The 55,789-nt window shown below is 61.7% G+C and carries 55 protein-coding genes and 3 pseudogenes (2 of these 58 cut by a window edge); 12 read left to right on the top strand and 46 right to left on the bottom strand.

Going from position 1 to position 55,789, the window contains the following annotated elements:
- The 12 genes from E1748_RS18150 to E1748_RS18095 all read right to left on the bottom strand — a co-directional run.
- Positions 1–143 carry the beginning of a CopG family transcriptional regulator gene (locus E1748_RS18150; protein WP_133648552.1) on the bottom strand. The gene continues 322 nt to the left of window position 1, outside the view, so 143 of the gene's 465 nt are visible here — the first part of the coding sequence; its start codon is at positions 141–143; its stop codon lies off the left edge, out of view.
- Positions 140–2,143: a conjugal transfer protein TraG gene (locus E1748_RS18145; RefSeq protein ID WP_133648551.1), complete on the bottom strand. Its 2,004-nt coding sequence runs from the start codon at positions 2,141–2,143 to the stop codon at positions 140–142. The genes E1748_RS18150 and E1748_RS18145 overlap by 4 nt, the downstream gene beginning before the upstream one ends.
- Before the next feature lie 220 nt (positions 2,144–2,363).
- Positions 2,364–2,597 (bottom strand): EexN family lipoprotein, encoded by a 234-nt coding sequence (locus E1748_RS32100; RefSeq protein ID WP_420819341.1) that lies wholly within the window; start codon positions 2,595–2,597, stop codon positions 2,364–2,366.
- A gap of 8 nt (positions 2,598–2,605) precedes the next feature.
- Positions 2,606–3,550 (bottom strand): LysR family transcriptional regulator, encoded by a 945-nt coding sequence (locus E1748_RS18135; RefSeq protein WP_133648549.1) that lies wholly within the window; start codon positions 3,548–3,550, stop codon positions 2,606–2,608.
- Between the two features lie 30 nt (positions 3,551–3,580).
- The gene (locus E1748_RS18130; protein WP_133648548.1) at positions 3,581–4,903 is read right to left on the bottom strand and encodes an MFS transporter; all 1,323 of its coding nucleotides are present in this window, start codon (positions 4,901–4,903) and stop codon (positions 3,581–3,583) included.
- Between the two features lie 135 nt (positions 4,904–5,038).
- Positions 5,039–5,833 (bottom strand): alpha/beta fold hydrolase, encoded by a 795-nt coding sequence (locus E1748_RS18125; RefSeq protein ID WP_133648547.1) that lies wholly within the window; start codon positions 5,831–5,833, stop codon positions 5,039–5,041.
- Positions 5,833–6,363: a carboxymuconolactone decarboxylase family protein gene (locus E1748_RS18120; RefSeq protein ID WP_133648546.1), complete on the bottom strand. Its 531-nt coding sequence runs from the start codon at positions 6,361–6,363 to the stop codon at positions 5,833–5,835. Before E1748_RS18120 ends, E1748_RS18125 begins: the two co-directional genes overlap by 1 nt.
- Positions 6,364–6,407: 44 nt before the next feature.
- Positions 6,408–7,136: an SDR family NAD(P)-dependent oxidoreductase gene (locus tag E1748_RS18115; RefSeq protein WP_166653586.1), complete on the bottom strand. Its 729-nt coding sequence runs from the start codon at positions 7,134–7,136 to the stop codon at positions 6,408–6,410.
- Positions 7,133–7,423: a putative quinol monooxygenase gene (locus E1748_RS18110; protein WP_133648544.1), complete on the bottom strand. Its 291-nt coding sequence runs from the start codon at positions 7,421–7,423 to the stop codon at positions 7,133–7,135. Before E1748_RS18110 ends, E1748_RS18115 begins: the two co-directional genes overlap by 4 nt.
- A gap of 10 nt (positions 7,424–7,433) precedes the next feature.
- Entirely contained in the window at positions 7,434–8,189 is a 756-nt protein-coding gene (locus E1748_RS18105; RefSeq protein ID WP_133648543.1) for an SDR family NAD(P)-dependent oxidoreductase, read from the bottom strand.
- A gap of 41 nt (positions 8,190–8,230) precedes the next feature.
- On the bottom strand, positions 8,231–9,052 hold the full coding sequence (locus E1748_RS18100) for an alpha/beta fold hydrolase (RefSeq protein ID WP_133648542.1): 822 nt from the start codon (positions 9,050–9,052) through the stop codon (positions 8,231–8,233).
- Complete coding sequence (locus E1748_RS18095; protein ID WP_133648541.1) at positions 9,049–9,609, bottom strand: cupin domain-containing protein; 561 nt, start codon at positions 9,607–9,609, stop codon at positions 9,049–9,051. The genes E1748_RS18100 and E1748_RS18095 overlap by 4 nt, the downstream gene beginning before the upstream one ends.
- Positions 9,610–9,847: 238 nt before the next feature.
- Here E1748_RS18095 and E1748_RS18090 point away from each other — a divergent pair, with 238 nt between their 5' ends.
- Positions 9,848–10,759: a LysR family transcriptional regulator gene (locus E1748_RS18090; protein WP_133648540.1), complete on the top strand. Its 912-nt coding sequence runs from the start codon at positions 9,848–9,850 to the stop codon at positions 10,757–10,759.
- Here the strand turns inward: E1748_RS18090 and E1748_RS31780 are convergent.
- From E1748_RS31780 to E1748_RS18025, 10 genes and pseudogenes are all read right to left on the bottom strand, one after another.
- Positions 10,756–11,365, bottom strand: a pseudogene (locus E1748_RS31780) (transposase); the annotation flags it as partial. The gene E1748_RS18090 and the pseudogene E1748_RS31780 sit on opposite strands and share 4 nt — an antisense overlap.
- Positions 11,366–11,880: 515 nt before the next feature.
- A complete protein-coding gene (locus tag E1748_RS18075; RefSeq protein ID WP_133648537.1) occupies positions 11,881–13,842 on the bottom strand; it encodes a relaxase/mobilization nuclease domain-containing protein in 1,962 nt (653 codons plus the stop codon).
- Positions 13,843–14,290: 448 nt separating this feature from the next.
- Entirely contained in the window at positions 14,291–14,875 is a 585-nt protein-coding gene (locus tag E1748_RS18065; protein ID WP_133648535.1) for a S26 family signal peptidase, read from the bottom strand.
- Positions 14,872–15,405 carry a DUF2840 domain-containing protein gene (locus tag E1748_RS18060; protein WP_133648534.1) on the bottom strand — a complete coding sequence of 178 codons (534 nt, stop codon included), beginning with the start codon at positions 15,403–15,405 and terminating at the stop codon, positions 14,872–14,874. The genes E1748_RS18065 and E1748_RS18060 overlap by 4 nt, the downstream gene beginning before the upstream one ends.
- The gene (locus tag E1748_RS18055) at positions 15,402–15,653 is read right to left on the bottom strand and encodes a chromosome partitioning protein ParB (protein WP_133648533.1); all 252 of its coding nucleotides are present in this window, start codon (positions 15,651–15,653) and stop codon (positions 15,402–15,404) included. Before E1748_RS18055 ends, E1748_RS18060 begins: the two co-directional genes overlap by 4 nt.
- A complete protein-coding gene (gene parA, locus E1748_RS18050) occupies positions 15,650–16,288 on the bottom strand; it encodes a ParA family partition ATPase (RefSeq protein ID WP_133648532.1) in 639 nt (212 codons plus the stop codon). The genes E1748_RS18055 and parA overlap by 4 nt, the downstream gene beginning before the upstream one ends.
- 253 nt (positions 16,289–16,541) lie before the next feature.
- Positions 16,542–17,387 carry a replication initiator protein A gene (locus E1748_RS18040; RefSeq protein ID WP_133648530.1) on the bottom strand — a complete coding sequence of 282 codons (846 nt, stop codon included), beginning with the start codon at positions 17,385–17,387 and terminating at the stop codon, positions 16,542–16,544.
- A 14-nt stretch (positions 17,388–17,401) separates the two neighbouring features.
- On the bottom strand, positions 17,402–17,683 hold the full coding sequence (locus tag E1748_RS18035) for a helix-turn-helix transcriptional regulator (protein ID WP_205965256.1): 282 nt from the start codon (positions 17,681–17,683) through the stop codon (positions 17,402–17,404).
- 125 nt (positions 17,684–17,808) lie between these two features.
- Positions 17,809–18,564: a DUF7011 domain-containing protein gene (locus E1748_RS18030; protein ID WP_133648528.1), complete on the bottom strand. Its 756-nt coding sequence runs from the start codon at positions 18,562–18,564 to the stop codon at positions 17,809–17,811.
- Between the two features lie 325 nt (positions 18,565–18,889).
- Positions 18,890–19,240 carry a DUF2958 domain-containing protein gene (locus E1748_RS18025; protein ID WP_133648527.1) on the bottom strand — a complete coding sequence of 117 codons (351 nt, stop codon included), beginning with the start codon at positions 19,238–19,240 and terminating at the stop codon, positions 18,890–18,892.
- Positions 19,241–19,539: 299 nt separating this feature from the next.
- Here E1748_RS18025 and E1748_RS18020 point away from each other — a divergent pair, with 299 nt between their 5' ends.
- A complete protein-coding gene (locus E1748_RS18020; RefSeq protein ID WP_133648526.1) occupies positions 19,540–19,830 on the top strand; it encodes a helix-turn-helix domain-containing protein in 291 nt (96 codons plus the stop codon).
- A gap of 52 nt (positions 19,831–19,882) precedes the next feature.
- Here E1748_RS18020 and E1748_RS18015 read toward each other — a convergent pair whose 3' ends face one another.
- The 3 genes from E1748_RS18015 to E1748_RS18005 form a co-directional block, all read right to left on the bottom strand.
- Entirely contained in the window at positions 19,883–20,200 is a 318-nt protein-coding gene (locus E1748_RS18015) for a DUF736 domain-containing protein (RefSeq protein ID WP_133648525.1), read from the bottom strand.
- A gap of 762 nt (positions 20,201–20,962) precedes the next feature.
- Positions 20,963–23,014 carry a ParB/RepB/Spo0J family partition protein gene (locus E1748_RS18010; RefSeq protein WP_133648524.1) on the bottom strand — a complete coding sequence of 684 codons (2,052 nt, stop codon included), beginning with the start codon at positions 23,012–23,014 and terminating at the stop codon, positions 20,963–20,965.
- A 78-nt stretch (positions 23,015–23,092) separates the two neighbouring features.
- Positions 23,093–23,917 (bottom strand): DUF932 domain-containing protein, encoded by an 825-nt coding sequence (locus E1748_RS18005; RefSeq protein ID WP_133648523.1) that lies wholly within the window; start codon positions 23,915–23,917, stop codon positions 23,093–23,095.
- 553 nt (positions 23,918–24,470) lie between these two features.
- On the opposite strand from E1748_RS18005, the gene E1748_RS18000 reads away from it, so the two are divergent.
- Entirely contained in the window at positions 24,471–26,030 is a 1,560-nt protein-coding gene (locus tag E1748_RS18000; protein ID WP_133648522.1) for an LA2681 family HEPN domain-containing protein, read from the top strand.
- 52 nt (positions 26,031–26,082) lie between these two features.
- On the opposite strand, the pseudogene E1748_RS17995 reads toward E1748_RS18000, so the two are convergent.
- Positions 26,083–26,184 (bottom strand): annotated as a pseudogene (locus tag E1748_RS17995) (JAB domain-containing protein); the annotation flags it as partial.
- Between the two features lie 89 nt (positions 26,185–26,273).
- On the opposite strand from E1748_RS17995, the gene E1748_RS17990 reads away from it, so the two are divergent.
- The 6 genes from E1748_RS17990 to E1748_RS17965 all read left to right on the top strand — a co-directional run bounded on the left by E1748_RS17990 (position 26,274) and on the right by E1748_RS17965 (position 33,521).
- A complete protein-coding gene (locus tag E1748_RS17990; RefSeq protein ID WP_133648520.1) occupies positions 26,274–26,882 on the top strand; it encodes a nucleotidyltransferase family protein in 609 nt (202 codons plus the stop codon).
- Between the two features lie 67 nt (positions 26,883–26,949).
- Positions 26,950–28,473: an SIR2 family NAD-dependent protein deacylase gene (locus E1748_RS17985; protein WP_133648519.1), complete on the top strand. Its 1,524-nt coding sequence runs from the start codon at positions 26,950–26,952 to the stop codon at positions 28,471–28,473.
- Between the two features lie 246 nt (positions 28,474–28,719).
- A complete protein-coding gene (locus tag E1748_RS17980) occupies positions 28,720–29,415 on the top strand; it encodes a helix-turn-helix domain-containing protein (RefSeq protein ID WP_133648518.1) in 696 nt (231 codons plus the stop codon).
- Between the two features lie 181 nt (positions 29,416–29,596).
- On the top strand, positions 29,597–32,239 hold the full coding sequence (locus E1748_RS17975; protein WP_133648517.1) for an AAA family ATPase: 2,643 nt from the start codon (positions 29,597–29,599) through the stop codon (positions 32,237–32,239).
- 61 nt (positions 32,240–32,300) lie between these two features.
- A complete protein-coding gene (locus E1748_RS17970) occupies positions 32,301–32,975 on the top strand; it encodes a hypothetical protein (protein WP_133648516.1) in 675 nt (224 codons plus the stop codon).
- Positions 32,976–33,143: 168 nt separating this feature from the next.
- On the top strand, positions 33,144–33,521 hold the full coding sequence (locus tag E1748_RS17965; RefSeq protein ID WP_133649421.1) for a helix-turn-helix transcriptional regulator: 378 nt from the start codon (positions 33,144–33,146) through the stop codon (positions 33,519–33,521).
- A 15-nt stretch (positions 33,522–33,536) separates the two neighbouring features.
- Here E1748_RS17965 and E1748_RS32025 read toward each other — a convergent pair.
- From E1748_RS32025 to guaB, 7 genes and pseudogenes are all read right to left on the bottom strand, one after another.
- A pseudogene (locus E1748_RS32025) lies at positions 33,537–33,726 on the bottom strand (DNA-binding protein); the annotation flags it as partial.
- 5 nt (positions 33,727–33,731) lie between these two features.
- Positions 33,732–34,148: a helix-turn-helix domain-containing protein gene (locus tag E1748_RS17955; RefSeq protein WP_133648515.1), complete on the bottom strand. Its 417-nt coding sequence runs from the start codon at positions 34,146–34,148 to the stop codon at positions 33,732–33,734.
- Between the two features lies 1 nt (position 34,149).
- On the bottom strand, positions 34,150–34,461 hold the full coding sequence (locus tag E1748_RS17950) for a type II toxin-antitoxin system HigB family toxin (RefSeq protein WP_133648514.1): 312 nt from the start codon (positions 34,459–34,461) through the stop codon (positions 34,150–34,152).
- A 79-nt stretch (positions 34,462–34,540) separates the two neighbouring features.
- Complete coding sequence (locus E1748_RS17945) at positions 34,541–35,797, bottom strand: tyrosine-type recombinase/integrase (protein WP_133648513.1); 1,257 nt, start codon at positions 35,795–35,797, stop codon at positions 34,541–34,543.
- A gap of 311 nt (positions 35,798–36,108) precedes the next feature.
- On the bottom strand, positions 36,109–37,692 hold the full coding sequence (gene guaA, locus E1748_RS17940; protein WP_133648512.1) for a glutamine-hydrolyzing GMP synthase: 1,584 nt from the start codon (positions 37,690–37,692) through the stop codon (positions 36,109–36,111).
- A 161-nt stretch (positions 37,693–37,853) separates the two neighbouring features.
- The gene (locus E1748_RS17935) at positions 37,854–38,525 is read right to left on the bottom strand and encodes a hypothetical protein (RefSeq protein ID WP_133648511.1); all 672 of its coding nucleotides are present in this window, start codon (positions 38,523–38,525) and stop codon (positions 37,854–37,856) included.
- A 6-nt stretch (positions 38,526–38,531) separates the two neighbouring features.
- Complete coding sequence (guaB, locus tag E1748_RS17930; protein ID WP_133648510.1) at positions 38,532–39,992, bottom strand: IMP dehydrogenase; 1,461 nt, start codon at positions 39,990–39,992, stop codon at positions 38,532–38,534.
- Between the two features lie 317 nt (positions 39,993–40,309).
- Here guaB and E1748_RS17925 point away from each other — a divergent pair, with 317 nt between their 5' ends.
- Entirely contained in the window at positions 40,310–41,311 is a 1,002-nt protein-coding gene (locus E1748_RS17925) for a DMT family transporter (RefSeq protein WP_133648509.1), read from the top strand.
- A gap of 6 nt (positions 41,312–41,317) precedes the next feature.
- Here E1748_RS17925 and E1748_RS17920 read toward each other — a convergent pair whose 3' ends face one another.
- Both E1748_RS17920 and E1748_RS17915 read right to left on the bottom strand, forming a co-directional pair.
- Entirely contained in the window at positions 41,318–41,650 is a 333-nt protein-coding gene (locus E1748_RS17920) for an RnfH family protein (protein WP_133648508.1), read from the bottom strand.
- Entirely contained in the window at positions 41,647–42,084 is a 438-nt protein-coding gene (locus tag E1748_RS17915) for a type II toxin-antitoxin system RatA family toxin (RefSeq protein WP_133648507.1), read from the bottom strand. The genes E1748_RS17920 and E1748_RS17915 overlap by 4 nt, the downstream gene beginning before the upstream one ends.
- A 101-nt stretch (positions 42,085–42,185) precedes the next feature.
- Between E1748_RS17915 and smpB the strand changes: the two genes are divergently transcribed.
- Entirely contained in the window at positions 42,186–42,632 is a 447-nt protein-coding gene (smpB, locus tag E1748_RS17910) for an SsrA-binding protein SmpB (RefSeq protein ID WP_133648506.1), read from the top strand.
- Between the two features lie 106 nt (positions 42,633–42,738).
- Here smpB and E1748_RS17905 read toward each other — a convergent pair whose 3' ends face one another.
- The 3 genes from E1748_RS17905 to ppsA all read right to left on the bottom strand — a co-directional run bounded on the left by E1748_RS17905 (position 42,739) and on the right by ppsA (position 46,685).
- Positions 42,739–43,659 (bottom strand): SPFH domain-containing protein, encoded by a 921-nt coding sequence (locus tag E1748_RS17905; protein ID WP_133648505.1) that lies wholly within the window; start codon positions 43,657–43,659, stop codon positions 42,739–42,741.
- 51 nt (positions 43,660–43,710) lie between these two features.
- A complete protein-coding gene (locus E1748_RS17900; protein WP_133648504.1) occupies positions 43,711–44,157 on the bottom strand; it encodes an NfeD family protein in 447 nt (148 codons plus the stop codon).
- A gap of 113 nt (positions 44,158–44,270) precedes the next feature.
- Entirely contained in the window at positions 44,271–46,685 is a 2,415-nt protein-coding gene (gene ppsA / locus E1748_RS17895; RefSeq protein WP_133648503.1) for a phosphoenolpyruvate synthase, read from the bottom strand.
- 524 nt (positions 46,686–47,209) lie between these two features.
- Between ppsA and ppsR the strand changes: the two genes are divergently transcribed.
- Positions 47,210–48,025 (top strand): posphoenolpyruvate synthetase regulatory kinase/phosphorylase PpsR, encoded by an 816-nt coding sequence (gene ppsR / locus E1748_RS17890; protein WP_133648502.1) that lies wholly within the window; start codon positions 47,210–47,212, stop codon positions 48,023–48,025.
- A gap of 22 nt (positions 48,026–48,047) precedes the next feature.
- Here ppsR and E1748_RS17885 read toward each other — a convergent pair whose 3' ends face one another.
- The 8 genes from E1748_RS17885 to bamA form a co-directional block, all read right to left on the bottom strand.
- Positions 48,048–48,830 (bottom strand): TrmH family RNA methyltransferase, encoded by a 783-nt coding sequence (locus tag E1748_RS17885; protein WP_133648501.1) that lies wholly within the window; start codon positions 48,828–48,830, stop codon positions 48,048–48,050.
- 21 nt (positions 48,831–48,851) lie between these two features.
- Positions 48,852–49,571, bottom strand: a complete 720-nt coding sequence (rnhB, locus tag E1748_RS17880; protein WP_133648500.1) for a ribonuclease HII — start codon at positions 49,569–49,571, stop codon at positions 48,852–48,854.
- The gene (lpxB, locus tag E1748_RS17875) at positions 49,568–50,737 is read right to left on the bottom strand and encodes a lipid-A-disaccharide synthase (RefSeq protein ID WP_133648499.1); all 1,170 of its coding nucleotides are present in this window, start codon (positions 50,735–50,737) and stop codon (positions 49,568–49,570) included. The genes rnhB and lpxB overlap by 4 nt, the downstream gene beginning before the upstream one ends.
- 3 nt (positions 50,738–50,740) lie before the next feature.
- Positions 50,741–51,529: an acyl-ACP--UDP-N-acetylglucosamine O-acyltransferase gene (gene lpxA, locus E1748_RS17870; RefSeq protein ID WP_133648498.1), complete on the bottom strand. Its 789-nt coding sequence runs from the start codon at positions 51,527–51,529 to the stop codon at positions 50,741–50,743.
- A 95-nt stretch (positions 51,530–51,624) separates the two neighbouring features.
- Positions 51,625–52,089, bottom strand: coding sequence for a 3-hydroxyacyl-ACP dehydratase FabZ (gene fabZ, locus E1748_RS17865; RefSeq protein WP_133648497.1), 465 nt, complete (start codon positions 52,087–52,089; stop codon positions 51,625–51,627).
- A gap of 117 nt (positions 52,090–52,206) precedes the next feature.
- Positions 52,207–53,286 carry a UDP-3-O-(3-hydroxymyristoyl)glucosamine N-acyltransferase gene (lpxD, locus tag E1748_RS17860; RefSeq protein ID WP_133648496.1) on the bottom strand — a complete coding sequence of 360 codons (1,080 nt, stop codon included), beginning with the start codon at positions 53,284–53,286 and terminating at the stop codon, positions 52,207–52,209.
- A 30-nt stretch (positions 53,287–53,316) separates the two neighbouring features.
- Complete coding sequence (locus E1748_RS17855) at positions 53,317–53,850, bottom strand: OmpH/Skp family outer membrane protein (RefSeq protein ID WP_205965277.1); 534 nt, start codon at positions 53,848–53,850, stop codon at positions 53,317–53,319.
- 41 nt (positions 53,851–53,891) lie between these two features.
- Positions 53,892–55,789 carry the 3' portion of an outer membrane protein assembly factor BamA gene (bamA, locus tag E1748_RS17850; protein ID WP_133648494.1) on the bottom strand. Its footprint extends 406 nt past the window's final position, so the window shows 1,898 of its 2,304 coding nt (coding positions 407–2,304); its start codon lies beyond the right edge, outside the window; its stop codon occupies positions 53,892–53,894.

The following is a 55,789-nucleotide window of genomic DNA, read 5'->3' as shown; positions in this document are numbered from 1 at the left end:
TGGTCGCCCGCGTCGGGTGAAAGCCAGGACGCGAGTGCCGCCGCAACGATCGACGACTTCGACACGCCTTTCTTCGTCGCCAGCTCGTCGAGGCGTTTGGCGTGCTCGGGCGCAATGAACAGGTTGAGGCGATACTGGCTCATAGCTGGAGTCCGTCGTCGTGGTCGAGGGACGCCAGCCGGGCCGTGCGTTGCATGGCCGGGTCGAACTGGCGAGGGAGCGGCAGCGGCAGGTCGTCGTCATCGAGCAGCGCGAGGTCGCTGTCGGCGAGCTGCGGTTCGGGGCTGTACTCGGAGGCTTCCGACAGCTCCGGTTGCCTGCGCGGTCCTCCGTCGTCGGCCGTGTCGGCCTCGCTGCCGATCGGGTGTGCATCGACCGGCGCCGTTGGTACGACTGGAATAGCCAGACCACTCCAGTCGTTCGGCCGCAACGGCGGCGTGTCGGTGTAATGCCCGACCGCGAGCGTGGGAGGTGGCAGCACGCGACGTTTGAAATTCGCGTCGGTGTAGTAGCGCAGCTTCTTCGCTTTGATCGGCGCCAGGCTGGACACCATCACCACGGCATCGTCAGGCGGGAACTGCATCACTTCGCCCGGCGTCAGCAGCGGTCGTGCGGTTTCCTGCCGCGACACCATCAGGTGCCCGAGCCACGGCGCGAGCCGGTGGCCGGCATAGTTGCGCTGCGCGCGCAGCTCGGTCGCGGTGCCGAGCGTTTCGGAAATGCGCTTGGCCGTGCGTTCGTCGTTGGTGGCGAACGTCACCCGGACATGGCAGTTGTCGAGAATCGAGTGGTTCTGGCCGTAGGCTCTGTCGATCTGGTTGAGCGACTGCGCGATAAGGAAGCTGCGGATGCCGTAGCCGGCCATGAACGCCAGCGCCGTCTCGAAGAAGTCGAGCCGGCCGAGCGCGGGAAACTCGTCGAGCATCAGCAACAGCTTGTGACGGCGCGCGATGCCGTCGCTACCATCGAGCGATTCGGTCAGGCGCCGGCCGATCTGGTTGAGGATCAGGCGCACCAGCGGCTTCGTGCGGCTGATGTCAGACGGTGGCACGACGAAGTACAGCGAGACTGGGGATTCGGACGCAATCAGGTCGGCGATGCGCCAGTCGCAGCGCGAGGTGACTTCGGCCACCGTGGGATCACGGTACAGTCCGAGAAACGAGATGGCCGTGGACAGCACCCCCGATCGCTCGTTGTCGCTCTTGTTGAGCACTTCGCGCGCGGCGGACGCAACGACTGGATGCGGTGCATCGTCGACGTGCCGCATCGTCATCATCCGGTGCAGCGTCAGCTCGAATGGACAAGCCGGGTCGCTGAGGAAGTTGGCGACGCCGCGCAGCGTTTTGTCCTCGCCCGCATAAAGCACATGCAGGATCGCGCCGACCAGAAGCGCGTGCGAGGTCTTCTCCCAATGGTTGCGGCGCTCGAGCGCGCCTTCGGGATCGACCAGGATATCCGCAATGTTCTGCACGTCACGTACTTCATGCGGGCCGCGCCGAACTTCGAGCAGCGGGTTGTACGCGGCCGACTTCGCATCGGTCGGGTTGAACAGCAGGCAATGCGAGAAGCGCGAGCGCCAGCCCGCGGTGATGGCCCAGTTCTCGCCCTTGATGTCGTGGATGACGGCGGATGCCGGCCAACTCAACAGCGTGGGAATCACGAGGCCCACGCCTTTGCCTGAGCGTGTGGGCGCGAAGGTCAGGACGTGTTCGGGACCATCGTGGCGCAGGTACTGACCGTTATGCAGGCCCAGAAAGACGCCGGCGGGTTTGTCCAGCCCGGCCTTGTGGATGTCGCGGGTGGCGGCCCAGCGTGCCGAGCCGTATGTAGCAACCAGACGCGACTGCCGGGCGCGCCACACCGACATGCCGATGGCCACCGCTGCGGCGGTGATGCCGCTCATGGCTGCGATGGCGCCGCCCTTGAGGAACAGGCGCGGCGCATAGGCGTCGTACCAGTACCACCACTCGAACAGGCGCCACGGGTGATAGACCGGAATGCCAAGGCAGTCGAACCAGGGCGAGCCAAGGCGTAGCTGGTAGCCCAGGTGTGCGGCGGTCCATTGGGTTGCAGCCCAAGTTCCCGCAACCACGATGCCGAACACTGTCAGCATCTGGCCGAACAGCACACTGGTCCCGTTCATACCTGCCTCCGACTTTCTCTTGCGTCACGCAGCGAAAATGTGCCGCGTAGCCAGGAGCATCGGTGCCGTGGTCAGTGCCGGTCAAAGACCGTTATGGCAATCAAGAAGATCAAAAGAACATGTTCTCCGGCGTGAGAGAGTCGCGTCGTATCGCAGTGCAATCGCGCGTGTAACGGCGTAAGGCACAACAGATCGAACGATATGTCGCCGAGCCAACGGATCAGAACTTCGGAGCGTCTTTCGACGGTGTGTACTGCGGCCCCTTACCCACGAATAATCGATGTCGTGCCTGAAATGCGGCATTGCACTCGGTCGCCGGTATCTTCGCGTCGCTATTCGTACATTGCTGTTCGACTTCACGCAGAGCATCGGGGTGAGCAACTAGCCATTCCACCGTATCCGTTGGAACTGATTTACTGCAAGCGCTCAATACCAAGACAAGCGCAAGCAACATGAACCTGTTCATGGCTCAACTTCCTCCGAAGCGCTGGAGTCAGGTTGAACAGCGGGTTTCAACGTCGCCGAGGGGCCGAGGGTACTGATTCTCTCGATGAAACGGTTCAGTTCCTCAGATGGCTCGCCATGCGGGCGCAGAAGATATGTAATAAGCATCGGTGTCTGGCCTGCCAATGGGCGAGCCACTACGCCCGGCTCGCGGCCAGCAGCGATCTGCGAGGCACCGGCCAGACCAAGAGCGAAGCCCGCCGCCACCAATGCCATCATCAAATCGATGGATGCAACCCGTTCGGCGATCAACGGTTCTTGATCGACTTGGCGAAGCACGCGTTCAATCTGTCGTGCGTAACCTTCGCAAGCATGGGGATCTGCCAGCGCCAGCGGGTAACGCAGCACCTCTTCCAGAGGCAAACGCTTATGCATTAGCAAAGGATGGCGAGCTGGCACCGCAACCATAAGAGGATCATTCCAGACGGCCTCTGCAATGAGACCGTCGCCCACCTCGTCTGACCGGGAAAATCCTACGTCGTATAGGTCATCGTGCAACCCTCTGATTTGTTGCGACAGCGGAACCTCAAACAGACGTATCTCTATCTCCGGTTCCTCTTGTCTACACAGCGCTAGGAAAGCTGAGAAGCGTGATGGTGGAATGCCATCCGAAAGCGCAACCCGCAACTGGCCATAAAAACCGTTAGCCGCAGCTTTCACACTATCGCGAGCTTGCTGCAAAGCTGTGAAAACGCGCGGCACATGCTCCAGAAATAGCTGTCCTGCTCGAGTTAAACGCGTGCTGCGCGATGTCCGAACGAAAAGCTGTACCTTGAGATCTTCTTCCAGCTCTTTGATAGCCCGAGACAGCGGTGACTGCTCTATGTGTATTTTCTCCGCTGCGCGCGCGAAGTGAAGTTCCTCGGCGACGGCAAGGAAATAGCGCAGATGTCGCAGTTCCATATTCGAACTCTATGCTGCGCTATCACAACGTCAGCGGCAGATTGGAATCGTACTACTGGACGATGTGCGTTCTTCTACAGCTAGTTCTAGAAGCGGCAAACAGCCTATCAACACCACATTCAGCACCGCAATCGCCGAGAGAAAATACGCACCCGCTGGCGGTCCCGCTTGCAGGTCTCCCAAGACTCTGACATTCGGCGCGAGAAAACCACCCATTGCCCCGATTGAGGTGATGACGCCGAGACCCGCAGCCGCGCGTCGCCCCTTCAGGTAAGCGGTGGGAAAAATAAAATAGATAGGTTGAAGCGAAACAATAGCGGCCGTAGCAACACATAGCCCGCCGAATCCCAGTAGCGGGCCCCATGCACCGCTTCCAAGCACCAACCCAACCGAACAAAGCGCAGCCAGCGATGTAGCTGTCCAGCGTCGTTCGCCCGCTCGGTCGGACCATGCTGGAATCGTTAGGCAAGCGAGCAACGCACACAGCCATGGAATGGCGCTAATCGTGCCTACTTCGAGTCCCACTTTGCGGCCCAACATGCCTGCGACTTGCGTCGGCAGATAAAAAGTCACACCGTATAAGGCAATCTGACTGATGCAAAAAATCAGGGCGCAGTACAGCACCTTTATATCGAAAAGCAGTTGTAAAGCCCCGTGTCCCACAGATTGAATTAGCGCTGATTCATCCGCGATGACCTGCTCCAGCGCCTGACGTTCATCGGGTTCAAGCCAGTCTGCCATTGAGGGCCGGTCGTCCAGATACCAGAACGCGACTGCGCCTACCAGACAGGCCGCAAGCCCTTCAACCAGAAACATCCACTGCCACCCATGCAATCCGCCGAATCCATCGAGGTCGAGCAAAGCGCCTGAAACAGGACCACCAACGATAAATGACAGGCATAGTCCGACGTAGAAATGCCCCATTGCCCGTCCTCGCGTCTGCGAGGGAAACCAGTAAGTAAGATAGAGAGCCACGCCAGGAAAGAAGCCTGCTTCCGCGATTCCAAGCACGCACCTGAGTACATAGAAACTGTACGTACCTCTTACGAACAACATGGCGGCGCTCGCAAGGCCCCATGTGATCATAATGCGCGACATCCAGCGACGCGCACCGACACGATGCATTACCAGATTGCTTGGAGTTTCGAATAGTGCATACCCAATGAAGAAGAGACCAAGGCCCATCGCAAAGGCACGATCGCCGATTCCTGTGTCGGCCTGCAACGCCGTCTTCGCGAAGCCGACGTTCACCCGGTCCAGAAAAGAGACGAGAAACATCAGTACGAGAAAGGGCACGATACGACGGATCGATCGGGAAAGTGCGCGGTTTAGTGGATCATCGCGTTGGGTCATGCTCGTCTCCGAATTGTTCACTGCTTTCTTTAAGAATCGATCGCAGAGAAACAACTCTGCCAGAGCTATCCGTTTGCCTTGATGATCGTCATCGATGAAACAGATTCGTTCGACTTTAAAGAGTCTCGCGTAGATTTATCGCGAGTCAAGAAAAGACAACAGATGCGTATTGATCACCTCTGGCCGCTCGAGTGGCGCCATATGCGAAGCCTGTTCGATGATATGCAACCGCGAGTCCGGGATACGGTCGTGCAACTGCCGCGCCGCTGAAGGTGGTGAACTCGGATCGAATTCCCCCACCAGAATCAACGTCGGACAGGCAATCCGGTTGAGACCATCGACGAGATCCAGCTCCGCAATCATGTCCCACATTGCGCCATGGATCGCGGGATCATCAGCAAGCAAGGTTCTCGCGACGCGGTCGATCAGGTCCGGACGACGCGCTCTGGTTTGACCGGTGAACCAGCGCTCGAGAGTGGTTTGCAACACGGCGTGCATGCCACTGCTTCTCGCGGATTGTGCCCGCAGCCGCATCGCTTCACGTGCTGCCTCGGCAAACGAAGCTGCGGTGTCGATCAGCGTTAGCGACGCCACCTGCTCTGGCCTCGTCATCGCAAGCTTCTGGCTAATCATGCCGCCGACGGATAACCCGACAAGATGGACGCTCGTGACGGCACTTCCAGAAACGACTTCCGCCAGACCAACAGCGGCCTGATCGAGCGTCCAGTCTTCGGGCCGGCCCGCACTACGTCCGTGGCCTGGCAGGTCATAGGCAATCACATCGTATCCGTCACATAGCGCTTCGATCTGATTGTCCCAATAAGTCAGGTCCAGTCCGACAGGATGGACCAGCACAACGGGGGTACCGCCGCGCGGCCCCGTCCGTATTGAATGGATCGATGAATTGTTCGTTTCTGAAGAGTGCGTCATTAATGCTCCGTGGACCAGTCGTCGGGCTCATCATCGAGTTCGATCTCGAGCGTTGCAATGAATCGCGCCACCATCATGTAGTGGCCAACTAGCAGGACCAGCGTTGCAACATCGCGATCCGACAGCGTGTTGCGCGCCTGCGAGAACGTCTCGTCGGAGACACGCGTGCGCGTGACGCATTCGTCGACGAAACGAAACAGCGCTGGAAACGGCACAGGTAGCCGGGAGAAATCACCTGCTTCAATCTGATCCAGTTCGGTGTGACTCCAGCCGCTCTTTAGCGCCTGCCCTTCATGTTGCATACGTTCGTATGCACTATTGCAAAGACTCGCGACGCGCAGAATCGCGCCTTCACGAATTTTCGGGTCGAGGCCAGATGATCGCAACGCATTGGCGAGATTGGGCAGCGCCCGTGAAAGCCGGCCTTCGGTCAGTAGCAGACCCCGGGTAAGGTTAGACGGAAACCTGTCGAACTGTTCGCGCTGCTCAGCCGTCATGTTCTTTTCCTGCACCAGCGGTATCCTGGACATAGATTCCTTCATCTGAATGTTGAAACCTCGCAAGCCGGATGGGCTCAGGTCATGAACCTGCCGGCATTGATATGGATCGTCTGACCGGTCATGTATTCCGTTTCGATGAGCATGTTGAGCGCGGGCCACAACTCATCGGCCCTGCCAAGCCGACTCAGTGGCATGTTCTCGACGGGCGGCAGCGCCATTTCGCTAACGATATCGCTAGCGAACAATGCAGGTGCCAGTGCGTTCGAGGTAATGCGATGCGGTAACAGGTAGGTCGCGTAGTAATGCATGAGCCCTTCGATTCCCCCCTTCGAAGCCGCATAAGCCGCTGAGACCAGTCCACCCGTGCGCGCGGCGAGCGATGACATGAAAATCAGCCGGCCTCCGCCCTGCCGTATCATGTACGGCACTGCTGCCTGGCTCACCATGAACGCCGAAGCCAGATTGATTCTGAGCACGTCTTCGAATTGCGTTGCATCGAGCCCATTCAGTGCGACGATCCGTCCGGCGCCCGCGTTATTGATCACGCAATCGATCCGGCCGAACGCTTCCATTACCGATTGCATCAACGCGTCCACATCGCTTTGCTCGCTAACGTCAGCATGTACCGCAACGGCAATCCCTCCGGACGCCTTGATCTCCTCCACGACCGCCGCTGCCGCAGAGCCGCTGCTTCGATAATTTACGGCCACTGCGAATCCGGCTCGAGCCGCGTCCAGCGCGATCTGTTTGCCGAGTCCTCTCGACGCGCCCGTCACGAGTATGGTCTTGCGCGAGTTGTTCACTCGACCTCCAGGCGCTGATAAAGCGCGTATTCGTTGTGTGCGCCAAGCGCCCCAATCAATCCGAACCAGTCGGCGACATGCTGCGAAGCCACGTGCGCATCAACGGCAGCTTGATCCCTGAAGTTCTCATACCAGACAAATCGCGAAGGATCATCGTGCTGCTGGTGGAGGTAAAACTCGATGCAACCGGGCTCATCGCGAGTCGCCGCGATAAACGCAGCACTCGCAGCGATAATCTGGTCTTCGGTGCCGGCTATGCATCGCATATGAGCAACGATTGTGATCATTTTGGGTCTCTCAGCAGGTCATATAACCGCCGTCAATCACGAGTTCAGTCCCCGTGACGTAGCTGGATTCGTCCGATGCGAGATAAGTTGCGGCCAACCCGATCTCTCGGGGCGTTCCCTCACGGCCTAACAGACTCGTTCCCGTGATCGCAGCGCGTTGCTCTGGCGTCAGCACCGCCAGAAACGGTGTGTCGATGATGCCGGGCAATATAGCGTTTGCACGAATATCAGCCGACGCAAGCTCCGCTGCGGCAGCCTTTGCTAACTGAACGACCGCAGCTTTGGTCGCCTGATAGGCCGTTGCACCGGCCGTCCCTACCCTACCCCAGATCGACGATATGAGAATGATCGATCCGCCACCACTGCGTCTCATGGCGGGCACTGCCGCACGCATGCCATTCCAAGTTCCGGTCTGATTCACCGCCACAGTGTGATTCCAGCCCGCTTCATTTTCGTCGAGCAGGCCGGCCATTGAACACACTCCGGCGCAAGAAACCAGTATGTGCAAACCTCCAAATCGCTGTTCTGCTTGCTCTACAGCCAGCGCCCACTGTGACGCCTCAGTCACATCTAGCGGAACAAACGTTGCGCATTGCTCACCCGTAGAAGCCAATAGCTCGCTTGCAATATGTTCACCGCGCTCTCGAGCTATATCGGCGACGACAACCCGCGCACCTTCTTCGACGAATGCGCGCGCGCAGGCCGCACCGATACCACTCGCTGCTCCCGAAATCAATGCGACCTTTCCTTGCAGACGCTTCGCCATGATGTCTCCTTATTTGGAAAATTAACGTAACCAATAACTAGCTAGCCCAAGGTGCTGAGGATCGACCGCACGAATGCCGTGAAAACGTCTGATTGCACGACATGTGGATAGTGTCCGCCCGTGCCCAGCGAAAGCCGCAACGCGTCTGGATAACGCAAAGCCAGTTCGCGCCGCGTCCGCTGATCGATCAACGGATCATCGGCGCAATCGATCAATGCAACTGGCAAGCTCGCGTCGATAATGGGTGCAGGCGTTGCCGTCGCTGCGTGCAAAAGCCGCGCTTGTAGCGAATCGCCGCTCTGTGTGTGAGCGAGCAAATCCATCTGGATTTCGACGAGTTCGTCCGGATCGCGGGCGGCCAGTCGTGTCATCCATTCGACTTTCGTCTGCGCGCCGTCTTGCGACGTAAGTGCTTCGCGATCAAACAACGGGTTCGTATCCAACGTGCTGGAGTCGATGAACGCGCTGGACAAAACAATGCATGCGACGTGCGATGGATGGGTAGCGCCAAACCACTGCAGCCAGTATCCCGCCAGCGACGAACCAAGCACACAGGTGCGTTGCAGTTGCAATCGATCAATCAAAGCCGCGAGATCATCAGCCAACGCGTCAGTCGAAATTGATGGGTAGTCGATCGCGAGGCAGCGGAAATCAGTCCCAAACGAAAGTACCTGTTTGAAGAAGATATCTGCGCTCCCAAGGCTGCCAGGAAGAAGAACCAGCGCGGGCCTCTCAATTCCTGAAACGCTCGACGTGTCCCGAACCTGCCATTCGCCGCCGCCAAATTTGTGAGTCACTAGCGGAAAGCGTTCGCGCATCGCCGCAAGATCTCGACGCCATGTGGAAACCGTTTGCAAGTTCATGGTCCGACGCGAGTGGCAGAAAGGTCGTTTGCAGCGATTTTCGCCTTGGCATCCGCCGTGTACTCGGCCTGGGGTGCGTTTCCCGAGATTACGAACAGCAATACATGTTCGACGTCGGGCTCATTTTCTGTGATGTTAATGAAACGACGTGCAACACCCGGCGGAAACGACACAACGTCACAAGGCCCAACGTCCACGTAGTCGTACGCATCGCCTTCGTTCCAGGCACACCGCCAGCGTCCCGTCACCGGCATGAACGTTTCGTTCGTATCGTGGTTATGCATCAGCGGACCGTTGCCCGGTTTGCAGCGAGCAAATCCGAGGTTGAAACCTTCGGCAATAGGAATCGCGGCGAGCCGCGACGCGTCCGCTCCAACGGGTGAGACAACCTGCCCAGAGTCTTTGGGAGGCTGAAAACCGATCACGTTGATCAACTCGCGTTGGCATCCAGGCAAGTCACTGTCGGGCAGACCGCCATGCGAGCCACGCAAGTGGGCAAACAGCGCGACTCGGTTCATCATGTCGTCGCGGGAAATGGTTCGCAATTCTGGGATCATCGTTACCTCGGCTATAGGGCACTCCCGGACTCACCATCCGGTCGACGCAGAGACGGCGTGAGTCACTGCCGTGTGTAGGGAATCAAAGTTAATCCCCAAGGATTCGACGGGCAATGGTCCGGCATCGATGAACATCATCAACCATATGAATACCGCCGTTTAAGCACGACGGGCTGGGTCGTCGCAAGACCAATGATTTAAGATGTCCCGCTAGTGATATTTCACGTGGAAGAGCGACATGGACTACAACGGCCTTGATCTCAACCTTCTGGTCCCACTGCGCGCCTTGCTGGTCGAACGGCACGTGACGCGTGCCGCGGAGAAATTGGGCATCAGTCAGCCTGCGATGAGCGCGTCGCTGGCGCGACTGCGGGAACTATTTTCCGATCAGTTACTGGTGCGCGGACCGCTCGGACTGACATTAACGCCTCGCGCCGAAGACATGTTGGCCCAGATCGATCATCTGATGGCCGCCATCGAACGGCTCACCGCCGTTCCCGCCCATTTCGATCCCCTCAACAGCCGGCGCACCTTTACATTGATAGGAACGGATTTCGTCGAATCAAAAGTATTGCCGCTGCTCATGGCGCAATTTCAGCAATCGGCGCCGATGATACGAGTAGTTTTCAAGGACCCTGATCCAAGGCATATTGAGACCATGCTTGCAACGGGCGTGCTCGATCTGGCAATCGGATACCTCCCCGAAGCACCTGATACACTGATTCGTATGCCGCTTTTTGTCGAGCCGTTCGTCTGCATCGCCAGATCTGATCATCCCGCCTTCAAGGAAGGGATGACGCTTGAACGCTATGTCGAAACGGCTCATGTGCAGGCACTGATGCGTGATGGAACAATGTACACAGATGCAATCGACACCGCGCTCGCAGCACAAGGCCTCGCACGACGGATCGCACTATGGCAGCCCAGTTTCCTGGCCATCCCACCGGTCGTCGCCAATACGGATCTGATCAGCACGATCCCTGAGAGCGTGGCGCGCGTCGCCGCAGTGTGGTCGTCGATCACAATGCATCAAGTGCCGCTGGAGCTGCCCCCCGTCGCACTCGCTGCTTACTGGCATCCGCGAAGCCGCGATGACACTGGTCATCGCTGGCTGCGCGACACGATCAGCGGTTTGCTTTCGCACACGTAGGCGTTGCGCCACGCATTACTGACCATCGGGAATTTCATACCGACCACTGCAAATGCATCAGTTTCAGCCTGAGCGGCTTCCGCGTTCGGGCCGTGTAGATCGGTACGATCGCCGCATTCAGTTCGCGGCGGTCTTTCCAGTTGGTGTCGTCGCGGCGGTTGCGGATCAGCTTGATGATGTGGACTGCAACGTCGTCGCCGGAAACATGGCAGTCAACGTCTTGGGCATACCTTCAAGACCGTCGATCACTACGATCAGGATGTCGTGAACGCCGCGTGTCTTCAGATCGTTGAATACCTTCATTCAAACTTCACGCTTCCGGTGTTCTTGATCCACATACCCCGGATATTCCAGGCACCATCGGGCAGTACGCTCAGCACCAAATAGACGACCGTGTTGCGCACCAGAGCATCTTCGCGAATCTTGACCCGCACAGTGCGTCGAAGCACACGACCGGATACATCGGCTCAAGCGTTCGGGCTTGCCACGTAGCCACTCCAACCGTGACATCGTCAATCTCGGAACCGGTATGAACTCCCGCGAGACCTCCGTGTCGTCCTGCTCCAACAGGAAACCCTGGATCTCGGGCGTAGTCATGGTCCGGGCAGCTAAATAATAGACGTGTGAGGACAGCAGCCATTCACGGAGCCACGACAGTGAATCGCTTTCGATGATGCTTCGGGGTTTCTATTTCATCGATGATGGCGCACGCGAAATTTGGACCACTGATCTCTGAAATACCCGACGAGGATCGGAGCAAAACGTCTTCGCCTACGCGGGTAGCCGCCGACAGGCACACCGGGAGCGTGGGCGCCGTACCGACGCGATGGGACTCACAAAGAACCAATCCGCAGTAGTATCTGCGGGACGCAAGGTGTCAAGCACATCGCTCATTGCACTTGAGTCCGTCCTATTTTTGGTTGGGAAGTCATCACTATCCAGTAGGCGCGGCCACCCTGTGCGACAAGTAAGCTGCCGGCCCCGCCAATGTCGCCGAAGCGCTTGCCACTCTCTGGGGCATGAGAAACCAACTTCGGCACCAAGTAAATTAAAAACGGCTTGCTGGGTGCCAGTGACGGTCAACGCTCACGCAAACGGTTCGGCACGACCCGAACCCGACTTCACCCGACATGTGGGCCACGCTGGCGACCAATTTCCCACGACACTCCGGTCCCTCGTACCGTCGCGGCGAGTTGCTGTCCAATCCGCTGTTCGACCACCGGCTTCCACGGCACCAGCGAAAAACCCATACCGTCGTCGAGCATCGCGTAGCGCCCGCTGACGAGCATGACGCTGCGCCTGTAGATGCCGGCCACACGCTGCCCATCACCAACTGGCCGATGCTCCAGGCCGGTTTCGCCGGCTATTTCCTGCCCGACCTTCGCCACCTCGCGCCCGCGCAGTGTCGCCAGCAGATTGCGCGCGAGAACGACACGCTGCCCGCGATGCTCGGCCACCCCCTGTTCGACCAGGAAGTCTGCGCGCTGGCGTAGCGCGTCCTTCACCTCAGCCCCAAAGCCCAGGTCACCCAAGCCCTTGCCGCCTCCGATCAACTGCTGGTCAAGCCACGTGGCGCCGACGACGCGTGCTTGGCGCTCGATGGGCAGATGTGATTTCAGTTCCACCGCCACGCCGCCGCCAAGGCGCTGCGCGTCGTACTGGCGGCCACGCTCGACCAGGTCGTTGGGAACACGCCATACGCCTTCGGCCTCTCGCCCCACGATGCCGGCGCGGCGCAGGGCTTCGAGCCGGCGTACATGCCCGGCCACGACCTCGTGCGGGTCGCGGCCGGGCGTGGCCTGACCTTGGGCGACAGCCTGATGGTGATCGGTGCGGTACACGCCATCGACTGCCAGCGCGGCAATGTTGCGGTCGGCGGCGCGCACGTCGGCCGCACCTTTCACCTCCACCACGGCGCCGGTTGGGTACTGCTCCAGTTCCGAGCGCGGCGGCAGTGCGACGTGGTGCGCCCTGCCGTCGGTGCCATCGACGATCAGATAGCCCTTGTCGTACAGCTCGTCGGCCAGCCCCTTGCCGATGACGCGCCCGATGACGGCGCGGCCATCCGCGCCGGGCTGGAACACGGCTAGTTCGCGCTGCTGGCCGCTCATGGCGCGCTGCATGGTGCGGATGATGTCGCCACGCTCGCCCATTGCCCGCAACGTCGGCTCGGCCTCGGCATGGACGGCCCACGCGCCGGGCTGTTGTTCGGTCACCAGCCCCATGCGTTGCAAGTGTTGCAGGCGGCCGATCAGCATCTGTCGCTGGCGTTGCAGCCGGGGTTCGGCAAAGCGTTCGACGCGCACCAGGCCATCGTCGCCGGCCTCGCGCTGCAAGGTGCGATCCAGGCCCGTCCACCGCTCTTGATCGACTTCGCGCTGCATGGCGCGCTGCATCTCCAGTTCGGTGCGCGGCCCCAGCCATTCGGTCGCCAGCTCCGACGCTCGCCAGCGCATCCCCTCGGCGATGTAGTCGCGGGAAATGATGAGGTCTTTGCCGGTGTCGTCCTTGCCGCGCAAGACGACGTGCGTGTGCGGGTTGTCGGTGTTCCAGTGATCGACCGCGACCCACTCCAGCCGCGTACCCAAGTCGGCCTCCATGCGCGCCATCAGGTGCCGGGTGTAGGTGCGCAAGTCGTCGAGCTGTCCGGCATCCTCCGGCGAGACGATGAACCGGAACTGGTGCCGGTCGCCTTCGCCGCGCTCCTTGAACGCTTCGAGGTCGGCGCCATCGGTCGTCGGCCCGTAGGCATGGCCTGGCCCGCCCTGGCGATCGACACCCTCACGCTCGATATAGCGCAGGTGTGCGGCGGTCGAGCGCGGCCCTGCCTGCGCCAGATTCACCAGCCGCGCCTTGATCGTCACACGCCGCGCGTTCGGCCTCAATTCTCGGCCAGCGAAGCGCGCCGCGACGTGGCCGCGCCCCAGCCGGGAACCGGGACGCTGGCCGACCTTGCCCGCCGCCTTGCCGAGCCTCGAGCCGGCCTTGCTAGTCTGGCGTAGCACCTCGTTGATGAAGGCATCGCCGCGCTGTTTCGGCGCACCGGGACGGACGCGGAAACGGTCGTCGTCGCGCTGGCTCATGGCGTAGCTCCATCCAAGACCGGCGCAGTCCAGCGGGGGAGGCACGCGCTTTCGTCGACGCCGATGCGGCGTTGCGCACCTTCGCGGCACGCTGCCGCCCCGTGGCGCGTGCCGCGCTCCCCCCATGTGCAGACAAGGTTTTCGAGCGGCCATGTGCCGCGACCTTTTATCTTGCCTTCCGCCTTCGCCCTGCGCTGACGCTCCGGGCATCGACGGCCTGGCCGCGCGGTGCTGCTTGCAGCCTGCGCGCCGGGGAACGCAGCCACGGCCACCGGCCGGGCGCGTTCAAGGCAAGATGCCTGCACGGGGAAAAACGTCGCCGGATGGTGCGCGACGTACAGCGCAGATGCGCTTGCGCGACACGCGCGACGACACGGCGACGGCCAGCGGAAGAACATGCCGGATGGCACGATCGAATGGACGCTGCCATACAGCGAATCGGCAGCCATCATCGGCGTGTCTCCAGCCAGACCGGATGCGCGACGCCGATTACGGCGGATGCACTCACTGGCCCGAAGTAACGGCTGTCGAACGACGCCGGATTGGTCGTGCTCAGCAGGAACAGTTCGCCCGGTTCGAGGCGGCGGCATTGCTGCCACGATGACAACGGACGACCCATGCGGTCGGCACGCAGCACGGCGGCCAAAGGTACGCCGTCGATGCGGACGATGCCGCCTGCAATGCACACCTGCTGCGTAGCAATGGCGGCCACGGGCTTGAGCAATGGAACACCAGCCGGCAGGTAGCCACGCTGCGCAGCCAGCGCGGCGGCTTTGGCCGGGAGCGGCACCAGCACGATGCTGCCCACGGACAGCGGACGTGGCAGCGAGGTGCGCGGATCGAGCGGTGCGATGCGATACCAGCCGACCGCCACGCTGTCTGATGGGTTGTAGGTCAGTCGCGGCAGCGGCGACACAAAAGACGCCCAGGCGAGCGCAGCGAAGCCGATGGCGGCCAGTGTCGCTACGCTGATCCGAACATGCCAATGAGAGTGGGGATGCGACGCGGTGCCGGCTGGGGAAATGGTTGTCATGGCAGCGACCTCCCAGCCAGCCAGGCAGCGTGCCGCTCGGCGGTGTACGCCGGCAGCGGCAGGCGCGCAGCGAGGCGGTTGCCGAGCGTGCGCCAGTACGCCGGTGACACGTCGGCGGGGGCGATGTTCTGCGCCTCGATGGCGTCGAGCTGCGCCAGCACGGCGCGCACCCCAGGTTCGCTCTCGGCGTGCAGCAGCAGGTGCGCGCCCGGCAGTACGCCGGGGATGCGCTGCGCCGCTTCCAGTGGCGTGCAAGCCCGCATCACCATGAGCTGCCAGCGGATGGTGCCGTAGTCGTTGGCCTGCCAGCGGATACGGCAGAACGTCGCACGCGGCAGGAACACCGCGACGCGACGCCAGCGGTCAAGCCGGATGGTGCGCGCCGGTTCGCCGAAGCGCAGATATACGTCGATGCGCTGCTCGATATAGGCGAGCGAAACGCGGGTCAGCGGCGCGATGCCGGCCTGGCCGGCGAGCACAGCAAGCGATGGCGGCGGCGCAGCCGTTGCCGCCGAAGGTTTTGCGTTCATGGTGTGTTCTCCGCGAACTCGCGTTCCAGCAGTGCGCGCAGTAGTTCGGCGACGGTCACGCCGCGCGTGAAGGCTGAAACCTTGATGCGCGCCCGCATGTCAGGCGTAATGTCGAGGGTCAGGCGCGCGGTGTAGAGGTCGCGTTTCTGGATGCCGTCGGCGTCGCCCTGGCGAATCCACGCCTCGGCGTGCGGGTTCGCCGGTGGACGCGCACCGATGCCGATGCGTTTGCTGCGCGCAGTCGTCATGCTGGCCACCGCAGCAGCTCGTCGGTCAGTGCGGCGATCTCGCGCGCAGCGGCACTCTCGGGCGACGTCTCGCGCGCGAGCCGGCCGGCCGCCACGCAGTCGGCGAACACGATGCGCTGATGCACGTCCGCGCGCAGTACCGGCAGCGGCTGTTCAGCGAGCGCGTTGCGCGCCTCGCGGCCAATGATGGTGGTGCTGACGCGCCGATTGACGACGAAGGCCGCGCGCAGCGCAGGCCGGAATACCTGCGCCTCTCGGATCAGCGCCACCATCTCTGACGAGGCCCACAGGTCGTAGGGGCTGGGTTGGACGGGAATCAGCACGCGCTCTGCTGCCAGCAGCGCGGAGCGCGCCAGGGCAGCGATACGCGGCGGGCCGTCGATGACGACGTGATCGGCGCGACGGGCCAGCTCTGGCGCTTCCTGGTGCAGCGTCTCGCGGGCGAGGCCCACGGCGCTGAACAGCCGTGGCAAGCCTTGCTGGCTTCGGCGCTGTGTCCAGTCCAGCGCCGAGCCTTGCGGGTCGGCATCCAGCAGGATGACCGACTGCCCTCGCATCGCCAGTTCGCCGGCAACGTGGGTAGCGAGCGTGGTCTTGCCGACGCCACCTTTCTGGTTGAGGAAGGCAACGATCATGGCGCGGCCCTCCGTGTTGGAAAGCCGGGCTTTGGCTGTTGCGCTACGTGCCGTTGGGCGGTTGTCCACCGAACCGGCGCGCTCTTACCAAAAGTTAGAGCCTTTAAGTTAGGTAAGTTAGAGCGCGCGGAAACTCGCGCCGCTATTGGCGATGCGGCGCTTTCGCACGCCTGATAGCACGATAGGGACACGCCCGATAGCACGATACCCGACACGCCTGATAGCACGAGGCCGTCCACACGTTTTCCCCGAGTTATCCCCGTGCCGTGAACGGCACGGGCTTGAAGGTCAGCAGTTCGGCATTGTTCCCCGGTACCCGTTCGATGCCGAGCACGTAACCGGGCAGTGACTGTCGCGCGACGAGCGCGCGCAGGTCGCAAGCGAAGTCGTAGGGCTTCGCCGTGCTGCCCGATTTCTTGTGCAGGTGCCGGAAGTCGAATTGCCAGCCGCCGGGTTGCTTGCCGCCGTGCTTGCGCACCAGCCGATATAGCCACCGCTCGATGCCACCGGTCAGCCGGAAATACGCCGGGTCGATGGTCAGCACCAGCGCGGCGTCGAGCACGCCGGCATAGAACCAGTCCGGCAGGATCAGCTCGATGCCCAGCGGCGTGCCGCGGGCGTCGGCCAGTTCCTTCCATTCGTTGATCCACGAGAAGCGATGCAGGCGCCGCCCTGTTGTCTCGCGGATGGAAGTCGCTACGGTCGTTGATTGCAGCCGGTCGAGCGCGGCCTTGAGGCGCTGGTAGTCGCGCAGTGACACGCCGCGCCCGATGAAGCGCAGGATCTCGTAGGGCGTGGCTTGCATCAGGCGCGACGGCCGCAGGCCCGCGTCGCGCGCTTCCACGATCTGCGAGGCTGCCCATATCAGCACGTCCGCATCCCAGATCGTGGCGATGCCATGCTCCTGCGTGCCCTCCACGCGGATCGTGACATTCCCGCTCTCGAAGTCGATCGGCGCGATGCGCCGCGACTTCGCCAGCGAGAAGAACGGATAGGCCATCAAGTCCTGTGCGTCGCGCGGCACCATGTCGCCCGGCAAGGCGCGGAACAGGTCGAGCTGCTCCCGCTCCCGCGATGGGCTGGACATGGCGATGGCCATCGGGATGCCCGCGATCAGCGCGCACGGTTGTCGGCCGAATGGTGTTCGGCGTATTCGGGATCGGACGTGGTTTCGTAGCTGCGCTGGTCGGCCCAGGCATCGAGGTCGGCCACCGCGTACATCACGCGACGGCCGAACTTGCGGAACTTCGGCCCGTTGCCAATCACGCGCTGCTTTTCGAGCGTGCGCGGCGAAAGCCGCAGGTACTCGGCGGCCTCGTCGTTGGTGAGGTAGCGTTGGGGCTGCGCGGGCGTGGTGGCGGGTGCGGCGGCAGGCCGCAAGGGAGCGGGACGCATCGGGTAAACCTCCATCGGTCAGAAACGCCGGCAGCACCAGCGCAGCCGGATGGAGGCAGTCTCAAGATAGCGATGCGTTGTGCAGAGGGTCGTTTTTCGGTTCGGACAAAACGACCCTCTGCCGGTCAATCGAGCTGTGCAAGGCGGCGGTAGCCGCTGCGCATCAGCGACTGGCCACGCCGTACCAGGCGTCGCACGCGCGAGCGCAGGCCGCCGTCGGCGTACCAGCCGGCGGTCACAGCATCGGTGCCGAACAGTCCTGCTGCCGTTTCGCGCAAGGACGCGCCCGCGAGGGTCGCGTCGAGCGCCTGCAAGGTGTGCAATTCCAGCAGCGCGGCCGGCGTGGGCCGGGAACAGGCCGCCGCCGCAGGCGCGGCTCCGTCCACTGTCACCAGCTTGTCCACTTCGGCCAGGATATTGAGGTAGCTTGCGCGAGGAGTGACGCACGCGCGGACGGCATAGAGGTAGGCCATGCCCTCAGCCAGCCCCGGCGCGAGGACGAGCTGCACGCGGTAGCGGAGCCAGCGCGACACCAGCACCAGGCGCTTACCGTCGTGGGTCAGATGCTTGTGGCCGGGGATGCGCCAGAACTCGAATACCGCTGCATTGGGCGGCGGGTCGGCGTCCGGGTAGAGCTGGAGCACGGTGTCGTGATCGGGGAACCAGATCGGATGCGCGTCGCGCGCATCTAGCGCCGGGTCTTCCAGCAGGCGTAGCCCCCACGCCTGCGCCACTTCCGACTGGTGACGATGGCGCCGCCAGTCGCGCCGGTAATCGGGGTGGCGGCGTAGGTATTCCCATGCCAACGCAGGACCGTCTAGGTGTAGCGCGTAGAGATACGCGGCGGTCGGATACCAAGCGTCGGAGCTTCGATCAGCCATGACGTTACCTCCTGTCGAGCAGGCATGTCGCCACGGGCGTCGAACCAGGGGGGAGCTACGGCATCGGCAGCATCAAAGTGCCATTGGGGTGGCGATAAACTTAGCTGTCTCGAAGGGGCAAGACCGATTCGCTCCAAAGCCTTGCGTGGATTGTCCGAGTGCGGCGGTTACGCCGCACAGAAATGGCGCGCGGCACCGAACACCCTGCCGCAAGCTCTGCCGTATGTCCTGTCTCTTTCAGTCAGGGTCGTACCGTCTGGTGCAATAGTGCCGACCGAGACCGTATTTGTCTGATGTTAGACCGAGAAAGGCACAATCCCATCGGTCAATCGGGAATGGTGCCGTCGCGTTGTGCAAGCGAGACGTACTCTGATAGCGACCGGGTTGCCCGGAAATACAGGTCACGCAGGACCGGCCGTTTTTGCGGCCCGATGATGCTGGCCAGATCGGACAGCTTGATTGTCCCGAGCGTCGGCATCCCAATGCCGAGGTCAATCAATCCCCAGGCGGTATCGTTGTCGGCCGGGTCGAGTGCGGCCAGCAGCCAGGTCAGATGTGCGTCCGGCGTGAACAGTCCCACAACTGGTAGCGGGTCGATGGCATGGCCCGCTGCGCGTGCTGCGCCGTTGGCCAGCAGTTCCGAGCGCTCGGCAGCGGTGATGAGCGGCTGTGTCATGGTCACGGACTCCGCGAGACCGGGAATGCACGAATACGCTTTTGCGCCGAAGCACAAAAGCGTGAAGCGGGATTCGTGCTTTCGTGCGTAAGCACGGATATGCAAGCCATCGAATCTGTACTTGCACAAAAACGCAGAAACGGAATTGTGTTGGTCAGGAAAGACACGGTTGTGACTCTCTGCTTCTACTGAAATCCGTCCATGCGGATTGCAGTAGAAGCACAGAAGCGGATTAAATTGCCGCCAATGAGTTAAAGATAACGTGGTTTTAATTGTCCCGCGATTGGACGCTTCTGTCCATGCAGAAGCGCCCCGTCCAACCTGGCCGACCGGCCGGTGCCACCACCTTCGATGCCGAATTGGCGCAAGCCTTCGGCGCGGCGGTGCCCGCGCTGCGAACGGAACGCGGAATTGCGCAGGAATCGCTGGTCAACCTGGCAGGCATCGAGCGTTCCCACATGGGCAAGATTGAGCGCGGCGAACACATGCCTACGCTGGCGATCATCTTTAAGATCGCCGGCGCACTTGGATGCAGTACGGCTGTGGTGATGGCCGCCACGGAACGCCAGCTCGCGGCGTCCGAGGCGTAGGCATTACACGGTGAGCGCCCCGCCGCAATGGGCGGGGCGCGGCGGGCGGCGGTCAGTCCGCCGCCTGCGGCTTGCTGCGCGACCAGATCAGGTCGTGCGTGCCTTCCTCGTTCTCGATCAGACGGGCGTAGACCGTCGCCGGGAACGAAGGATCGTCCAGGGTCACGGACACGTAGGGCCGTTCGGCCTTGCTGACTTTCTTCCACGCCGCGCCGATGTCGTGGCCTGCCGCCTGCACGCGGAAGTCGGGGGCGTTCTCGCTGTCGCCCTTGTCGTTGGTCACCAGCTTGACCTTGACGTTGAGCGTCAGGGTACGAAGCGAGCCGGTGAAGCCGTCTTTCTCTGCGGTGAAGGTACCGATGTTAGCCATGATGTTTCTCCTTTCGTGAACCAAGGTCGCGCCAGTGCGTCCTTGTTGTGAACCGGCCGGCGGGGGATGGGCTGGTCGCACCGTGCAGCGGTCGCAGCAACGCGGAGAACCTGAAAGCGAAAAGAATTTGTCCCGCGAGGAATGCGCGCAGCGCAGGGGAAATTGTTTTCGCTGGAAGGTTGCGGCCATGAAGCCCGAGGCGCAGCCGTGCCATCGCCAGGATTCACGACAAGCCAAGGACGCAGGGGCCGCCCGCTCCCGAAAGGAGATATGGCCGACCTCGGTATCCACGCATGACGGCTGTACCGGCTTGTGCCCTGACGCGGGCAAGGCCAACACCAACGGCAAGACGAGAATGCTCCCACCGCCGCATGCGGCCTCGTGCGTGAGGCGTGGTGCGGACGCTCCATAGGCAAGGCCGAACGGCGTGTCGGTGAACCATCCTTCGTTGACGGACAGGCGAACCGCCAGCGTCGAGGACGGCACGCTTTGGCACAACCTGCCGCAGCAAGCTGGGGCGTAGCCCCGCATAAGCCCCATCCATTGCGGCGGAGCGTGGTTGAAAATCTTGCCCGCGTCAGCGGACACCGATTCACTGTGTCGCGCGCAAGCTGCTTGCGCGCCCGCCCCGTCGCCGCCTGATCGATGGCGGCGACGGGGCGGTTTTGCTGTGGCCGTTGAAACCGGGCGCGGCAAACCTGCCGCGCCCGGTCTTGGATGAAAGAAAGCCCCGGCGCAATGCGCCGGGGCTATGGGACTACCTCACACGGCCAGCGCGTGCGCTGCCACTTCGTCGGCGGCATCTTCCGGCGTATCCGTTTCGTCTGCCGCCTCCGGTACGCCTTCCGGTTCGGTGTCGTGGTCGATGTGGAACACGGCAGGCATCCAGCCGGTGCCGTCCGCGAGCCGTTCGGCTTCGCTGGCAATGTCGCCTTTCTTCAACTTTGACAGGCGGGTGACGTGCGCCGGAGCGTACTGCCCCACGGCTTCCAGAATCGCGGCCTTCGATACGTGCCGGAAATAGCTTTCGCCGGTCGGCTTCCACCATGCCGCCATGTCCAGCCCCACGGCCTGCGCCAGTTCCGTACCGGGCTGACGCTGCGCAGCGCGAGGCGTCACCACGTTCACCGTAGACGCCACGCACACGGCCAGCAGGCGCACCAGTTCGTCTTGCGACTTTGCCTGCAACACGGCGAACAGTTCGGCGCTGTCCTGCGGCAACGCTTCGCCCGCGACTTCCTGCAACGAGCGCAATGCCACAGCAGCAGACGATTCCGACCAATCCGGGGCCATGCTTTCCAGCCGGTCTTGCACGTTCACGCGCACGCCGAGCGGCAGGCTATCACCGCTGTAGGTGTGGGGCTGCAAGACGGTGTGCACCATGCCATGCACCAGCGCGGCCAGCGCGACGTGCGGATGCTGCGCGACTTCGATTTGCAGCGCCGCCGTGCGATGGGCGCTCAACCGCTGTGCCAGTCGGTCAGACAGGTTCGCGGTCTTGGGCGCTTCGTCGGCGTCGTCGCCTTGCTCGTCGTTCGCGCTTTCGCCTGCACTGAAACCTTGCCGCAGCTTTTCCAGCGTGCGCAGCGCTTTCGCTTCGGCTTCGCGCAGCAGGCCGCGATGAATCACGGCCTCGCCTTCGCGGTCGAGCGTGACGATGGCACCGGCCACGGCGCGCACGTCCGGCGCGTAGTCCTGCAAGGCGTCCTCGATGGCTTGCAGTTCCCCGGCCACCTGCTCGCGCCGCTCTTCCAGCGTGGCCACCTTGTCCTCGTCCTCGGCGTCGTAGGCTTCTTCCAGCGTCGTATCGATCTTGTCGAGACGGCCTTGCAGCGAAGCGATGCGGCGGGCTTCGCGTGCGCTCGGCTCGCGGCGCTGGCGCGGCGCATTCTGGAACGTCTGCCGGTCGGCGTGGCTCATGTGCGGCACGGCTTCGACCCACGCCCAACCCTCGGCGCGCACTTCCTCGGCCAGCGCGTCCAGCTTGCCACGCACCAGCGTTTCCAGCAGCGCGGCGTCGGTCAGATAGGTGCCGCTGTCGTCGTCCGCGAACAGGTCGCGGCGAAGGCCACCGCCCGCCTTCATGTAGGCGTCCAGCCCGACGAAGCGCACCAGCGGATGCGTCGCGTCGATCTCGCGCTCGGTCAGACGCTCGCGCAGTGCCGATGCACTGCGCTGCCATTCCGGCGCGCTGTAGTACGCGACTTCCTGCGCGGCGTGATCGTCGGTGATGGTGAGAGCCATCAACTGTTCCAACGTCACGGCCCCGGCCCGGTAGTCGGCCATCAGGCACGGCGACACGTTGGCAAGTTTCAGGCGGCGCTGCACCGTCAACGGGGACACGCCGAAGTCGGCGGCGATATCTTCGATGGGTCGGCCTTCCTTGACCAGCGCGGCGAATGCCTCGAACTGGTCGGCGGGGTGCATCTGCTCGCGCAGCAGATTTTCGGCAAGGCTCACGGTACGCGCCGACGCATCGGACACCAGCAGGCACGGCACGTCATGATCGGCAGCAATACGCTTCTTCTTCGCCAGTAGCTTCAAGGCGGTCAGGCGGCGGTCGCCCGCGACAACTTCGTACTGCTCGCCATCGGCGGCAAGAATGACGATCAGGTTTTGCAGCAGGCCGACGCGGGAAATGCTCGCGGCCAGTTCGGGGATGGACAGGCGCGGGGTCGTGCGCGCGTTGCGCCTAGAGCGGCGCGGCTGCAATTGCGACAGCGGAACCAGGATCAGGTTCTTGGTCGGGTCGGCCACTTCCAGCGGCGCGGCGGTTTCGATGGCATGGATTTCGGTTTTGGTAACGGCGTTCATGGTGATAACTCCTAGCGGTAGGGATGGAGCAGCGAGAAAAGCGGCAAGGGCTGCTGCCTGCCCCTGCCGCGTGGGGATTCAGGCTTTCAACTGACGCAGGCCATCGGCCAGCAGCCACAAGGCACGATTCAAGCGGATGCCGTTGTCGATGCCCTGCACCGGGCGCGTGGTCTGGCGACGACCGTTCGCGGCGCGCGCGGACAGGCCGCCCTTGATGAGGTTTTCTTGCGTGCGGTTGAACACGCTCCACAAGTCGCGGCGGTTGTCGTCGTGACGGCGCGGCATCAGGACTTGCGATTCCGTGATGGGCGTGGGCACGGCCTCGTCGTACTTCAACGCCAACGCGGCACGGGCGAACACTTCCGATTCCCCGGTGTCCAGCGTGATGGCCTGCATGTCATCGCGGGATGCCTGCGCCCTCTCGAAACCGTGCAGGACTTCGTAGGCGCCTTCGATGACGTGTCCGGCGACGTCGCCCTTGTGGGGTACCCGCACGTCCGCCACGGTGTCGCCGCAAACGAGGCCGTTCTGGCACACGAAACGGAACATGCCGGCCAACATCTGATAGCTGCTCGTGCCATCGTGCGAGTTCAGCAGGATGATTTCGTTGGCTTCGCGGCCGTTGATCTGGCTGGCATGGCGCAGCCGGATCATGTGCTTGGTGTACTCGCGGCGGTCCTCGTGGCGCACGCGGGTCTGACACACCATGAACGGCTCGAAGCCTTCGCCGCGCAACTCCTGCAACACAGTGGCGGTCGGGATGTAGCTGTACCGCTCGGAGCGGCTTTCGTGCGGGGCGTCCGCAAAAATGGATGGGGCCACGGCGCGGATTTGGTCATTCGACAAGGGATAGTCGGAACGCAGCACCGGCGAACGGGAAGCGAAACGGGATGCGAGTTGCATGGTCTTTCTCCTGACAAGGGTTGGCTGTTGAAACCCCACCGGATTCCTAGATTCGGAGCCCGCTTTGGACTTCCGGGTGGGGTCGGCGCAGAGACCTGGGCCGGCCTCGTTGCCACCGTCTTTCCTGAGTTCATCGCCCGCGACGGTCAGGAGCGCGCGGCCGTGTGCCGTCAAGGAGAAAAGCGCCGGGTTGGTGCGGCCCGCAGGCGCAGCCGAGGACACGGCCCGGTGCGCCTTGACGGCACACGGCGGCGGGCTACAGTCGCGGACAAGGGGATGAAGTCAGGAGAGACGGCTGGACAGGCAACCGGCCGCAAGGGGCGCCGATCCCACGCAAGCACAAGCGCGCAGGCCCGGATCAAGGAGCCGGGCCGAAGGCGTCAGCGATGGAAGCCCGGAGGGGGCGAGACTCGCACCGCGAGGCTCGATGCGCAGCACGAGAGCGCGGCCCGGCCATGTTCCTTGGCCGGGGGCGCCCCTTGGTTCAATATGTGGCGTGATGCGCCCAAAATATTCAGCGAAAAAGCGACCAGATAAGGCAAGGAGCCCAGCTATGTCGGCAATAAAAGATCGGTTCCACGAACTATCGAATCATCTGAAGACCTTGCTGAATACCGATCCTGCCGAGGCGATAAGACAAGCCCGAGAGATCAATCTAGACCTACCTGAACTAGATCGCTTTAATCTGATGGGCCTGAAAGCAGGTGCCTTGGTGGATGGCGGTGCCTTGACTCAACAGCAGGATGCAATCGAAGAAGGACTTGCATTATTTCGCACCCTGCATGATCGCCATCCAGCTCCTCACATTGTCTACAACCTGGCGAACGGCTTGGTCGCTGCGACGGGCATCTCTCCTCGGGCTCCAAGCTGGTTGGATGATCGAGAACGTACTAGAGAGCATCGTGCCGAAGCGCGCCAATGCTTCTGGAAAGTAGCGCAAGACCTAGATGCCGGTTCATCTCTGCGAACCCAAGCATGGACGAACCTCGCCAATCTTTTCAGCAGCAGCTATCGGCTTGGCGAAGCTCATGATGCATGGCTTGCCGCACTAGCGCTTGATCCGGAGAACGGCGTTGCTGCAAGTTCCGCAGCCCGTAATTTGCTATGGCTTTATGAGCGCGGCGGCGGCTCAGACCTTACACGCATCGAAGCGGGCATGCTGGCAAAAATAGCGCATCGGAATCAGGATCGAGTTATCGAATATGCCGGTGCGCAGGCCGCGGAAAAGATCGCCGCGTTCGCCCGTGAGTTTGAAGATCCGCCACCGCGATCGCCACACACAGATCCATTCATTGAGTGGGTCGAGCGCGAACGCCTGACGCTTGCACCAGCCGTCGAACTCATCGACCCCACACTGGGTAAGCTGGACTGGCTCGTGCTTCCCGGGATTTTGGAGCGTGAACCGGGTGTGATCGCGATGCCACCACCCGTATTCGCCATGTTCAATGTTCTCAAGAGCGACTTCATCCTCGCGCGTGATCTTGCGTGGCGAGCCCTCGATGAGAACGTCTGGCCAGCGACGGGGCGATTTGGAGACACCCTTGATTACGCCACCTACGGACCGGATGCATCTGCACTTATTTTGGCGCACCGTACAGCTCTTGATCTGCTCGACAAGATCGCTGTAACGGCAAACCACTATTTTGAGTTCGGACAACTGCCAAATAAGGTCTACTTCGGCAAGCTATGGCGCGGGGAACCCGACAAGGTGACTGGCGTTCGCTCACTTACCGACAAGGTTGAAAAAACGATCAGCGGGGGTGTCAGCGCGCTTTATGGTCTCGTGGAACTTGCCGAGGACTATGACAGCAACGCGGGAATTCTGCGTCCTCAAAAGGATCTTCGCAATGCTGGCACCCACCGATTCGTGGTGCTGCATGACTTTGGCGACCCCGCAGGCAGCAGACAGGCGCCCGAAATCGAACATCACCAACGGGAACCGTTTACGCAGGAGGTATTGCGCGCTTTACGTGTTGCGAGGTCGGCGATCCAAATGCTTGCCCTTTCGATTTCGCAGCACGAACAAGGTTTGGCACGACGTGCAACTGGCATTGTTGGATCACTGGTCGTCCCCGATCACGACTGGATTCGTGGACGCGATGGCGAATTTTAAATGCCCCGCGCGTGCCGAATAGAGGGCAAAAAAAGGGACGACGCCCCTCGCGTTATAACAGTCCGCGCTCGGCAAACGACACCGTGTCGATTCCGGCGACGACGACGTGATCCAGCGTGCGCACCTCGATCAGCGCCAACGCCTCTTTGAGCCGAAGCTTGATCTCGGCACGAGGCGCGACACGCAAGCCCGACGGCGGCACGCCGGAATGCAAGAACCAATTACATACAGCGGGAGCAACACATGGAAATACGCAGCAAGACTATCGGTGGGCTGGAGGCTGTGCAGGTGCGCGATGCGCTCCGTGCCTTCCTGGCCATCGAGACGCCGATGTCGTTCGAGGACGGTGAGTTCAAGATCGAGCGCAAGACGCTCACGGCCGAATATCTCGCTAGCGAGCTGCACATGACCGAGCCCGAGGGTGCAAAGCTACTCGCCACGCTGATCGCCGACGGCTACATCGACAAGAGCAAGCTGACACCGACGCCCCTTGGCATGGCCTTGGCCCACGGCGAGTATCGCGACCGGTTGGCACGCAGCGACGCCGATCGAATCCTCGCTGAATTTCTTGAGGCTGTGAAAAACGTCAATGCAAAACCTGAGGCACGCGTATTTATCGAGCGCGTGTACATATTCGGCAGCTACTTTGCCGGCGCCGAGACCGTCGGTGACATCGACCTGTTGATCGAAATGCCGTTGCCTGACGACTGTGAACCGGAAGACATGGACGAGCAAGACACCGTAATGGATGAAATCAAGGTTTCGGACTATCTCAGCTTTCACGACGAGTTCGATCAGATCGCGGCTGAAGCCGAGAAGCGTCTTGTCTATGACCGAACCCATCCAACCTGACCGAACGCCCCTACCCAGCGTGCATGCGAGTCACGTCCTATCTATATAAATCCCAGCATGGAGCAAGGTGAATACGTTGACCGACAACCGATCCGATAGTGATCCATACGCCATCGTAGGAGAAATGGCGGACCTCCTTGCCAAACACAAGCTCGTACCGTTTTTCGGCGCCGGCATCTCGCGCCAGCATCTTGGACTTGCGGCGGCTGAACTCGCTCATGAAATGGCCGAAGCGATCGGCTACCCGCCCGAGACGCCGTTGGCCGACGTCGCGGATGCCTATGCGAACGCGCGTGGTCAGGCTACGTTTGTGGACTTTTTGAGCCGTAAGCTCGTCGTGACGGAATTGGACGAACGCAAGGCTCCATCGCATCGGCTGCTGGTGAGCCTGATGCAGAACCTGCTCTATACGACTAATCAGGACAACCTCTTTGAACTGGTTGCCCGTCAGTACGGCCGAATTTATCGACGTGTCGTCACCGTTGAAGACCTGAGCGAGTCAGTCCCTGGCGAGCCACTGCTGATCAAGTTCCACGGCGATACATCTGTCCCAGAATCGTTGGTGTTCGGCGCAAAGTCCTACCAAGATCGCATGACCACTCAGGACCATCCGCTGGACATCAGGCTCAAATCCGATCTTCTCGGCAAGCGGCTGATGTTTCTCGGTTACAGCCTGCGTGACGAGAACGTCGCCAAGATTTTCGCCACGGTAAAGCGCGTGTTCAACGGAACGCTTCCCTATTCTTACCTCGTGACCTTTGACGATGATCCTGCATTGATCGACGCGGCCAGCGAATACCAAGTCAAGGTCGTTATTCCGCCACGCCTTTTCCCGGAGCTGGGAAATAATGCTGAAGCGTTCGAGCATTTTCTTCAATTGCTGTGCGATGAAACTCGAAAACGCCAAGCCGAACGGGGGACGACTGACATCTTCTCTATGGGCGATATCAATCCTCATATCGTCACGGATTATGAGGTTCGATCCACCGCGCATACCATTCGACAGGGGACCTTTGAAACGGCGCTCGACGCCTTCCGCATGACGTTCGATATGGCTCATGTGCCTGAGTATCTACTGCAGGACGTCACGGACCTTTTTGTGGAACTTGTGGACCGCGCGGACCCGACAGACTCCGGGCAACTGGATGCGCTTTCTGGGGCATTATCCAACTTTCGCCTGCCTCCCGTATCGGCGTTGACTGCCACTGCGGCCGTCATGGCTGCATGTAACAGACGGCCGGCAATACAGGGCTACGACAGCTATGGCTCGCTGGTCTGTCCCGCACTACCGGACGGCACCATGCCAGTTGCTGCCGCGGCGGCAGTTGCGATGCTGGAAGAGCGGAACGAAGCCGTTACGGACAGTTTCCGACGACTGGCAAGCTGGTGGTTCCGCGGATATGACAACGTCCATGAAAACGTCAAGGAGCAGGTCGTCGCAATGATCAAGGTCGCGTGGCCGGGTCAGCTTGCAAGCCAGTCGCCACTCCATCGCCCATTTCCGTCGTTTGGCGCTGGAAAGAGCTTTCATGAAATCTTGAAGGATATGCAGGAAAAGCTGCCCAAGCGGCCGGACCTTCCGAAAGAATAGATTTGGTGCGTGTGGAGTGCCCGTAAGAGCACCGATCGCCTTAGGTATAGCTGTATCGAAGCATGGGACGCATCCCGCCTGCCCACGGGGAAACGTCGAGATGCAAGAACCCGTCTCGTCGGCAACCTCATGGTCGAACGCTGTGGTGGCTCATTGTCGTGCGGCTGTCGGGTTACTGTCGTGTTGCCCTTGCGCCCCGCTTTCCATACTTCGCTACATCGATACGAAAACGATGGAGCCACAAAAGTGAACGCTGCTGAAAACACCCAACAAACCCGCCTGTTGACGCCCGCCGAATTGGCCGCATGCATCAAGCTGTTCCGCGAAGTGCGGCAATGGTCGCAGGAGCAGTTAGCGGCGATTTCTGGCCTCAACGTTCGAACTATTCAGCGTGTCGAGCAAGGTTTGTCCGCCAGCCTTGATACGCGCCGCGCCCTTGCCAGCGCGTTCGAGTTCGAGGACATCGACGCGTTCAGCAAGCCGTTCACCATTCCGTCCGAAGAAGAATTCAAGGCGGCGAAGGAAAAGTTCGATCGGGAGCACGTCACCTTGACGGCGATTCCGCTAACCACGGGCAGGCAACTGGCGAAACTGGCAGAGACCTGCACGATGGATATGTCGGAGCCAGCCTTCGAACTGTCCCGAGAAGTCGAAGAGACCTTCGCCGCGCTGGTGGATTATTTTCGGGACTACCGGGATTGCGCCGATGCCTATTCGGAAACGCAGAAGTTTGAGGTGTACGACGAGATGCAGTCCCACATCGACGCACTCAATGGGCTTGGTGTCTCGCTACGCTACGCCGAGCGCAAGATACAGGTGAAATGGGGATCGGACCCAGATAACAAGCCGATGCCGGTCAACATGCTGTACGTGGTTGGCTTTCCGCTCGGCAAGGAACCCGAGCGATTCGCGACGCCGAAATCTGGCGGCATCCGGCTGTAGGATGACGCTTGTCCGTACTACGTTTAGGCTGCATCGACGAGTTTTGGTGCGCCTTCCCGTCGGCTAACCAAGGGCCGGAGGCGTTAGAGATTCAGCCTAATGGCCGCGACTCGGCGGGGGCGCCGGGGCAGCATAATGCTGCTGCATACAGCAAAACAGATAATAAGGATGGGAGGGGGCTATGTCGATACTCCAAGAATTACTGGCCTGGACGCAGGGATTACCCGCATGGCAAAGCGATGCCGTTGCGCGTCTGCTGGCCAAGCAAACGCTAACGGCGGACGACCAGGATGATCTATTTGCGCTGCTCAAATTGGCGCATGGCATCTCTGACCCGAAGAACCGTAAACCCAAGCCGCTGACCGCCGACCAAATCCCGGCGTCCGTGAACGTGACGACGCACGTCGAACTTCGCGCCATGAAGAACCTACGTCACGTCAACGCGATTGCCGAGAATCAACATTTACCGTTTAGCGCCGCGGGGATGACCGTTATTTATGGCGACAATGGCTCCGGCAAATCGGGATACTCACGTGTGCTCAAGCGTGCCTGTCGTGCCCGCGATCAGACGGAAGCGATCTATCCGAATGCCAACCTGCCCGCAGGAAAGGCAGGAACTCCCGAAGCAACCTTCGAGATTGCCGTAGATGGTGCTGCAAAGGATGCACACTGGATACAAGGCAAGACAGCACCTCCCGAATTATCGTCGTTCTCCATCTTTGACTCGCGCTGCGCGCGCGCTTATCTCGACAGCGAAGACGATTTTTCCTATGTGCCCTATGGGCTCGATGTGTTTGAGGCCCTAGCGAAGGTCTGCAAACAGTTGAAGACCTCGATTGAAACGGAGCATGCGCAGTCCGCTCCTGACCTTACGGCGTTTGTACCGTTGCAAGGCGATACTCCTGTCGGCAAGCTGATGGCATCGCTGTCTGCCAAGTCGACCAAAGCCCAGATTGACGCACTGGCCATCCTGACGGAAGACGAACTGACTCAACACGTAGCGCTAGACAAGAGCCTGAAAGAGAACAATCCAAGGGAGAAAGCGGCTCAATTGCGCTTACGCGCCCGCCGGGTCGCGGCCATCGCCACGAACGCTACCAATAAAGCTGCATTGGTGGATCAGGCGGTGGTAACCAAACTGAACGGCCTGGCTGATAGTTACCGCACTGCGCAGGCGGCGGCAGCTCTCGCCGCCAAGCAGTTCAAGGAAGGAGAAAACCTGCTGCCCGGCACCGGCGGCGAAGCATGGCGCGAGTTGTTCGATGCCGCTCGCAAGTTCGCAGTCGAATCCCATCCAGACAAGGCATTCCCTGATCTGGGTGCAGAAGCACCCTGTCCACTATGCCAGCAACCGCTTGCCGAAGGTGCCGCGCGCTTATTGCGCTTTGAGACCTTCATCCAGCAAGAAGCGGAGAAAACCTCCCAGGCACGTCGCTCCGCCTTGTATGCCGAATACAAACCATTCATCGCGCATGTTCTGACGTTAAATCTCGACGACGTGACCTATGGCGAGATCGAAGCCATCGACACTCAACTTGCCGTTGATACCAAGGCATTCGAGCCACTGCTAACCGCTCGCCAGGAAGCCATCAAGGCCGCGGTGCTCTCGCACGAGTGGGACGGTCTCGACGAAGTTTTGCTCAGTCCTGCGGCGCGGCTTCAGGCGTTGGCCGACAAGCTGAATGCGGAAGCCGAAACATTGGAGAAAGCATCAGATGAGAAGGCGCGCGCCGCACTACAGAAGCAGTTCAGCGAACTTGATGCGAGGGTGCGGTTGAACCAGGTTAAGGATGCCGTGGCCACTGCCGTAGCCAAACTCAGCCATCAGGCGAAGCTCGCGCAGTGCCTCTCAGCCGTGAAAACCAATGCCATCTCGCTGAAGGCATCAGAGTTGGCTGAAAAAATCGTATCCAAGGAATTGGCCGAAGCCCTGAATCGCGAATTCAAAGCGTTGGGCGTCGGCACGTTGAGCGTTTCGCTTCAGAGCCGTGCCGACAAAGGTAAGGCATTGCACAAACTTAAACTGGAACTGCCGCAAAGCCGTAGCCCCAGTGACATCCTGAGCGAAGGCGAGCAGCGTGCCGTCGCCATCGGTTCTTTCCTCGCTGAAGTCGGGTTGAGCGGTGGAAAGGGTGGTGTTGTGTTTGATGACCCGGTGTCTTCACTTGATCACCGCAGGCGCGAGCGCGTTGCGAAGCGCCTAGCCATCGAAGCTGGACAGCGCCAAGTCATTGTGTTTACCCATGACATCTATTTCCTCTGCCTCCTGGCAGAGGAAGCAAAGTTGTCCTGCGTGCCAATTGCTACGCAGAGCCTGATTCGGCGTGCCGAGGGATTCGGGATTGCCGATCCAGAGTTGCCGTTCGAGGGTAAGAGTGCAAGCAAGCGGATCGGGGCGCTAAAAGCCCAACAGCAATCCATCGCAAAACTGCACAAGGATGGCGAAGAAGAAGAGCATCGTAAGCAAACTGTCGATGCTTATTTCCGGTTGCGCATGGCATGGGAACGCGCCGTCGAGGAAGTTCTGCTTCGCGAGGTCATTCTCCGTTTCCGTAAAGGCGTGGAAACACAACGGCTTGCTGGAGTCGTGGTCGATGACGATGACTATGCTCAGGTAAATGCCGGCATGACAAAGTGCTCAAACTACGCGCACGACAAAGCGCTTCTGGGCGGTGTTGCTATCCCTGATCCAGATGAATTGCTTGCCGATATCACAGCGCTAGAAACGTGGCGAGCACACATTCAAAAACGCGGCGAGGAAACGACGAAAAAACGTAAGGCACCGCCGATTGCCGTTGCGCCTGCGTCAATGACTCCGTCTTGAGACATCTGGCCTGACGGTGGCAGGACACGTTGAAGACATGGGCAACAGAATGGGAGCACTCATGGATACAGCAGATCATCTGGACATCGCCTCGTTCGACCTTGCTCGTAACGAGGCTCCCTTCCTCATGCCTTGGCCTCAACCGGGTAACCCGGGCGCCGTCCTAGCTTTTCACCACTTCCTCGAATGGCAAGCATTCATCGCGGCACGTGGACTGCATCCTGCGATACCGCACATCGTCGGCGGCAAGTTCCGTCGTGCTCAGCGACTCTATCTGTTGGCCTGGCTGGACGGAGATCTGGTCAAAGCTGGGGAACTGGTCGCCCTGACCGCACTCGAACTGGCGTTGAAGGACCGATACGGCGCCTTCTTCCGTCAACGACACGTGCAGTTGGGCAATAAGCGCAAGCGCGAGCAAGCACCATCGCTGCACGAACTGCTCGATCATCTGGTGGACGGCGATGAGCTGACAGATGCACAGCTTCCCTTCGTACAGCGCTATGGCGGTTCCGTCCTTCCAGTCCTGCGCAAGCGCCGCACGGATGGACATGACTTGAGCAATGCCGAGGCCTCCAGGCCAACGCTGGCCGAGATTCGCAACTCGCTTGCCCACGGCGATCCGTTCGATGGATTGCCGTGGAGTGGTCTGCTCGAACTGGTGCGCGATTTGATCGAATACGCCTACCGATCCTATTTGCAAGAAGGCCAAAGCGATGGCAGCAGCGTGCATACCTGACAGACTAGTGCGAACGAAATCAAACCCGAGGACTAAGCGGATTACCACGCGCGAATAGTGTTGTCCGATCAGACGCGCCCGTCTACGCTGTAGTGAGTTGTTCGGATAGGTATCGGCAGTCACCATGTCTCCATGAAGCAGGGCCTGTTCATGGAGACAAAGATGGAGATGCCGTCACAGCAGTCTGGCTCGAATGGCGAGAAAGGCAGTCGGCCGTCACCGAGCCCCCTCCCGTTGCCTGGCACCGCAGCCTATGAGGCCCTGCCTCAGTTTCCGAAGCATAGTCCTTTACCTTTCCGGCGAACCATTCGTCGCCACGAGTTGCGCCTGATCGTCCCGCTGGCAGAAACAACGATTTACGAAATGGAGCGCTGCGGCGAGTTCCCGCGTCGCTTCAACCTGACGCCGCGCTGCGTCGCATGGGACTTGGCTGAAGTGGAAGCGTGGATCGAACAGCGTAAGCAAGCCCCTCGTGGCAACGTCACAAAGCCGGATGTCCATCTACGAAAAACCCGCCCTGTCCGAGCGGGTTCGAGTGAAAAATGAAGCTAGTAACGCCCCTCATCCAACCAAGGCTTGCAGTTCCTTAGACGCCGAGCGCGGCAGCCGCTGGCCTTCCTTGACCACGTTGACCTGCAGGGCTACCCGCGCCACGTCCAGCATGTCCTTAGCCTGCGAATAGCATCCCCCGACCTGCAACGTCCGCCAAGTTCCAGATCGACGCGCTGCCCTGATGTGCCGTCGCAGGGAATCAACTCAACCGAAGAAAACAGCCGGGCTGACTGAGAAACGCTTGCTCAATGCCGCGATATGGTCGCGGGTCAGGTTGCGCCCCCGACCGTTGAGAATCTTCGACACCAGCGACTTGCTACCGATCTCCGGTAGGTCGGCCACGCCCAGCCCATGCTGCTCCATCAGCAAGCGGAGCACGTCGACGCCACCCAGCTTCGCTACGCGCGCGTTGAACTCAGCAAACTCGTCGGAGTCGTTTTCCCAGCTCTCGATGGAACGGGCCAGAATCTCGATCAGTGGACGGTTGGCCTCGTAGTCCTCGACCAGCTCGTCCATCAACGCCAGCGCTTGGGCGTAATCGTCCTCATCAGCGATGTGGCCAATGAAACCTGCCTCGTCGAACAAGGCATGGGCTCGCTCCTTGATGGCGGCAAATCCCATCTCAGTCAACCTCCTTCCGGTAGCGTTTGCAAAGCTTGTCGTACTCGGCATGCGTTGCGATGTGCTTGACGTACATGCGGTTGTCTCGGAATTCGATGAAGGCAATCAGTCGAAGATTGTTGCCACCGATGTCCAACACCCACCACTTGTCTTTGTACTTGAAGTTGTCCAGCGACGGAAAAACCTGTCGCAGTGCCTGCGGCGTATCGAAATCGCCGGATCGCAGCACCCGATACGTGCGGTCGATCGCTTCGGCGTCGTTCGGATAAGCCTTTGCTGCGTCGCTAAACGGCTTTCTGGATATGACGTGCATATCTTCCATGCTCACGGATAAAAGGATAGGCTAAAGTTGACTTTTTGTCAACTTTAGCTATAGAGGCAAGTCAGCCTGCTCAAACCATCGCGCTCAACGCCGGCACGACCACGTTCTCCGGCATCAGCTTCGGCGCGTAGGCCTGCCCGTCGCCCCAGGCATCGACCAGATTGGCCCACTCTTGCAGCATGTGGCGCCGTTGCTCCGCGTATTCGGCCTTGTTGTAGACCGACCGCGAGGACCGCCCGTCTTCGTGCGCCAGGCACTTCTCGATCCAGTCGCGATTGAAGCCGATTTCGTTCAACAGCGTCGAGCCGGTACGACGCAGATCATGGACGGTGAAGGGTTGTAGCGGCAGCCCTTTGGCTTTTGCACCCTCTGCCACGAGCTGCGTGACCCGATTCAAGGTCGCATTGGACATGCACCGCTCTGCATCGTAACGGGAAGGAAAAACGAATCGTGAGCCAGCCGCACAGGCATGTAGCGTGACGAAGATGTCGAGCGCCTGACGCGACAGATAGACCACATGCGGATTGCGCCCCTTCATCCGCTGCTTCGGAATCGTCCAGGTCGCCCTCTCGAAATTGACCTCATCCCAGGTGGCCAGGATCAGTTCGCTCTTGCGCACCAGCGTCAGCAGAATCAGGCGCAGCGCCAGCTTGATGGTCGGATAGGTTGCCACCGATTCCATCTGTTGCACCATCAACCGGATTTCCAGCGGCGACAACGCGCGATCCTTCGGAACGAAGGTGGCGATCGAGGCCGCTCCCACGCTGTTGGCGGGGTTATCCACCTTTTCACCGTGGGCGATGGCGTAGACATAGACCTGCTTCACGATGTCCCGAATCTGCACCGCTGTGGCGGGCGCCCCGCGTTCCTTGACCTTATTGCACAAGGCCCGCAGGTCTTCAGGCTGGATTTCGGTCAGCAGGCGATTCTGGAGTACCGGCAGGATGTCCCGATCGATGATGTGCTTGCGCATGGCGCGGGTGCTGTCGGCCAACCTTGCATTGGCCAGCCATGTCTCCATCGCAGTGCCGAAGGTCTCGATGGCGACCACCCGGCGTTTCTCGCGTTGCTTTTCGAGCGCGGGCGAGATGCCCTTGAGAACGGTTTTGCGCGCGTCGAGGAGCAGTTCGCGCGCCATCGCCAGTGAAATGCCGCCAGGGCCATAGCGCCCGAGGGTCAGCGTTTCCCGGCGGCCGTTGAAGCGGTAATCGTAGCGGAAGGTGACAGTACCGCTGGGCGATACCGTCACGTACATCCCGTCCCGGTCAGAAGCCTTATAAATCTTGGACTTAGGCTTTAGGTTACGTAGTGCAGCGTCAGTAAGCATCGAGGTTTCCTCCGGCATTTTGACGGCTATACCGTCAGGTTTTACCGTCAGGGACCAGGAGACCTGTTGATGCCCGGAAAGCCGCATGAAACAAGCTTTCCAGAGAAGCCTTTTACCGTCAAAGACGGTAAAAGTCTGAATAGTGAACGAGAATGTCTTAATCCGGCCTCGATTTTTACCGTCAGATCTACCGCCAACTTGTTTTGCTGGTCGGCGATAGCCACCGATAGGTGACGCAACATATTTTATTTAAAATCAACATGTTACGACATTTTTTCGATAGCTGGCGATAGTCCTCGAAGGACGTCAATTCACTCCCACTCAATCGTAGCCGGCGGCTTCCCCGAAATGTCGTAAACCACGCGATTAATCCCCCGCACCTCATTAATAATCCGGTTCGACACCCGCCCCAGCAGTTCATGCGGCAGATGCGCCCAGTGCGCGGTCATGAAATCCTGTGTCTGCACCGCACGCAGCGCAACGACGTACTCATAAGTCCGCCCATCCCCCATCACCCCAACGCTCTTCACCGGCAGAAACACCGCAAACGCCTGGCTCGTCAAATCGTACCAGGACTTGCCGGTCGCTTCGTCGATCGTCGTGCGCAGCGTGTCGATGAAAATCGCGTCCGCGCGGCGCAGCAGGTCCGCAAAATCGCGCTTCACTTCGCCGAGAATCCGCACGCCGAGGCCCGGGCCGGGGAACGGATGGCGATACACCATCGCGGGCGGCAGGCCGAGCTTCACGCCCAGCTCGCGCACTTCGTCCTTGAACAGTTCGCGCAGCGGTTCGAGTAGCTTCAGGTTCAGCGTCTCGGGCAGGCCGCCGACGTTGTGATGGCTCTTGATCGTCTGCGCGGCCTTCTTGCCCTTGCCCGCCGATTCGATCACGTCCGGATAGATCGTGCCCTGCGCAAGCCACTTCGCGTCGCTCAGCTTGCCGGCTTCCGTCTGGAACACTTCGACGAATTCCGCGCCGATGATCTTGCGCTTCGCTTCCGGATCGGTCACACCGGCGAGCTTCGACATGAACGCTTCGCTCGCGTCGACGTGGATCACCTTCACGCCGAGGTTGTCCGCGAACATCGACATCACCTGCTCTGCCTCGTTCAGGCGCAGCAGACCGTGATCGACAAACACGCAAGTCAGCTGATTACCGATCGCGCGATGCAGCAGCGCTGCCGCCACCGAAGAATCCACGCCGCCCGACAGCCCCAGAATGACGTGCTCGTCGCCGACCTGTTCGCGAATCTTCTCGACCGCCTCGTCGATGTAATGCCCCATCTCCCAGTCGGGCTGTGCGCCGCAGATCTTCAACACGAAGCGCTCGAGCATCGCGCGGCCCTGCACGGTGTGCGTCACTTCCGGATGCCATTGCAGCCCGTAGAAGTGGCGCGCTTCGTCAGCCATCGCGGCGATCGGACACGATTCGGTCGATGCCATCAGCTGGAAGCCCTGCGGCATTTCGAGCACCTTGTCGCCGTGGCTCATCCACACCTTCAACATGCCGTGGCCTTCGCCGGTACGGAAATCTTCGATGCCGTCGAGGAAGCTCGTGTGATTGCGCGCACGCACTTCGGCGTAGCCGAATTCGCGCAGATGGCCGTTTTCGACCTTGCCGCCGAGCTGTTCGGCCATCGTCTGCATGCCGTAGCAGATGCCGAGCACCGGCACGCCGAGTTCGAACACGGCCTGCGGCGCGCGCGGCGTGTCTGTTTCGGTGACCGAGCTCGGGCCGCCCGACAGGATCACGCCCGTCGGCGCAAATTCGCGGATAAACGCGTCGTCGACGTCGTACGGATGGATTTCCGAGTACACGTGCGCTTCGCGGATGCGGCGCGCGATCAGTTGGGTGACTTGCGAGCCGAAGTCGAGGATCAGGATCTTGTCATGCATGGCAGCGGACGGAGTCAGAGTAAGCAAAGAGGGAATGCCGCGCGATGCGCGGCATTGAATCGGATGTCGGATGTGTCACGACGCGCGTTGCACTAGCGACGCGAGCGGCGCGTGCGGACGAAAACCGGGTGCTTCGGCGGGCGCGATTGGAGCGGCGCGCGTCAGCCATGAAACGGAGGCCGCGGCGAACCGGCCGCCTCGGCTGTCGCGTCGCGGGTAGCGGTGCCACCCGTTGCGCTTGTGTCACTGGTCGTCGAACCGAGGCTTGGCTCGACGGGCTGCGGACTCAGTGGACTCACCGGACGCGGCGACGAAGCCGTCACCGGCACGTCGACCACCGGCTCCGCGCGATAACCCGAGCGCTCGTTGACACTGCGTGTCTTCGCGGCCTGCCGTTCGCGTTCCGCGACCGCTGCGTCGGCGAGACGCGTACGCTCACGCCGCCGCACCGCACCCGCGAGGCGCACGCCACCGAGCCCGATCACGAGCAGCACCGCGCCGGCCACTACCGCCACCAGTTGACCAAAGCCCGTCAGCGACGGCGTATGCAGACCGAGCAGCCACACCAGCATCAACACACCGGTCAGCCAGTTCACATGACCCACGACCTTCGCGGCCGTCGCGGTCAGCGCACCGTCGATCGACGCGTGCAACGCCAGCCACGCGAGTCCGATCAGCGCAACGCCGAACGCCTGACCGACGAGTTCCGGCTGTACCTGCACCAGTTGCAGCGCGTGGTACAGCGAGGCCCAAGGCGTCAGCAGGAACAGCAGCCCGAAGCCGAGCAGCAGCAACGCATCGATGATCAGCACTACGCGCAGCAGAGGTTTCATCGGCGATCAGTCCACGTGATAGTTGGGTGCTTCCTTCGTGATCTGCACGTCGTGCACGTGCGATTCGCGCATGCCCGCTGCAGTGATCTGGACGAACGCGGCCTTCTCGTGCAGTTCGTCGATCGTGCGGCAACCGCAGTAGCCCATGCTCGCGCGCACGCCGCCGATCAGCTGGAACAGGATCGCGCCGACCGAACCCTTGTACGCGACGCGGCCTTCGATGCCTTCCGGCACGAGCTTGTCGATGTTCGCGGAGTTGTCCTGGAAGTAGCGGTCCGCCGCGCCGTCCTTCATCGCGCCGACCGAACCCATGCCGCGATACGACTTGTACTGACGGCCTTGATACAGGAACACGTCGCCCGGCGACTCTTCGGTGCCCGCGAACATGCTGCCCATCATCACGGCGTTCGCGCCGGCGGCCAGCGCCTTGCTGACGTCGCCGGAGAAGCGCACGCCGCCATCGGCGATGACCGGCACGCCCGAACCCTTCAGTGCATCCGACACGTTCGCGATCGCGCTGATCTGCGGCACGCCGACACCGGCGACGATCCGCGTCGTGCAGATCGAGCCCGGGCCGATACCGACCTTCACACCGTCCGCGCCGTATTCGACGAGCGCCTTCGCCGCTTCCGGCGTCGCGATGTTGCCGCCGATCACTTCGACGTGCGGGAAGTTCTTCTTCACCCAGCGGACGCGCTCCAGCACGCCCTTGCTGTGGCCGTGCGCGGTATCGACGACAATCACGTCGACGCCGGCCTGCGCCAGCAGCGACACGCGCTCTTCGTTGTCTTCGCCGACACCGACCGCGGCGCCTGCACGCAGCTTGCCGTGTTCGTCCTTGCACGCGTCCGGGTGTTCGGTCTGCTTCGTGATGTCCTTCACGGTCATCAGGCCGCGCAGTTCGAATGCGTCGTTGATCACCAGCACGCGTTCGAGACGATGGCTATGCATCAGCGCCTTCGCCTCGGCGAGCGGCGTACCTTCCTTCACGGTGACGAGGCGATCGCGCGGCGTCATGATCGTGCGGACCGGTTCGTCGAGGCGGGTTTCGAAACGCAGATCGCGGTTCGTCACGATGCCGATGAGCTGCGCGCCTTCGACCACCGGGAAACCCGAAATGCCATGCTGTTGCGACAGTGCGATCACGTCGCGCACTTTCATCTGCGGCGGTACGGTGATCGGATCGCGCACGACACCCGACTCGAAGCGTTTGACCTTCGCGACTTCGCGAGCCTGTTCGGCCGGCGTGAGATTCTTGTGGATGATGCCGACGCCGCCCATCTGCGCCATCGCGATCGCGAGGCGTGCTTCGGTGACGGTGTCCATCGCGGCGGACACGAGCGGCATGTTCAGGGAGATGTTGCGGGTCAGCCGGGTTTTGAGGCTGGTGTCGCGCGGCAAGACATCGGAGAAGGCCGGGACGAGGAGCACGTCATCGAACGTGAGTGCTTTTTGGATCAGACGCATGGCAAATCCTATAGGCGCAAAACCGAATTATACGCGATACCTCCCCGGTTTTCACTGCACGAACAGCAGCTTAGCGATTTTTTGCGGCGACGCGACAGGCGGATTTCGCTTCTCCGTTCGAGCCCGGTTCGATCGGGTTTCGTTTGCATGCGGCGCGTTCGTGCGCCGAAAATCGTCAGCGTGAACCGGAAAGGGACAGAGCCGCAACGGCCTTTATTCGACTATCGAGCCCCTCACTGTGCAGGATCGAACAAGACCGCCGCATCGGTTCCCGGCTAACCTGCTCGCCATCGACAGGTTTTATTCCGGAGCAGTTCATGCAGCGAGGGGTCGCCTACGGCGTCATGGCCGGCGCGTTATGGGGAATGGTGTTTCTGGTGCCGCGTCTGCTGGCCGATTTTTCGCCGCTGCTGATGTCCGCCGGGCGTTACACGATGTACGGCATCGTCTCGTTGATCGCGGCGCTGCCCGTCGCGCGCTCGCTGCTGCGCCGGCTCACGCGCGAGGACCTCGGTGCACTCGTCCGGCTCGCGCTGGTCGGCAACCTGCTCTACTACGTGCTCGTGACCTTCGCTGTGCATCTGGTCGGTATCGCACCGGCGTCGCTGATTATCGGCGTGCTGCCGGTCACCGTGACGCTGGTCGGTCGCGACGATCATGGCGCGGTGCCGCTGTCGCGGCTCGTGTGGCCTCTTGCTATGGTCGTCGCGGGCATCGTCTGTATCAACGTCGACGTGTTCACGACCGCGCACCAGAGCGACAGTGGCAGCGTGCTCGCGAAACTCGCGGGGGTTGTTTGCGCGGTCGGCGCCCTCATCTGCTGGACGTGGTTCGCGGTCGCGAACGCGCGCTATCTGCGACGGCTCGCGCATTTCGACGGTAACGAATGGTCGGTGCTATGGGGCGTCGTGACGGGCGCGCTCGGGGTCGTGTTGTGGCTCGTGCTGGGACTCGGTGTGGCGCTGCTGCCCGCGGGTACGGTGCAGCCCGACGTCGCGGCCGGCCGCTGGCACGTGTTCTGGCTGATGAACCTGGCGCTGGCAATCGGCGCGTCGTGGGTCGGTAACGGGCTGTGGAACGCGGCGTCAAAGCATTTGCCGCTGACGCTGTCCGGTCAGTTGATCGTGTTCGAAACGCTGTTCGCGCTGCTGTACGCGTTCATCTTCGATCATCGCTGGCCGCGTCCTTTAGAAGCGGCGGCGATCGTGCTGCTGGTGGCGGGTGTCAGCTGGTCGGTGCGCCTGCATGCTAGCGGCGACGGCCCAGGCAAGCCGCCGCGCCGGTCGATCGAAGAGGAAGCACAGGCTCAGGCGCACTAGCCTGCGTCAGCGCGAATCCTTCGGCAGCCATTTGCGCCCTTCGATCGATCCTTCGCGGCGCGTCTTGTCGACCCGCCGTTGACGCGCGGTCTTCGGATCGACGATCAGCGGCCGGTAGATCTCAACGCGATCGCGATCGGCGAGCACGGCATCGAGCGGCTTCAGCTTGCCGAATACACCGACCTTCTGTTTCGTCAGATCGATATTGGGATGGCGCTGCAGCACACCGCTCGCGACGATCGCCTGTTCGAGCGTTGAGCCCGCCGGCAGCGTCATGGTAAGGAGCGTCTGCGCATCGGGCAGCGCGTAGCAGACTTCGATCGACAGCAACGCGCTCATGCCTTGCCGTACCGTTGATCGGCACGTTTCACGAACGATTCGACGAACGTGTTCGCGATGTGGCTGAACACCGGGCCGATGATCTTTTCGAGGAGGATGTTCTTGAACTCGTAGTGCAGCGCGAATTCGATCTTGCACGCGTCGGCACGGAGCGCCGTGAAGCGCCAATAGCCGGTAAACTTGCGGAACGGACCGTCGGCGAATTCCATGTCGATCCGCGTGGGACGCTGCTGCGTGTTGCGCGTCGCGAAGTGCTGGCGAATGCCCTTGAAGTTGATGTCGATCTTCGCCTCCATGCCATTCTCGTCCTGACGGCGAATCTCAACCCCGCCGCACCACGGAAGGAAATTGGGGTAGTCGGCGACGTCGGTGACGAGGTCGAACATCTGTTCCGCCGAATGGCGAATCAACACGGTTTTCTGGACATCTGCCATAAATTGAACAGCACGCTGCGAGGTAGGCTGGCCAAGCGGGCCTGTTACGGACTCCGCTTTGCTAAAATCGTGATTTTAAACGAGTTGGGCACTTTCCATTAATGAGCATCATCGACAACAGAAAGGCGTTCTTCGACTATTTCATCGAGGACCGCTACGAAGCAGGACTCGTGCTCGAAGGTTGGGAGGTCAAAGCCCTGCGCGCGGGCCGTGGCCAGATCAAGGAAGGCTACGTCGTGATCCGCAACGGCGCGCTGTACCTGATCGGCGCGCACATCAGCCCGCTACCCGAGGCATCGACCCACATCCACCCCGATCCGGTCCGCACGCGCAAGCTGCTGCTGCACGGCGAAGAGATCAGCAAACTGATCGGCAAAGTCGAGCAGCGCGGCTACACGCTCGTGCCGCTGAACTTCCACTACAAGGGCGGTCGCGTCAAATGTGAAATCGGGCTCGCGAAGGGCAAGAAGATGCACGACAAGCGTGACACCGAGAAGAAGCGTGACTGGGAACGCGAAAAGGCGCGTCTGATGCGCACGCCAACATGAGCCGGCTGATCCGGCTAACCTGGCGACCGCGACACACTGTCGCATCGCATGTGAAAAAACGGGCCCGCGATTGCGGGCCCGTTTGCTTTTGCGAACCTCAACGCGCCTAGCCCGCCTTGCTGCGATTCACGATCGTCAGCGCCGACGCGATCATCGTGCTCATATCCGCGAGATTGCCCGGCACGATCAGCGTATTGCCCTGCTTCGCGAGATTGGCGAACGCATTGACGTACTGCTCGGCCACTTTCAGGTTCACCGCTTCCATCCCGCCCTGCGACTGGATCGACGCGGCGATCTTCTGGATCGCCTGCGCGTTCGCCTCGGCCACCGCGAGAATTGCCGACGCCTGACCCTGCGCCTGATTGATCGCGGCCTGCCGTTCGCCCTCGGACTTCTGGATCGCCGCCTCGCGGCCACCCGACGCGATATTGATCTGCTCCTGCTTGCGCCCTTCCGACGCCGCGATCAGCGCGCGCTTCTCGCGCTCGGCGGTGATCTGCGCCTGCATCGCGTGAAGAATTTCCTTCGGCGGAGTGAGATCCTTGATTTCGTAGCGCAGCACCTTGACGCCCCAGTTGGTCGCTGCTTCGTCGAGCGACGACACGATGCTGTGATTGATGAAATCGCGTTCCTCGAACGTCTTGTCGAGTTCGAGCTTGCCGATCACCGAACGCAGTGTGGTCTGCGACAGCTGCGTGATCGCGAACACGAAGTTGCTCGATCCGTACGATGCCTTCATCGGATCGGTGACCTGGAAGTACAGCACGCCGTCCACCTGCAGCTGCGTGTTGTCGCGCGTGATACAGACCTGGCTCGGCACTTCGAGCGGGATCTCTTTCAGCACGTGCTTGTACGCGATGCGATCGACGAACGGCAGCACGATGTTCAGGCCCGGCGTCAGCGTCGCGTGGTAGCGGCCGAGCCGTTCGAGCACCCATGCGTGCTGCTGCGGAACGATCTTGATGGTCTTCACGATGATCACGACGACGATGATCAACAGGATGACGCCGACGATGGTCAGGTTCATTCGAGTCCTTTGCGGTTGTAATGATGTTCCAGCCGGCGACGACCGATGCGGCTACGCGTGTGCCGGCTGTCTGTGCGCGGCGACGATCAGCCGGTTGCCGCGCAATGCGGTGATTTCGTAGAGCCGTGCGTCCTCGGGCTCGCCCGGTGCGAGTTCGACGTCCCACTGCGCGCCGCGGTAGTTCGTGCGCGCGCGGCCGTCGCGCCATTCGGCGACGGTCAGCGTCGCGCCGATGTCGAGATTCACGTCCGGGTTCGTCGCCGCGTCGACGCGTGCGCGCCGGCCGCCGAAGCGCGAACGGCGCAGCACGATCACGGCCACTGCCGCCACCGCCGCCGCGCAGCCGAACTGCACATGCGGCGCCGCGCCGGCCCAATGCGCGAGCCCGCCGGCAATAACCCCCAATGCGATCATCAGCAGATAGAACGTGCCGGTCAGCAGTTCCAGCACGATCAACACGCCCGCTGCGCCCCACCACAAGAGTGCGCCTGTTGCCACGTCGGTCTCCCAAAACAAAACACCCCGGATCTCCGGGGTGTTATAGCACGAACCTTACTTGTATTTACAGCCGCGATCCCTGGGTCAGGTTGCCGCAGCGATCGCTGCCGTGCTTACTGCGCTGCCTGCTTGCCCGATTTTGCGAGCGCCTGCCACGTCTCGATGATCGTGTCCGGGTTCAGCGAGATCGACGCGATGCCTTCGTCGGTCAGCCACTGTGCGAAGTCCGGATGATCCGACGGGCCCTGGCCGCAGATGCCGACGTACTTGTCGAGGCGCAGGCAGGTTTCGATCGCGCGTTTCAGCATGAACTTCACCGCCGGATCGCGCTCATCGAAATCGACTGCGAGCAGTTCCATGCCGGAGTCGCGATCGAGGCCGAGCGTGAGCTGCGTGAGGTCGTTCGAACCGATCGAGAAACCGTCGAAGAATTGCAGGAATTCTTCAGCGAGAATCGCGTTCGACGGCACTTCGCACATCATGATCAGCCGCAGACCGTTCACGCCGCGTTTCAGGCCGAACTTCTCGAGCAGCCCGACCACACGTTCCGCCTGCTTCAGCGTACGCACGAACGGCACCATGATCTCGACGTTGTCGAGGCCCATCTCTTCGCGGACCTTCTTCAGCGCGATGCACTCCATCTGGAACGCTTCGGCGAAGTCTTCCGCGATGTAACGCGACGCGCCACGGAAACCGAGCATCGGATTTTCTTCGTCCGGCTCATAACGCGAACCGCCGATCAGCTTCTTGTACTCGTTCGACTTGAAGTCCGACAGACGCACGATCACGGGCTTCGGATAGAACGCCGCGCCGATCGTCGCGATCCCTTCGGTCAGCTTGTCGACATAGAACGCGCGCGGTGATGCGTGGCCGCGCGCGACGCTCTCGACTGCCTTCTTCAGATCCTGATCGACGTTCGGGTACTCGAGGATCGCCTTCGGGTGCACGCCGATGTTGTTGTTGATGATGAATTCCAGCCGCGCGAGACCGACGCCTGCGTTCGGCAGCTGCGAGAAGTCGAATGCGAGCTGCGGGTTACCGACGTTCATCATGATCTTGACGGGGATCGGCGGCAGTTCGCCGCGCTGCACCTCGGTCACTTCGGTTTCGAGCAGGCCGTCATAGATGCGGCCTTCGTCGCCTTCCGCGCACGATACGGTAACGAGCGCGCCGTCCTTCAGTATGTCGGTTGCGTCGCCGCAGCCGACCACCGCCGGCACACCCAGCTCGCGCGCGATGATCGCCGCGTGGCAAGTACGGCCGCCGCGATTCGTGACGATCGCCGCCGCGCGCTTCATCACCGGCTCCCAGTTCGGGTCGGTCATGTCGGCGACCAGCACATCGCCCGGCTGCACGCGTTCCATTTCGGACGGATCGTGAATCACGCGCACAGGACCCGCGCCGATCTTCTGACCGATCGCGCGACCGGTGGCGAGCACGTTCGACTGGCCCTTCAGCTTGAAGCGCTGCTCGGCCTTGCCCGCTGCCTGGCTCTTCACCGTTTCGGGACGTGCCTGCAGGATGAAGATCTTGCCGTCGCGGCCGTCCTTGCCCCACTCGATGTCCATCGGACGCTGGTAATGCTGCTCGATGATGACCGCGTATTTCGCGAGTTCGATCACGTCTTCGTCGGTGATCGAGAAGCGGTTGCGCTGTTCGTGTGCGACGTCGACGGTCTTCACGCGGCCCGGCTCGCCCGGCTTCGTGAATTCCATCTTGATCAGCTTCGAGCCGATCGAGCGGCGGATGATCGGGTACTTGCCCTGCGCGAGCGTGGTCTTGAAGACGTAGAACTCGTCCGGATTCACGGCGCCCTGCACGACGGTTTCACCGAGGCCGTAGCTCGACGTGATGAACACCGCGTCCTTGAAGCCCGATTCGGTATCGAGCGTGAACATCACGCCCGCTGCGCCGACGTCCGAGCGGACCATGCGCTGCACGCCCGCAGACAACGCGACCTCGGCATGCGTGAAGCCCTTGTGGACGCGATAGGAAATGGCGCGGTCGTTATACAGCGACGCGAACACGTGCTTCATGCGGTCGAGCACGTCTTCGATGCCGACGACGTTCAGGTAGCTTTCCTGCTGACCGGCAAACGATGCGTCCGGCAGATCTTCCGCCGTGGCCGACGAGCGGACTGCGAACGACAGTTCTTCCGGCGAGCTTTGCGTGAGCGTCACGAACTGCGCGCGGATTTCTTCTTCGAGACGCGGCTGCATCGGCGCATCGATGATCCATTGACGGATCTCCTTGCCGGCTTCGGCAAGTGCCTTCACGTCGTCGATATCGAGCGTTTCGAGACGCTGTGCGATGCGTTCGGTGAGCGTGTTGTGATGCAGGAACTCGCGGAACGCGAGCGCCGTCGTGGCGAAGCCCGTGGGCACGCGCACGCCGGCCTGAGCAAGCTGGCTGATCATCTCGCCGAGGGACGCGTTCTTCCCTCCGACGACTTCTACATCGGTCATGCGCAACTGCTCGAACGGAATTACATACGCCTGATCCTTTGCGACGTTAACTGCGTTAGTCATACAAGCCCCTAAGTGTGGAAAAAATGCTCGATTGCGCAAGTGGGCTTGAACGCGTGCGCTTATAAGAAGCGGTGGACGCGCCTTGCACAACCTGTTGGAGAAGCAATCGCGGATACGGTCGGATGCGCGGTGGCACCGTGCGCGCTGGTTGCGTTGCGTGAGCGACGAAATGGAGCGTTCGCCGGATTTGCATGCAGACTGCGCGGATTGCGATCAAAAAGCGTGGCGATAGCCGAATATGGATGGCGGTTCGCCTGCAATTGCTTATCCAACAGGTTGCCGCTATTCTACCGTGCCGACTCCAGAAATGTGACAGTCGGACGAGAATTGCGCGTCGAACGTGCACCTGGACCGCCGTCGGGCCTTACGAGGCAACGGTCGGCACCGGCGCCCACCGCGCGACCCAAGGCGCGCCGCGGCGACGCCGCCGCTTCTCCGGCCAGCCCGCCGGACGGCGCATCCGCGGTGCTGTTCCAGCCGGGCGATGCTGCCGCGTCAGCACGCTCATGTTTTAGCCCCACCCGATGCCGCCCACCGTATTCATCGTTTCCGACGGAACCGGGATCACTGCCGAAACCTTCGCGCATTCGATCCTCTCCCAGTTCGACCAGAAATTCCGCCTCGTCCGCGTGCCGTTCGTCGATTCGACCGAGAAGGCCTACGCGACGCTCGAAAAAATCAACGAAGCGGGTGAAGTCGAAGGCCGCCGGCCGATCGTGTTCACGACGCTCGTCGATAGCGCGTCAAACCAGATCGTCAAGGGTTCGAATGCGCTGGTGCTCGATATGTTCCAGACTTTCGTCGAGCCACTTGAACAGGAACTGGAGCTGAAGTCGAGCCACGCGATGGGCCGCGGTCACCAGAACGCCGATACCGAGGAGTACAAGAACCGCATCGAGGCGATCAACTTCTCGCTCGCACACGACGACGGCCAGTCGAACCGCAACCTCGCCGATGCCGATGTGATCCTCGTGGGCGTGTCGCGCAGCGGAAAGACGCCGACGAGCCTTTATCTGGCGATGCAGTATGGGGTGAAGGCGGCAAACTATCCGTTGATTCCGGAAGATTTTGAGCGCGGCAAGCTGCCGACGCCGCTGCTAGCGCACCGCCAGAAGATGTTCGGATTATCGATCGACCCCCAGCGCCTGTCAGAGATCCGCAACGAGCGCCGCCCAGGCAGCAAGTACGCGGCGATCGAAAACTGCCGCTACGAGATCAACGAAGCGGAAGCGATGATGCGGCGGGAAAATGTGAAGTGGCTGTCGTCAACGCACAAGTCGATCGAAGAGATCGCGACGACGATCCTGCAGGAAATCAAGCTCGACAAGCCGTCGTATTGACGTATCAGAACGTATTGAACGCCTAGCTGTTGCGCTGCTGTCTGCACTGTTCGAACAGACAGACAGCGGCGGCCGCAGCGACGTTCAGCGATTCCATTCCACCCGGCTGCGGAATCGTCACGCGCTGCGTCGCGGCCTCGCGCCAGAACGGCGACACGCCCGCCCCTTCGTTGCCGAACACCCACGCAATCGGCCCGCTCAGATCGCAGTCGTACAGCGCTTGCGCGCCGTGCGAATCGGTGATCGCGGACGGCACCGCGAGACGTTCGCGTAATGCGTTAGGCTCGACGTCCTCGTGAATCTGCAGCAGGAAGTGCGCGCCCATTCCGGCACGCAATACCTTCGACGACCACGCGTACACCGTGCCCGGCGCGCAGAACACGTGCCCGATACCGGCAGCCGCCGCGCTGCGCAGGATCGAGCCGACGTTGCCCGCATCCTGAATGCCGTCGAGCACCACACACGTCTCTGACACACGTTCAGGCAACGGCATAACCGGCCGCTCGACGAGCAGCAGCATCCCCATGCCGTTCACGACCGTCGACAGCTGTCCGAACAGCGCATCCGGCAGCGTCACAACGTGCGATGCGTCGATGCGTTCGACGATCGCGCGTGCTTCGTCGTGATCGAGCGCGCCTTCGGTTACGACGCAGGTTTCCGGCTGACCGACTGCATCGAGATACGCGCTCGCAAGATGGAAACCTTCGAGCAACGCGTGGCCGCTGCGACGCTGTTGATGCGTCGAGCCGGCCAGTGCCTTCAGGTGCTTATAGAGCGGATTGTCCCGCGACGTGATCGCTTTCACAGGCTGCGTAAAACCAGGAGATCAGAACGCGACGCGTTCGCCGAACGCGTCGTCGTCGGGGGTATCGAGTGCTACGGTGACGACGCGGACCGTCGCACCCATCGCGCCGCCCGCGAGCCGCAGATGCGCTTCACGCACCGGTGCGAACGAACGGCGGTGGTGTTCACACGGGCCGTGCTCGCGCAATGCCGCGAGGTGCTGCGGCGTGCCGTAGCCCGCATGCGCATTGAAGCCGTAGAGAGGAAAAGTCTGATGCAGTTCGAGCAGCATCCGGTCACGTGTGACCTTCGCGAGAATCGACGCAGCGGAGATGCTCGGCACGAGCGCATCGCCGCCGACGATCGCAACGCTCCGCACACTCAGCTGCGGACAGCGATTGCCATCGATCTTCGCGAGCGTCGGCACGATCGCGAGACCTTCGACCGCACGCTTCATCGCGAGCATCGTGGCGTGCAGGATGTTGATGGTGTCGATTTCTTCGACCGAGGCAGACGCGACGCAATACGCGAGCGACCGCTCGACGATCTTCTCGTAAAGCTCCTCGCGCTTCTTCGCGCTCAGCACTTTCGAATCGTCGAGTCCGAGAATCGGGCGCTTGGGATCGAGGATCACCGCAGAGGCGACGACCGGTCCAGCCAGCGGACCGCGCCCCGCTTCATCGACACCGCAGACGATATCGTCGGGCTTGTCGAAATCGAGACCGCTCTGCGACGCACCACGCGCACGACGAGTCGCATTCATCGCGACGCCCTGCGCGCGTCGAGCACGCCCGCCACCGCTTCCGCCGCACGCTGCGCGGTATTCTGCTTCAACACGTGATGCATCTCCGTGAAGATTTCCGTCAGCGTGCGCCGGTTCGCGTCGTCGCGCAACTGCGTCAACGTCGCGTCGGCGAGCGCCTCGGGCGTCGCGAAGTGCTGCAGGATTTCCGGCACGACGAAGCGGCCTGCGAGAATGTTCGGCAGCCCGACGTACGGCAGATAACCCTGCCGACGCATGATCTGCCCGGTCAGCCAGGGCACCTTGTACGAGATCACCATCGGCTTTTTCAGCAGCGCGGCTTCGAGCGTGACGGTGCCGCTCTTCACGAGGATCGCGTCGGCGGCCGTCATCGCGACCTGCGACTGGCCGTCGGTGACCGTCAGTGCGAGGCCGGGATGCGCATCGATTAGCGGCTGCAGCAGTGCGCGCAGCGCCGGCGTCGCGGCCGGCATCACGAACCGGACACCCGGCTCGCGCTGCTGCATCAGCGCCATCGCATCGAAGAAGGTCGGGCCGATCAGGTCGATCTCGGAGCGCCGGCTGCCCGGCAGCACCGCGATCACCGGACCGCTTTCCGGCAGCCCCAGTGTGCGGCGCGCGCCGGCGGTGTCGGGTTCGAGCGGGATCTCGTCGGCGAGCGGATGGCCCACGTAGGTCGCAGCGACCCCGGACTTTTCGAGCAGCGCGGTTTCGAACGGAAACACGCACAGCATGTGGTCGACGGCCTTCGCGATTTTCTTGATCCGGCCGCCGCGCCATGCCCAGATCGACGGGCACACGAAGTGCACCGTCGGAATGCCCGCATCGCGCAGCGAGTGCTCGAGACCGAAGTTGAAATCGGGCGCATCGACGCCGATGAAGACGTCGGGCGGCTCGGCGAGCAGCTGACGCTTCAGCTCATTGCGGACGCTGAGAATATCGGGAATGTGCCGCAGCGCTTCGACATAGCCGCGCACCGTGAGACGGTCCATCGACCAGTGGGCTTCGAAGCCCGCCGTCGTCATGCGCGGACCGCCGATGCCGTAGTACTGCGTGCCCTCGGGCAGGCGCGCCGCCAGCCCGTTGAGCAGCGACGCCGCGAGCAGGTCGCCGGACGGCTCGCCGGCCACCATCGCGAGCCGTAGCGGACTGGGTTGCAGCGTCATCGGTTAGCGGATGATGCCGCGTTGCGACGCGTCGATGAAGTCGGCCAGCGACTTGACCGGTGCATCGCCGTCGCCACCCGCGGACGCGAGTTCACGCAGCTGAACCTTTGCGTCTTCGAGCGACAGGCCGTTCTTGTACAGCATCCGGTACGCGGAGCGCAGCGCGGAGATCGCATCCGCCGAGAAGCCGCGACGACGCAGGCCTTCGACGTTGATCCCGTGCGGCTCTGCCTTGTTGCCGGCGGCCATCACAAACGGCGGAATGTCCTGCACCAATGCCGACGCGCCGCCGAGCATCGAATGCGCGCCGATCCGCACGAACTGATGCACGCCCGACATGCCGCCGACGATCGCGAAGTCGCCGATCACCACGTGGCCTGCCATCTGCGCGTTGCTCGCCAGGATCACGTTGTTGCCGACGCGGCAATCGTGGCCGAGATGCACGTACGCCATGATCCAGTTGTCGTCGCCGACGATCGTCACGCCCGAGTCCTGCACCGTGCCGGTGTGGATCGTCGTGAATTCGCGGATCGTGTTGCGGTTGCCGATCTCGAGCCGGGTCGGCTCGTCCTTGTACTTCATGTCCTGCGGACGACCGCCGACCGACGCGTAATGGCCGATGCGGTTGTCTTCGCCGATCGTCGTGTGACCTTCGATCACGCTATGCGAGCCGACCGTCGTGCGTGCGCCGATCGTCACGTGGGCGCCGACGATCGCGTAGGGTCCGATTTCGACCGTTTCGTCGAGCTGGGCGCCCGGTTCGACGATCGCGGTGGGATGAATCCTGCTCATGCGTCCTCGCTACTTTCCGTGGTGTCGTCCGGTGGCGGCGGCCCGCCAGCCGCTAGCGGCGCGAACCTCGCTACCGCCGCAGGACGACGGATTACTCAGGCGTCGGTATCCGTTTGACGGACCGCGCACATCAGGTCGGCTTCCGCCGCGACTGCACCGTCCACTGTCGCGCGCGCCTTGAACTTCCAGATCCCGCGCATGTGGCGCTCGAACGTCACGTCGAGGATCAGCTGGTCGCCCGGTTCGACGACCCGCTTGAAACGCGCATTGTCGATACCGACGAACAGATAAAGCGTGTTGGCCGGATCATGCGGCTCGTCCGAGAACGTCAGAAGCGCGGCCGTCTGGGCCAGTGCCTCGAGAATCAGCACGCCGGGCATCACCGGGCGCTTCGGAAAGTGCCCCGTGAAATACGGCTCGTTGATCGTCACGTTCTTCAGCGCTTTGATGCTCTTGTGCGGCTCGAGTTCGAGCACCCGGTCCACCAGCAGGATCGGGTAGCGGTGCGGCAGCAGCGTGAGAATCTTGTGGATGTCGAGATTGATTTTTTCGGTGCTCATGGTGTTTCTGCTCACGCTTGAAAGGCGCGACGGTGACTGCGAATGCTGATGATGGGTTGATCGCACATGCCGCCGGTCTCCGGTTCCCGCGGCGGCACGCGCTTTTTATGCGTTGCTTTATGCGTTGTTTTTGGCGCTGCCTGACACCGCAGCTGCTTCAAGTGCCTTGATGCGGTCGCGCAGCTTGTCGAGATTGCGCATCAGCGCGGCGCTGCGGTTCCAGTCCGCATGATCGACGGCCGGGAACGCGCTCGTGTACATGCCGGGTTTCAGCAGCGACTTCGACACGCCCGACTTCGCGGTGACGATCACGTAGTCGGCGAGCGTCACGTGGCCGGCAATGCCCACCGCGCCACCGATCATGCAATGCCGGCCGATCGTCGTGCTGCCCGCGATACCCGCGCAGCCGGCGATCACCGTGTACGCACCGATCTTGCAGTTGTGGCCGATCTGCACGAGGTTGTCGATCTTCACGCACGTCTCGATCACCGTGTCGGCCATCGCGCCGCGGTCGATCGTCGTGTTTGCGCCGATCTCGACGTCTTCAGCGATCGATACACCGCCCACCTGCGGAATCTTGACCCAGCTGCCGGTACGCGCGTCGCCTTCGCCGGTGAAATCCGGCGCAAAGCCAAAACCGTCCGAACCGATCACCGCGCCCGCGTGCACGATCACGCGCTCGGCGAGCTTGCAACCGTGATACACGGCCACGTTCGGGTACAGATGCGAGCCTGCGCCGATGCGCGTGCCGCGTCCGATGAATACATTCGCGTCGAGCCGCACGTTCTCGCCGATCTGCGCGCCCGCTTCGACCGTCACATGCGGACCAATCACCGCGCTCGCCGCGATCTTCGCCGACGGATCGACGGTCGCGCTCGCGTGCACGCCGGGCGTGACCTTCGGTGCCGCGAGATCGATGAAAGTCTGCGCGATACGGGCGAAGTAAGCGTACGGGTTCGGTGTGACGATGAAGTTGCGAGCGTCGCTGGACGCGAGCTTCGCGAGGTCGTCGGCCGCGATCAGCACGGCGCCCGCACGGGTGCTCTCGACCTGCGACAGATACTTCGGGTTGGCGAGGAACGCCAGCTGGTCCGGGCCTGCCTGATCGAGCGGCGCAAGACTGCCGACCCGATGCGACGCGTCACCGACTACTTCACCGCCGAACTGCCGAACGATGTCCTCGAGCGTAAATGCCATGCGTGTGCTGCTCCTGCTTTCCTGGGCGAATCAGTTCGTGGTGCTCGATGCCGCAAGCGCCTTCAGCACCTGGTCGGTGATGTCGATGCGCGGACTGACGTACACCGCCTCCTGCACGATCAGATCGTAGTGCTGCTGCTCGGCGATCTGCTTGATCACCTTGTTCGCGCGATCGAGCACGGCGGCGAGTTCTTCGTTACGCCGCTGGTTCAGGTCTTCGCGAAATTCGCGCTGCTTGCGCTGGAAGTCGGTATCGAGCTGCGACAGATCGCGCTGCTTCTGTGCGCGATCGCTCGGCGACAACGATGCCCCGTTCTTGTCGAGCGCGTCGGACATGGTCTTCAGCTTCGCCGCCATGTCCTGCAGATCCTTGTCGCGCTTCGCGAACTCGGCTTCGAGCTTGACCTGCGCCGCTTTCGCCGGCACGGACTCGCGCAGGATGCGGTCCGAATTGACCGCTGCGATCTTCGCCTCCTGCGCATGCGCGACCCCGGCTCCGAGGGTCATCGTCAGCGCCAGCGCCCATGCACACGCCACACGTTTCGAAAACATACCGGTTTGCAAAGTCATCCTCTCGATACTGTAGGGGGTCCCGGTGCGCCCGCTCAGAATGCCGTCCCGATCTGGAACTGGAATTTCTGGTACTGGTCGCCCGTATGCTTCTGCAGCGGGAAGCCAAGGCTCAACTTCAACGGTCCGATCGGCGAGATCCACGCGAGACCCACACCGTAGCCGTACCGCAGACCGTTCGCGCCGACGCTGTTGCCTTCCGAACCCCAGACGTTACCGCCGTCGAGGAACGTGAACACACGCAGCGTGCGGTCGTAGCCCGTGCCCGGCAGCGGGAACGTCAATTCGATGTTACCCACGACCATTTCGTTACCACCGATCGGGTCGTTCGTCGTCTTGTCGCGCGGACCCAGCGAGCTCGGCTCATAGCCACGCACCGATCCGATACCGCCGGCGTAGTAGTTCTTGAAGATCGGGTACGGCTTGCCGCTGAGGCCGTTACCGTAACCGCCCTGGAAGTTCAGGCCGAGCACGAAGCCGCGCGCGAACGAGTAATAGTACTGCGCCTGGATGTCCGCCTTGTAATACTGGGTGCCGCCCGCCGGCGTGCCGTACTCGGCATTCGCCTGCGTGAAGTAGCCGCGGCTCGGCACGAGCGCGCTGTCACGCGCGTCGCGCGACCAGCCTACCGTCAGCGGCACGTTGTTCGACACGCGGCCGAACTCGTTCACGTAGTCCTTGTAGCTTTGCGGCGTCGTGCTGTCGACGTCGAGCGTGTTCTGCTCGAAGCCCGCACCGAAGTAAACGGTGTCGACTTCCGAAAATGGAATGCCGAACTTCAGATCGCCGCCCACCGTGACGATACGGAAGCTCGAATCAGTCGAGTAGTACAGCGGCTGATACGTGCGGTAGTAGACGTCGGTGATCCGCTTGATGCCGTCGACCGTGAAATACGGGTCGACCTGCGTCACCGTCAGCGTACGGTACGTCTTCGCGGTGTTCACGTTGACCGACAGGCTCGTGCCCGAACCGAACACGTTGTCCTGCGACACGCCCGCCGACAGCACAACCTTGTCCGTCGACGAGAAGCCGGCACCGAGCGTGATCGCGCCGGTCGGCTTTTCGGTGACCTTCACATCGACGTCGACCTGGTCAGGCGTGCCTTCGACCGGCACCGTCGTCACGTCGACGTCGGTGAAGTAGCCGAGACGGTTGATCCGGTCTTTCGACAGCGCGAGGCGGTTCGAATCGAACCACGAGCTTTCGAGCTGGCGCATTTCGCGACGTACGACTTCGTCGCGCGTCCGCGTGTTGCCGACCACATTGATGCGTCGAACGTACACGCGGCGGCTCGGATCGACCTGCAGCGTCAGATCGACCTTGTGATGTTCCTGATCGATCTGCGGCACGGCATTGACGGTCGCGAACGCGTAGCCGTATTCGCCGAGCTTGTCGACGACAGCCTTCGTCGCGGCCTGCAGCTTTTCTGCCGAGAAGCGATCGCCCGGCTTGATCTTGACCAGCTTTCTCAGCTCGGCTTCGCGGTCGAGCAGATTGCCGCCGAGCTTGATGCTCGAGATCGTGTACGGCTCGCCTTCGTGCAGCGTCACCGTCAGGTACATGTCCTTCTTGTCCGGCGAAATCGACACCTGGGTCGAATCGAAGCTGAATTCGAGATACCCGCGATTCAGGTAGTACGAGCGGACGTTTTCGAGGTCGCCCGTCAGCTTTTCTTTCGCGTACAGATCGTTCTTCGTGTACCACGAGAACCAGTTCGGCGTGGACAGCTGCATCTCGTCGCGCAGCGTGCTCGTGCTGAACGCCTTGTTGCCGATGAAGTTGATCTGGCGGATCTTCGCGCTCGGCCCTTCGACCACCGAGAACAGCAGGCCGACGCGATTGCGGTCGATCGGCGTGACGGTGGTCGTGACCTCGGCCGCGTAGTAGCCGCGCGTGAGGTACTGACGCTTCAGCTCCTGCTCCGCCTTGTCGA

Origin of the sequence: Paraburkholderia flava (genome assembly GCF_004359985.1) — a bacterium.
GTDB lineage: Bacteria > Pseudomonadota > Gammaproteobacteria > Burkholderiales > Burkholderiaceae > Paraburkholderia > Paraburkholderia flava.
This window is presented reverse-complemented; position numbering and strand designations above follow the sequence as displayed.

What these genes read in the sequence shown, in the direction of transcription:
- E1748_RS18145 (WP_133648551.1), bottom strand. Translation starts at nt 2,143, where the DNA reads ATGAACGGGACCAGTGTGCTGTTCGGCCAGATGCTGACAGTGTTCGGC.
- E1748_RS32100 (WP_420819341.1), bottom strand. Translation starts at nt 2,597, where the DNA reads ATGTTGCTTGCGCTTGTCTTGGTATTGAGCGCTTGCAGTAAATCAGTT.
- E1748_RS18135 (WP_133648549.1), bottom strand. Translation starts at nt 3,550, where the DNA reads ATGGAACTGCGACATCTGCGCTATTTCCTTGCCGTCGCCGAGGAACTT.
- E1748_RS18130 (WP_133648548.1), bottom strand. Translation starts at nt 4,903, where the DNA reads ATGACCCAACGCGATGATCCACTAAACCGCGCACTTTCCCGATCGATC.
- E1748_RS18125 (WP_133648547.1), bottom strand. Translation starts at nt 5,833, where the DNA reads ATGACGCACTCTTCAGAAACGAACAATTCATCGATCCATTCAATACGG.
- E1748_RS18120 (WP_133648546.1), bottom strand. Translation starts at nt 6,363, where the DNA reads ATGTCCAGGATACCGCTGGTGCAGGAAAAGAACATGACGGCTGAGCAG.
- E1748_RS18110 (WP_133648544.1), bottom strand. Translation starts at nt 7,423, where the DNA reads ATGATCACAATCGTTGCTCATATGCGATGCATAGCCGGCACCGAAGAC.
- E1748_RS18105 (WP_133648543.1), bottom strand. Translation starts at nt 8,189, where the DNA reads ATGGCGAAGCGTCTGCAAGGAAAGGTCGCATTGATTTCGGGAGCAGCG.
- E1748_RS18100 (WP_133648542.1), bottom strand. Translation starts at nt 9,052, where the DNA reads ATGAACTTGCAAACGGTTTCCACATGGCGTCGAGATCTTGCGGCGATG.
- E1748_RS18095 (WP_133648541.1), bottom strand. Translation starts at nt 9,609, where the DNA reads ATGATCCCAGAATTGCGAACCATTTCCCGCGACGACATGATGAACCGA.
- E1748_RS18090 (WP_133648540.1), top strand. Translation starts at nt 9,848, where the DNA reads ATGGACTACAACGGCCTTGATCTCAACCTTCTGGTCCCACTGCGCGCC.
- E1748_RS18075 (WP_133648537.1), bottom strand. Translation starts at nt 13,842, where the DNA reads ATGAGCCAGCGCGACGACGACCGTTTCCGCGTCCGTCCCGGTGCGCCG.
- E1748_RS18065 (WP_133648535.1), bottom strand. Translation starts at nt 14,875, where the DNA reads ATGACAACCATTTCCCCAGCCGGCACCGCGTCGCATCCCCACTCTCAT.
- E1748_RS18060 (WP_133648534.1), bottom strand. Translation starts at nt 15,405, where the DNA reads ATGAACGCAAAACCTTCGGCGGCAACGGCTGCGCCGCCGCCATCGCTT.
- E1748_RS18055 (WP_133648533.1), bottom strand. Translation starts at nt 15,653, where the DNA reads ATGACGACTGCGCGCAGCAAACGCATCGGCATCGGTGCGCGTCCACCG.
- parA (WP_133648532.1), bottom strand. Translation starts at nt 16,288, where the DNA reads ATGATCGTTGCCTTCCTCAACCAGAAAGGTGGCGTCGGCAAGACCACG.
- E1748_RS18040 (WP_133648530.1), bottom strand. Translation starts at nt 17,387, where the DNA reads ATGGCCATCGCCATGTCCAGCCCATCGCGGGAGCGGGAGCAGCTCGAC.
- E1748_RS18035 (WP_205965256.1), bottom strand. Translation starts at nt 17,683, where the DNA reads ATGCGTCCCGCTCCCTTGCGGCCTGCCGCCGCACCCGCCACCACGCCC.
- E1748_RS18030 (WP_133648528.1), bottom strand. Translation starts at nt 18,564, where the DNA reads ATGGCTGATCGAAGCTCCGACGCTTGGTATCCGACCGCCGCGTATCTC.
- E1748_RS18025 (WP_133648527.1), bottom strand. Translation starts at nt 19,240, where the DNA reads ATGACACAGCCGCTCATCACCGCTGCCGAGCGCTCGGAACTGCTGGCC.
- E1748_RS18020 (WP_133648526.1), top strand. Translation starts at nt 19,540, where the DNA reads ATGCAGAAGCGCCCCGTCCAACCTGGCCGACCGGCCGGTGCCACCACC.
- E1748_RS18015 (WP_133648525.1), bottom strand. Translation starts at nt 20,200, where the DNA reads ATGGCTAACATCGGTACCTTCACCGCAGAGAAAGACGGCTTCACCGGC.
- E1748_RS18010 (WP_133648524.1), bottom strand. Translation starts at nt 23,014, where the DNA reads ATGAACGCCGTTACCAAAACCGAAATCCATGCCATCGAAACCGCCGCG.
- E1748_RS18005 (WP_133648523.1), bottom strand. Translation starts at nt 23,917, where the DNA reads ATGCAACTCGCATCCCGTTTCGCTTCCCGTTCGCCGGTGCTGCGTTCC.
- E1748_RS18000 (WP_133648522.1), top strand. Translation starts at nt 24,471, where the DNA reads ATGTCGGCAATAAAAGATCGGTTCCACGAACTATCGAATCATCTGAAG.
- E1748_RS17990 (WP_133648520.1), top strand. Translation starts at nt 26,274, where the DNA reads ATGGAAATACGCAGCAAGACTATCGGTGGGCTGGAGGCTGTGCAGGTG.
- E1748_RS17975 (WP_133648517.1), top strand. Translation starts at nt 29,597, where the DNA reads ATGTCGATACTCCAAGAATTACTGGCCTGGACGCAGGGATTACCCGCA.
- E1748_RS17970 (WP_133648516.1), top strand. Translation starts at nt 32,301, where the DNA reads ATGGATACAGCAGATCATCTGGACATCGCCTCGTTCGACCTTGCTCGT.
- E1748_RS17965 (WP_133649421.1), top strand. Translation starts at nt 33,144, where the DNA reads ATGCCGTCACAGCAGTCTGGCTCGAATGGCGAGAAAGGCAGTCGGCCG.
- E1748_RS17955 (WP_133648515.1), bottom strand. Translation starts at nt 34,148, where the DNA reads ATGGGATTTGCCGCCATCAAGGAGCGAGCCCATGCCTTGTTCGACGAG.
- E1748_RS17950 (WP_133648514.1), bottom strand. Translation starts at nt 34,461, where the DNA reads ATGCACGTCATATCCAGAAAGCCGTTTAGCGACGCAGCAAAGGCTTAT.
- E1748_RS17945 (WP_133648513.1), bottom strand. Translation starts at nt 35,797, where the DNA reads ATGCTTACTGACGCTGCACTACGTAACCTAAAGCCTAAGTCCAAGATT.
- guaA (WP_133648512.1), bottom strand. Translation starts at nt 37,692, where the DNA reads ATGCATGACAAGATCCTGATCCTCGACTTCGGCTCGCAAGTCACCCAA.
- E1748_RS17935 (WP_133648511.1), bottom strand. Translation starts at nt 38,525, where the DNA reads ATGAAACCTCTGCTGCGCGTAGTGCTGATCATCGATGCGTTGCTGCTG.
- guaB (WP_133648510.1), bottom strand. Translation starts at nt 39,992, where the DNA reads ATGCGTCTGATCCAAAAAGCACTCACGTTCGATGACGTGCTCCTCGTC.
- E1748_RS17925 (WP_133648509.1), top strand. Translation starts at nt 40,310, where the DNA reads ATGCAGCGAGGGGTCGCCTACGGCGTCATGGCCGGCGCGTTATGGGGA.
- E1748_RS17920 (WP_133648508.1), bottom strand. Translation starts at nt 41,650, where the DNA reads ATGAGCGCGTTGCTGTCGATCGAAGTCTGCTACGCGCTGCCCGATGCG.
- E1748_RS17915 (WP_133648507.1), bottom strand. Translation starts at nt 42,084, where the DNA reads ATGGCAGATGTCCAGAAAACCGTGTTGATTCGCCATTCGGCGGAACAG.
- smpB (WP_133648506.1), top strand. Translation starts at nt 42,186, where the DNA reads ATGAGCATCATCGACAACAGAAAGGCGTTCTTCGACTATTTCATCGAG.
- E1748_RS17905 (WP_133648505.1), bottom strand. Translation starts at nt 43,659, where the DNA reads ATGAACCTGACCATCGTCGGCGTCATCCTGTTGATCATCGTCGTCGTG.
- ppsA (WP_133648503.1), bottom strand. Translation starts at nt 46,685, where the DNA reads ATGACTAACGCAGTTAACGTCGCAAAGGATCAGGCGTATGTAATTCCG.
- ppsR (WP_133648502.1), top strand. Translation starts at nt 47,210, where the DNA reads ATGCCGCCCACCGTATTCATCGTTTCCGACGGAACCGGGATCACTGCC.
- rnhB (WP_133648500.1), bottom strand. Translation starts at nt 49,571, where the DNA reads ATGAATGCGACTCGTCGTGCGCGTGGTGCGTCGCAGAGCGGTCTCGAT.
- lpxB (WP_133648499.1), bottom strand. Translation starts at nt 50,737, where the DNA reads ATGACGCTGCAACCCAGTCCGCTACGGCTCGCGATGGTGGCCGGCGAG.
- lpxA (WP_133648498.1), bottom strand. Translation starts at nt 51,529, where the DNA reads ATGAGCAGGATTCATCCCACCGCGATCGTCGAACCGGGCGCCCAGCTC.
- fabZ (WP_133648497.1), bottom strand. Translation starts at nt 52,089, where the DNA reads ATGAGCACCGAAAAAATCAATCTCGACATCCACAAGATTCTCACGCTG.
- lpxD (WP_133648496.1), bottom strand. Translation starts at nt 53,286, where the DNA reads ATGGCATTTACGCTCGAGGACATCGTTCGGCAGTTCGGCGGTGAAGTA.